General features: G+C 44.1%; 51 protein-coding genes, 1 tRNA gene and 3 pseudogenes (1 of these 55 only partly in view). 43 read left to right on the top strand and 12 right to left on the bottom strand.

Going from position 1 to position 57,671, the window contains the following annotated elements; all coding sequences use genetic code 11:
* From mnmE to G9U52_RS20730, 8 genes are all read left to right on the top strand, one after another.
* A protein-coding gene (gene mnmE, locus G9U52_RS20765; protein ID WP_166152537.1) for a tRNA uridine-5-carboxymethylaminomethyl(34) synthesis GTPase MnmE crosses the window boundary here: on the top strand, positions 1 to 540 show its 3' end. Its footprint begins 837 nt before the window's first position; 540 of the gene's 1,377 nt are visible here — the last part of the coding sequence; the start codon falls outside the window, past its left edge; it ends in the stop codon at positions 538 to 540.
* A 104-nt stretch (positions 541 to 644) separates the two neighbouring features.
* Complete coding sequence (mnmG, locus tag G9U52_RS20760; RefSeq protein ID WP_166152536.1) at positions 645 to 2,531, top strand: tRNA uridine-5-carboxymethylaminomethyl(34) synthesis enzyme MnmG; 1,887 nt, start codon at positions 645 to 647, stop codon at positions 2,529 to 2,531.
* A gap of 8 nt (positions 2,532 to 2,539) precedes the next feature.
* Positions 2,540 to 3,268, top strand: coding sequence for a 16S rRNA (guanine(527)-N(7))-methyltransferase RsmG (rsmG, locus tag G9U52_RS20755; RefSeq protein ID WP_166152535.1), 729 nt, complete (start codon positions 2,540 to 2,542; stop codon positions 3,266 to 3,268).
* Between the two features lie 132 nt (positions 3,269 to 3,400).
* A complete protein-coding gene (gene noc / locus G9U52_RS20750; protein ID WP_166152534.1) occupies positions 3,401 to 4,219 on the top strand; it encodes a nucleoid occlusion protein in 819 nt (272 codons plus the stop codon).
* A gap of 57 nt (positions 4,220 to 4,276) precedes the next feature.
* Positions 4,277 to 5,035, top strand: coding sequence for a ParA family protein (locus G9U52_RS20745; protein WP_166152533.1), 759 nt, complete (start codon positions 4,277 to 4,279; stop codon positions 5,033 to 5,035).
* Positions 5,032 to 5,886: a ParB/RepB/Spo0J family partition protein gene (locus tag G9U52_RS20740; RefSeq protein ID WP_166152532.1), complete on the top strand. Its 855-nt coding sequence runs from the start codon at positions 5,032 to 5,034 to the stop codon at positions 5,884 to 5,886. Before G9U52_RS20745 ends, G9U52_RS20740 begins: the two co-directional genes overlap by 4 nt.
* A gap of 163 nt (positions 5,887 to 6,049) precedes the next feature.
* On the top strand, positions 6,050 to 7,207 hold the full coding sequence (locus G9U52_RS20735; RefSeq protein WP_166152531.1) for an aminotransferase class V-fold PLP-dependent enzyme: 1,158 nt from the start codon (positions 6,050 to 6,052) through the stop codon (positions 7,205 to 7,207).
* 23 nt (positions 7,208 to 7,230) lie between these two features.
* Positions 7,231 to 7,725 (top strand): DUF4446 family protein, encoded by a 495-nt coding sequence (locus tag G9U52_RS20730; protein WP_166152530.1) that lies wholly within the window; start codon positions 7,231 to 7,233, stop codon positions 7,723 to 7,725.
* On the opposite strand, the gene yyaC is transcribed toward G9U52_RS20730, so the two are convergent.
* Positions 7,697 to 8,311 carry a spore protease YyaC gene (gene yyaC, locus G9U52_RS20725; protein ID WP_166152529.1) on the bottom strand — a complete coding sequence of 205 codons (615 nt, stop codon included), beginning with the start codon at positions 8,309 to 8,311 and terminating at the stop codon, positions 7,697 to 7,699. The two genes, G9U52_RS20730 and yyaC, sit on opposite strands and share 29 nt — an antisense overlap.
* A gap of 104 nt (positions 8,312 to 8,415) precedes the next feature.
* On the opposite strand from yyaC, the gene G9U52_RS20720 reads away from it, so the two are divergent.
* The 5 genes from G9U52_RS20720 (at position 8,416) to G9U52_RS20700 (ending at position 10,937) form a co-directional block, all read left to right on the top strand.
* Positions 8,416 to 8,652 (top strand): putative Se/S carrier protein, encoded by a 237-nt coding sequence (locus G9U52_RS20720; RefSeq protein WP_166152589.1) that lies wholly within the window; start codon positions 8,416 to 8,418, stop codon positions 8,650 to 8,652.
* 14 nt (positions 8,653 to 8,666) lie between these two features.
* Positions 8,667 to 9,560, top strand: a complete 894-nt coding sequence (locus G9U52_RS20715; RefSeq protein ID WP_166152528.1) for a mechanosensitive ion channel family protein — start codon at positions 8,667 to 8,669, stop codon at positions 9,558 to 9,560.
* A 2-nt stretch (positions 9,561 to 9,562) separates the two neighbouring features.
* Positions 9,563 to 9,784 (top strand): DUF951 domain-containing protein, encoded by a 222-nt coding sequence (locus G9U52_RS20710; RefSeq protein WP_166152527.1) that lies wholly within the window; start codon positions 9,563 to 9,565, stop codon positions 9,782 to 9,784.
* Positions 9,785 to 9,874: 90 nt separating this feature from the next.
* Positions 9,875 to 9,962: transfer RNA gene (locus G9U52_RS20705), tRNA-Ser, on the top strand.
* A gap of 651 nt (positions 9,963 to 10,613) precedes the next feature.
* Complete coding sequence (locus G9U52_RS20700) at positions 10,614 to 10,937, top strand: hypothetical protein (protein ID WP_166152526.1); 324 nt, start codon at positions 10,614 to 10,616, stop codon at positions 10,935 to 10,937.
* A 599-nt stretch (positions 10,938 to 11,536) separates the two neighbouring features.
* Here G9U52_RS20700 and G9U52_RS20695 read toward each other — a convergent pair.
* Complete coding sequence (locus G9U52_RS20695; protein ID WP_166152525.1) at positions 11,537 to 11,800, bottom strand: hypothetical protein; 264 nt, start codon at positions 11,798 to 11,800, stop codon at positions 11,537 to 11,539.
* Between the two features lie 338 nt (positions 11,801 to 12,138).
* Here G9U52_RS20695 and rpsF point away from each other — a divergent pair, with 338 nt between their 5' ends.
* From rpsF to G9U52_RS20640, 11 genes are all read left to right on the top strand, one after another.
* Positions 12,139 to 12,423: a 30S ribosomal protein S6 gene (gene rpsF, locus G9U52_RS20690; protein ID WP_166152524.1), complete on the top strand. Its 285-nt coding sequence runs from the start codon at positions 12,139 to 12,141 to the stop codon at positions 12,421 to 12,423.
* 47 nt (positions 12,424 to 12,470) lie between these two features.
* Positions 12,471 to 12,944, top strand: a complete 474-nt coding sequence (ssb, locus tag G9U52_RS20685) for a single-stranded DNA-binding protein (protein WP_166152523.1) — start codon at positions 12,471 to 12,473, stop codon at positions 12,942 to 12,944.
* 21 nt (positions 12,945 to 12,965) lie between these two features.
* On the top strand, positions 12,966 to 13,253 hold the full coding sequence (gene rpsR / locus G9U52_RS20680) for a 30S ribosomal protein S18 (RefSeq protein ID WP_076237573.1): 288 nt from the start codon (positions 12,966 to 12,968) through the stop codon (positions 13,251 to 13,253).
* Positions 13,254 to 13,507: 254 nt separating this feature from the next.
* Positions 13,508 to 16,603, top strand: a complete 3,096-nt coding sequence (locus G9U52_RS20675) for an Ig-like domain-containing protein (protein ID WP_166152522.1) — start codon at positions 13,508 to 13,510, stop codon at positions 16,601 to 16,603.
* A 178-nt stretch (positions 16,604 to 16,781) separates the two neighbouring features.
* Complete coding sequence (locus tag G9U52_RS20670; protein ID WP_166152521.1) at positions 16,782 to 17,198, top strand: CBS domain-containing protein; 417 nt, start codon at positions 16,782 to 16,784, stop codon at positions 17,196 to 17,198.
* A gap of 115 nt (positions 17,199 to 17,313) precedes the next feature.
* Positions 17,314 to 18,204: a DUF2232 domain-containing protein gene (locus G9U52_RS20665; protein ID WP_243767460.1), complete on the top strand. Its 891-nt coding sequence runs from the start codon at positions 17,314 to 17,316 to the stop codon at positions 18,202 to 18,204.
* Positions 18,205 to 18,227: 23 nt separating this feature from the next.
* Positions 18,228 to 20,192, top strand: coding sequence for a DHH family phosphoesterase (locus tag G9U52_RS20660; RefSeq protein WP_166152519.1), 1,965 nt, complete (start codon positions 18,228 to 18,230; stop codon positions 20,190 to 20,192).
* Positions 20,189 to 20,638: a 50S ribosomal protein L9 gene (rplI, locus tag G9U52_RS20655; RefSeq protein ID WP_166152518.1), complete on the top strand. Its 450-nt coding sequence runs from the start codon at positions 20,189 to 20,191 to the stop codon at positions 20,636 to 20,638. The genes G9U52_RS20660 and rplI overlap by 4 nt, the downstream gene beginning before the upstream one ends.
* Positions 20,639 to 20,675: 37 nt before the next feature.
* Positions 20,676 to 22,016: a replicative DNA helicase gene (gene dnaB / locus G9U52_RS20650; RefSeq protein ID WP_166152517.1), complete on the top strand. Its 1,341-nt coding sequence runs from the start codon at positions 20,676 to 20,678 to the stop codon at positions 22,014 to 22,016.
* Positions 22,017 to 22,241: 225 nt separating this feature from the next.
* A complete protein-coding gene (locus tag G9U52_RS20645) occupies positions 22,242 to 23,525 on the top strand; it encodes an adenylosuccinate synthase (RefSeq protein ID WP_166152516.1) in 1,284 nt (427 codons plus the stop codon).
* A gap of 160 nt (positions 23,526 to 23,685) precedes the next feature.
* Positions 23,686 to 24,489 carry a hypothetical protein gene (locus G9U52_RS20640; protein WP_166152515.1) on the top strand — a complete coding sequence of 268 codons (804 nt, stop codon included), beginning with the start codon at positions 23,686 to 23,688 and terminating at the stop codon, positions 24,487 to 24,489.
* A 22-nt stretch (positions 24,490 to 24,511) separates the two neighbouring features.
* Here the strand turns inward: G9U52_RS20640 and G9U52_RS20635 are convergent, their stop codons facing one another.
* Positions 24,512 to 24,781 carry a hypothetical protein gene (locus G9U52_RS20635; RefSeq protein ID WP_166152514.1) on the bottom strand — a complete coding sequence of 90 codons (270 nt, stop codon included), beginning with the start codon at positions 24,779 to 24,781 and terminating at the stop codon, positions 24,512 to 24,514.
* 176 nt (positions 24,782 to 24,957) lie between these two features.
* Here G9U52_RS20635 and G9U52_RS20630 point away from each other — a divergent pair, with 176 nt between their 5' ends.
* The 7 genes from G9U52_RS20630 (at position 24,958) to G9U52_RS20600 (ending at position 33,287) form a co-directional block, all read left to right on the top strand.
* Positions 24,958 to 26,526, top strand: a complete 1,569-nt coding sequence (locus G9U52_RS20630; RefSeq protein ID WP_166152513.1) for a M23 family metallopeptidase — start codon at positions 24,958 to 24,960, stop codon at positions 26,524 to 26,526.
* Positions 26,527 to 26,694: 168 nt separating this feature from the next.
* Positions 26,695 to 27,516: a DUF3891 family protein gene (locus tag G9U52_RS20625; RefSeq protein WP_166152512.1), complete on the top strand. Its 822-nt coding sequence runs from the start codon at positions 26,695 to 26,697 to the stop codon at positions 27,514 to 27,516.
* 143 nt (positions 27,517 to 27,659) lie between these two features.
* Positions 27,660 to 28,379 (top strand): response regulator YycF, encoded by a 720-nt coding sequence (gene yycF, locus G9U52_RS20620; RefSeq protein WP_166152588.1) that lies wholly within the window; start codon positions 27,660 to 27,662, stop codon positions 28,377 to 28,379.
* Between the two features lie 3 nt (positions 28,380 to 28,382).
* A complete protein-coding gene (walK, locus tag G9U52_RS20615) occupies positions 28,383 to 30,221 on the top strand; it encodes a cell wall metabolism sensor histidine kinase WalK (protein ID WP_166152511.1) in 1,839 nt (612 codons plus the stop codon).
* The gene (locus G9U52_RS20610) at positions 30,218 to 31,531 is read left to right on the top strand and encodes a YycH family regulatory protein (protein ID WP_166152510.1); all 1,314 of its coding nucleotides are present in this window, start codon (positions 30,218 to 30,220) and stop codon (positions 31,529 to 31,531) included. Before walK ends, G9U52_RS20610 begins: the two co-directional genes overlap by 4 nt.
* A gap of 30 nt (positions 31,532 to 31,561) precedes the next feature.
* Positions 31,562 to 32,332: a two-component system regulatory protein YycI gene (gene yycI / locus G9U52_RS20605; RefSeq protein ID WP_166152509.1), complete on the top strand. Its 771-nt coding sequence runs from the start codon at positions 31,562 to 31,564 to the stop codon at positions 32,330 to 32,332.
* Positions 32,333 to 32,483: 151 nt separating this feature from the next.
* Positions 32,484 to 33,287 carry an MBL fold metallo-hydrolase gene (locus G9U52_RS20600; protein WP_166152508.1) on the top strand — a complete coding sequence of 268 codons (804 nt, stop codon included), beginning with the start codon at positions 32,484 to 32,486 and terminating at the stop codon, positions 33,285 to 33,287.
* A gap of 54 nt (positions 33,288 to 33,341) precedes the next feature.
* Here the strand turns inward: G9U52_RS20600 and G9U52_RS39290 are convergent, their stop codons facing one another.
* Positions 33,342 to 33,752: a hypothetical protein gene (locus tag G9U52_RS39290; protein WP_207953099.1), complete on the bottom strand. Its 411-nt coding sequence runs from the start codon at positions 33,750 to 33,752 to the stop codon at positions 33,342 to 33,344.
* Positions 33,753 to 33,899: 147 nt separating this feature from the next.
* Here G9U52_RS39290 and G9U52_RS20590 point away from each other — a divergent pair, with 147 nt between their 5' ends.
* From G9U52_RS20590 to G9U52_RS20575, 4 genes are all read left to right on the top strand, one after another.
* Entirely contained in the window at positions 33,900 to 35,177 is a 1,278-nt protein-coding gene (locus G9U52_RS20590; protein ID WP_166152507.1) for a S1C family serine protease, read from the top strand.
* A 275-nt stretch (positions 35,178 to 35,452) separates the two neighbouring features.
* A complete protein-coding gene (locus G9U52_RS20585; RefSeq protein WP_166152506.1) occupies positions 35,453 to 35,620 on the top strand; it encodes a CxxH/CxxC protein in 168 nt (55 codons plus the stop codon).
* A gap of 376 nt (positions 35,621 to 35,996) precedes the next feature.
* Positions 35,997 to 36,479 (top strand): 23S rRNA (pseudouridine(1915)-N(3))-methyltransferase RlmH, encoded by a 483-nt coding sequence (rlmH, locus tag G9U52_RS20580; protein WP_166152505.1) that lies wholly within the window; start codon positions 35,997 to 35,999, stop codon positions 36,477 to 36,479.
* A gap of 374 nt (positions 36,480 to 36,853) precedes the next feature.
* On the top strand, positions 36,854 to 37,030 hold the full coding sequence (locus G9U52_RS20575) for an S-layer homology domain-containing protein (protein ID WP_166152504.1): 177 nt from the start codon (positions 36,854 to 36,856) through the stop codon (positions 37,028 to 37,030).
* Between the two features lie 127 nt (positions 37,031 to 37,157).
* Here the strand turns inward: G9U52_RS20575 and G9U52_RS42115 are convergent.
* Both G9U52_RS42115 and G9U52_RS20570 read right to left on the bottom strand, forming a co-directional pair.
* Positions 37,158 to 37,441, bottom strand: a pseudogene (locus G9U52_RS42115) (PD-(D/E)XK nuclease family transposase); the annotation flags it as partial.
* 283 nt (positions 37,442 to 37,724) lie between these two features.
* Positions 37,725 to 38,192 carry a hypothetical protein gene (locus tag G9U52_RS20570; protein ID WP_166152503.1) on the bottom strand — a complete coding sequence of 156 codons (468 nt, stop codon included), beginning with the start codon at positions 38,190 to 38,192 and terminating at the stop codon, positions 37,725 to 37,727.
* A gap of 1,022 nt (positions 38,193 to 39,214) precedes the next feature.
* On the opposite strand from G9U52_RS20570, the gene G9U52_RS20565 reads away from it, so the two are divergent.
* Positions 39,215 to 40,084: a YitT family protein gene (locus G9U52_RS20565; RefSeq protein WP_166152502.1), complete on the top strand. Its 870-nt coding sequence runs from the start codon at positions 39,215 to 39,217 to the stop codon at positions 40,082 to 40,084.
* A gap of 441 nt (positions 40,085 to 40,525) precedes the next feature.
* Here G9U52_RS20565 and G9U52_RS41730 read toward each other — a convergent pair.
* The 3 genes and pseudogenes from G9U52_RS41730 to G9U52_RS20555 all read right to left on the bottom strand — a co-directional run.
* Positions 40,526 to 40,683 (bottom strand): annotated as a pseudogene (locus G9U52_RS41730) (IS3-like element IS655 family transposase); the annotation flags it as partial.
* A 253-nt stretch (positions 40,684 to 40,936) separates the two neighbouring features.
* Positions 40,937 to 41,518: a polysaccharide deacetylase family protein gene (locus G9U52_RS20560; protein WP_166152501.1), complete on the bottom strand. Its 582-nt coding sequence runs from the start codon at positions 41,516 to 41,518 to the stop codon at positions 40,937 to 40,939.
* 291 nt (positions 41,519 to 41,809) lie between these two features.
* A complete protein-coding gene (locus G9U52_RS20555; protein WP_279538688.1) occupies positions 41,810 to 42,526 on the bottom strand; it encodes a glycosyltransferase family 2 protein in 717 nt (238 codons plus the stop codon).
* Positions 42,527 to 43,046: 520 nt separating this feature from the next.
* Between G9U52_RS20555 and G9U52_RS20545 the strand changes: the two genes are divergently transcribed.
* The 6 genes from G9U52_RS20545 to G9U52_RS20520 all read left to right on the top strand — a co-directional run bounded on the left by G9U52_RS20545 (position 43,047) and on the right by G9U52_RS20520 (position 52,628).
* A complete protein-coding gene (locus tag G9U52_RS20545; RefSeq protein WP_207953098.1) occupies positions 43,047 to 43,331 on the top strand; it encodes a hypothetical protein in 285 nt (94 codons plus the stop codon).
* A gap of 195 nt (positions 43,332 to 43,526) precedes the next feature.
* Positions 43,527 to 45,065, top strand: coding sequence for a methyl-accepting chemotaxis protein (locus tag G9U52_RS20540; protein WP_166152497.1), 1,539 nt, complete (start codon positions 43,527 to 43,529; stop codon positions 45,063 to 45,065).
* 134 nt (positions 45,066 to 45,199) lie between these two features.
* Complete coding sequence (locus G9U52_RS20535; protein ID WP_166152496.1) at positions 45,200 to 47,212, top strand: methyl-accepting chemotaxis protein; 2,013 nt, start codon at positions 45,200 to 45,202, stop codon at positions 47,210 to 47,212.
* 286 nt (positions 47,213 to 47,498) lie between these two features.
* Positions 47,499 to 49,622, top strand: coding sequence for a methyl-accepting chemotaxis protein (locus G9U52_RS20530; RefSeq protein WP_166152495.1), 2,124 nt, complete (start codon positions 47,499 to 47,501; stop codon positions 49,620 to 49,622).
* 548 nt (positions 49,623 to 50,170) lie between these two features.
* A complete protein-coding gene (locus G9U52_RS20525) occupies positions 50,171 to 51,472 on the top strand; it encodes a GntP family permease (protein WP_166152494.1) in 1,302 nt (433 codons plus the stop codon).
* A gap of 19 nt (positions 51,473 to 51,491) precedes the next feature.
* Complete coding sequence (locus G9U52_RS20520; RefSeq protein WP_207953097.1) at positions 51,492 to 52,628, top strand: glycerate kinase family protein; 1,137 nt, start codon at positions 51,492 to 51,494, stop codon at positions 52,626 to 52,628.
* 116 nt (positions 52,629 to 52,744) lie between these two features.
* Here G9U52_RS20520 and G9U52_RS20515 read toward each other — a convergent pair whose 3' ends face one another.
* The 3 genes and pseudogenes from G9U52_RS20515 to G9U52_RS41720 form a co-directional block, all read right to left on the bottom strand.
* Positions 52,745 to 53,791 (bottom strand): CdaR family transcriptional regulator, encoded by a 1,047-nt coding sequence (locus G9U52_RS20515; protein ID WP_166152493.1) that lies wholly within the window; start codon positions 53,789 to 53,791, stop codon positions 52,745 to 52,747.
* A gap of 128 nt (positions 53,792 to 53,919) precedes the next feature.
* Positions 53,920 to 54,201 carry a hypothetical protein gene (locus G9U52_RS41725; RefSeq protein ID WP_375790268.1) on the bottom strand — a complete coding sequence of 94 codons (282 nt, stop codon included), beginning with the start codon at positions 54,199 to 54,201 and terminating at the stop codon, positions 53,920 to 53,922.
* Between the two features lie 96 nt (positions 54,202 to 54,297).
* A pseudogene (locus G9U52_RS41720) lies at positions 54,298 to 54,630 on the bottom strand (Rpn family recombination-promoting nuclease/putative transposase); the annotation flags it as partial.
* An 814-nt stretch (positions 54,631 to 55,444) separates the two neighbouring features.
* Here G9U52_RS41720 and G9U52_RS20505 point away from each other — a divergent pair.
* Positions 55,445 to 57,671 (top strand): immunoglobulin-like domain-containing protein (locus G9U52_RS20505; RefSeq protein WP_166152492.1); only part of this gene is annotated, 2,227 nt, incomplete at its 3' end.

The raw sequence follows: 57,671 nt of genomic DNA, 5'->3' as shown, positions 1-57,671 counted from the left end.
GAAACCTCGGATATTGTGGAAAAGCTAGGTGTGGAAAAATCAAAAAATGCTTTAGCAGATGCTGATTTAATCCTGCTTGTATTCAACGGAGCAGAAAAGCTTGAGCCCGATGAGCTTACACTTATTGAGCAATTAAAGGATAAGCAGACGATTGTGATTGTTAATAAGCTCGACTTGTTGCAACGGATTGAACTGGATGTATTGGCGGGGCATTTTCCTGCGGATCGGATTGTCTCGATGTCGCTCTTAGAGCAGCAGGGCATTGCTGATTTGGAAAAAGCTATCGCTAGCCTATTTTTTAGTGGGCAGGTAGAATTGAATGACCAGACCTATGTTAGCAATGCACGCCATATCGCTTTACTGAAAAAGGCGAGAAGCTCTATAGATGAAGCTTACGAAGCTGCGGGTGCTGCTGTTCCTATCGACCTGCTTCAAATTGACATTCGCAACGCGTGGGAATACCTGGGCGAAATTATTGGTGATTCTGTCGGAGAATCGTTGATTGACCAAATTTTTTCGCAATTTTGTTTGGGCAAGTAAAGGATTAAAGGATAAATGCTTACGAAGAAAGTTTTGCATAAGCAAAACTCAGAAGATGCTTACGAAGAAAGTTATGCTACGCATAACTCTAAGGAGGAATAACAATGAATTACGATGCAGGAAGTTATGATGTGATTGTGGTTGGAGCTGGGCATGCTGGCTGTGAGGCGGCGCTGGCTGCGGCTCGAATGGGCTGTGAAACCTTGATGATTACGATCAATTTGGATATGGTCGCTTTTATGCCATGTAATCCGTCGATTGGCGGCCCTGCCAAAGGGCATGTTGTTCGTGAAATTGATGCGCTTGGCGGAGAAATGGGACGCAATATTGACCGTACTTATATCCAAATGCGGATGCTGAATACGGCCAAAGGACCTGCGGTTCATGCGTTACGTGCGCAAGCGGATAAATTTCTTTATCAGCATACGATGAAGCAAACGATGGAAAACGAACCCAAGCTCTCCCTTCGCCAAGGGCTGGTAGAGGAGCTGATCGTTGAAGATGGTATCTGTAAAGGTATCATTACGAAAACAGGTGCACGCTATTTTGCTAAAGCCGTTGTTGTCACGACTGGGACTTATTTGCGCGGCAAAATTATTATGGGCGAATTGATGTACGAAAGTGGACCTAACAATCAACAGCCGGCTGTTAAGCTATCGCACTCTCTCAGAGAGCATGGGCTTGAGCTCGTACGGTTTAAAACAGGTACGCCACCGCGCGTGCATAAGGATTCGATCGACTTCTCCCAAACGGTAATCCAGCCTGGGGATGAGAAGCCTAAGTTTTTCTCATTCGAAACTACAGAGGAAGTACCGAACCAGCTTCCTTGCTGGCTAACGTACACAACAGAAGAGACGCATAAAATCATTACGGATAACTTACACCGTGCCCCGATGTTCTCAGGCGCTATTGAAGGTACAGGTCCTCGTTATTGCCCGTCGATTGAAGATAAAATTGTGCGTTTTAACGATAAACCAAAGCACCAGATTTTCTTGGAGCCTGAAGGGCGGAATACTTCGGAATATTACGTTCAAGGCCTTTCTACTAGTATGCCCGAAGATGTGCAGTTGGATATCCTGCGTTCGATACCTGGACTTGAAAAGGTAGAGATGATGCGCACTGGTTATGCGATAGAATATGATGCGGTAGTTCCAACGCAGCTTAAGCCTTCATTAGAAACAAAGGTAATTGATAGCTTATTTACAGCCGGCCAAATTAATGGTACATCCGGCTATGAAGAGGCAGCAGGGCAAGGTGTGATGGCGGGCATCAATGCTGCGCGTAAAGTGCTTGGTGAAGAAGCTATTGTATTAGATCGCTCAGAAGGGTATATTGGCGTATTGATTGATGACTTGGTTACTAAAGGGACAACCGAGCCTTATCGATTGCTGACTTCGCGTGCGGAATATCGTTTATTGTTGAGGCATGATAATGCGGATCAAAGATTGACGCCAATTGGCTATAAAATCGGATTAATTAAAGAAGCGCGGTATGAGCGTTTCCTAGAAAAAGTCCGGTTGATCAATGAAGAAATCCAGCGGCTGGAGACAACCAAGGTGAAGCCATCAGAAATTCAGGAGCTTCTGATATCGATAGAAAGCGCTGAAGTTAACAACGCTATTGAGTTAATCGCTTTGTTGAGGCGTCCAGAAATCTCATATCGCCATATTCATATGATGTCCCCGTCTCCCATTGCCTTATCGGACGAAGTGACAGAGCAGGTTGAAATTCAAATTAAATATGCGGGATATATTGATAAGCAATTAATCCAAGTCGAACGATTACGTAAGATGGAAAAGAAAAAAATTCCGGATGATATTCGTTATAATGAGATTTATGGTATCGCTACTGAAGCCAAGCAAAGGTTAGAAAAAATCCGTCCGTTATCGATCGGGCAAGCTTCACGTATTTCAGGGGTTACACCTGCTGATATTTCCATACTATTAGTCCACTTAGAGCATTATAACCGTGTTCTGGCAGCTAGAGGTTGATGATGATCATGGATGAGATACAAGCTAATTTCAAAACGCAAATGTCACTGAAAAATATCGAATTAACTGACCACCAATTGGTTCAGTTTGAAACGTATTACAAAGAATTATTAGCATGGAATGAAAAAATGAATCTTACCGGAATTACAGATAGAGAAGAAGTATATGTGAAGCATTTTTTTGACTCCCTCTCTATCTCTTTCTTTGTATCTCTACGCGATATTAAAAATATAGCCGATATTGGTTCAGGGGCAGGCTTCCCCAGCATTCCACTGAAAATTATCTTCCCGCATTTAAAGGTTACTATTGTGGATTCTTTAAACAAACGTATCCAGTTTTTGAACCACTTGGTTCAGGAGCTCCATTTAACTGATGTGAAATGTGTTCATGGCAGAGCGGAAGATATCGCTCGTTTGCCGGAGCATCGTGACAATTATGATCTTGTTACTGCTAGAGCTGTTGCTAAACTCGTCGTTTTAAACGAATTATGCTTGCCTTTTACTGCGGTAGGAGGAACCTTTGTAGCGATGAAGGGTAGTGATATTCAGGAGGAGCTAGACACTTGTGCCTATAGCCTGAATGAATTGCGCAGCAAGTATATTTATACTAGGAATTTTCATCTACCTGATGTGGATAAATCAACGAGAAACTTGATATTCTTACGTAAATTTTCACCTACTCCCAAAGCTTACCCGCGCAAAGCAGGTACTCCCTTGAAAACTCCATTAATGCTTTAATGTTTCACGTGGAACATTTTACGTATCTTTATGGAAGAAGCAGGAAAAGTAATATGTTTAGAGAATTAATATAGTACGGCAAACTGGCAAACTGGGTGCTATTTTGCGGAAAAAAGATCGGGTGGTTAGGGTATGAAGGAACAACTTTCTAAATTGTTTGGATTCACCGAAAAAACTTCCTCCGACGAGATAAAAAACATTGCTATTCAAGATATTGTCCCAAGTCCATATCAGCCCAGAACGATTTTTGATGATGAGCGAATTGAAGAGCTATGCCAGACGATTAAGACGTTAGGTGTTATCCAACCGATTATTGTGCGAGTACGTAATAATGTTTTTGAGTTAATTGCAGGCGAGCGTAGATGGCGGGCTGTCACTAAGCTGGGTATGGAAACCATTCCAGCTATTGTCCGTGATTTCAATGATTCGCAAGCAGCATCGATCGCTTTAATCGAGAACTTGCAACGAGAAGGTTTGACGGCTATTGAAGAAGCTAGTGCTTACCAGCAACTTATAGATTTACATAAGCTAACCCAGGAAAGCTTGGCTCAACGAATTGGTAAAAGCCAATCGACGATAGCTAATAAAATCAGGCTGTTAAACCTTAGTGACCCCGTTAAGACGGCCTTAATGGAACGGAAAATTACGGAGAGACATGCTCGTGCTTTATTATCTCTACATGAAGAAGAATTACAGGTTAAAGTGCTTCAGGATATTATTAGCAAAGAATTAAATGTAAAACAAACAGAAAGCCGCATTCAGTTTTTGAAGGAAACGGTTTCTAATAAGAAAGTGAAGCAACGAGTATCCTTTTCTAAGGACGTTCGGCTGGCACTTAATACGATCAGGCAATCTGTCGAGATGGTAACTTCCTCAGGCTTACAGATTAATACTTCCGAACAAGATTATGAGGACCACTACGAGATTGTTATTAAAATACCAAAGAGATAGCTGGTATTCCTATATAAAAGGTAAAACGTTCTTATTAGATATTGAGGTGAACAGATTTTGTCCAAGATTATAGCGATATCGAATCAAAAGGGTGGAGTGGGTAAAACAACTACATCCGTTAACCTAGGTGCTTCATTAGCCTCTTTGGGAAAGAAAGTGCTGCTTGTTGATATCGATCCACAAGGAAATACGACTAGCGGTATTGGAATTAATAAGGCTGATGTCGTATATTGTATATACGATGTTATTATCAATGATATACATCCTAAGGATGCAATCGTGGATACGAATATTCCGAATCTCAAAATTTTGCCGGCTACGATTCAATTGGCAGGAGCAGAAATTGAGTTGGTTCCAACGATATCAAGAGAAGTGCGTTTGAAAAAGTCTTTGCATTTAGTTAAGCATTTGTATGATTATATTCTCATTGATTGTCCGCCGTCATTGGGCATCCTCACAGTAAATTCATTAACTGCGGCAGATTCCGTCATTATTCCTATTCAATGTGAGTATTATGCGCTAGAAGGCTTAAGCCAGCTTCTTAACACCGTTCGTTTGGTGCAAAAGCATTTGAATACTACCTTGCAAATTGAAGGTGTTTTGCTAACGATGTTTGATGCAAGAACCAATCTAGGGATGCAGGTTATTGAAGAAGTTAAGAAATATTTCCAGCAAAAGGTGTACAAGACAATTATCCCACGTAATGTTAGATTGAGTGAAGCACCAAGTCATGGACAATCGATTATAACCTATGATCCACGCTCTAAAGGTGCTGAAGTTTATATGGAATTGGCGAAGGAAGTGATTGGACTTTGAGCAAACGTCTAGGAAAAGGTTTAGATGCATTATTGCCTGCACTAAGCATTAATGATGATGATAAAGTTATGGAAATTCCATTATCTCAACTTAGACCAAGCCCTTATCAGCCGCGCAGAAATTTCAACGATGATTCCATTAAGGAATTGGCCGCATCCATTAAAGAGCATGGTGTTATTCAACCGATTATTGTAAGAAGCGTGTTAAAGGGCTATGAAATCATCGCCGGGGAACGCAGATTCAGGGCTTCACAGGTATGTGGTTTAGCTACTATCTCAGCAGTAATCAAGAAATTTACCGATCAGCAGGTTATGGAAATTGCCCTTATAGAAAATTTGCAGCGCGAGGATTTAAATGCTCTTGAAATCGCAATAGCTTATCAGGCCTTAATTGACCAGTTTTCTTTAACCCAAGAAGAGCTGTCCGTGAAGGTAGGGAAGAGCAGGTCTCATATCGCTAACTTTTTACGGTTGCTGCAATTGCCCGAAGAGGTGAAACAATATGTTTCACGTGGAACACTTTCCATGGGGCATGCTAAAGCAATTATCGGCTTAAAGGATGCCAAAATTATACGCACTTTGGCTGAAAAAGCGATTAAGGAACAATGGAGTGTGCGAGAACTTGAAGAAGAAGTAAAAAGGCTCGAAGACAAGCCTGAAAGTACAAAGGCAAAAGCAAAATCGAAAAAGAGCGATCCTTATATTAATGAGCTAGAAGAGAATTTAAGGGAAATGTATCGAACAACGGTTAAAATCAAGAATAATAACAATAAAGGTAAAATCGAGTTGTTGTATTATTCCAAGGATGATCTAGATCGATTGTTGCAAATTTTGCAAGGGAAAATTTCATAGTTTACATGGGAATGCTTTAAGGCAACCTATAAGGATATGTCTTATTGCTGGGGTTGCTTTTAGTAGGAAATCAATCATGATAAAATAGGTAGCATACCTTATTATTGCCTTCTCACTTGGGGCGAATAGGTATGCTACTTTTCGTAAAGGAAGGGTGATTAGATTGGACGTTGCTTACTTAGACCATGCGGCATCATCTTGGCCTAAACCGCCTGCCGTGCTTGAGGCAATGCAGGAATGCATGTTGCACTATGGAGCCAACCCTGGGAGAGGCAGCCATCAAATGGCTGTTAAAGCAAGCAGGGTTTTATTCGAAACCCGTAAGCAATTGGGAAAGCTGTTCAAAGTCAAAAACCCCAATGATATTTCCTTCTCTTTAAATACGACGATGGCTTTAAACCAAGCTATTATGGGCTTCCTGAAAGAAGGAGACCATGTTATTTGTACAGCAATCGAACATAATTCAGTACGAAGGCCTTTAGAATATTTAAAACAAACAAGAGGCATTCAAATCAGTTATGTAAAAACAAACGCCAAGGGTGAGCTTAACCTCGATGATGTGAAAGCCGCTGTAAATACTAAGACAGCCTTATTAGTTTGCAGCCATAGCTCTAACCTGCTAGGTAATATTTTGCCGATTGCGGAATTAGGTGAGCTTTGCAGGGGTGTGGGGATTAAGCTATTGGTTGATGCAGCCCAAACGGCGGGGACAGTAGATATTGATGTCACGAAGATGGGGATCCATATGCTTGCCTTCCCTGGCCACAAGAGCTTGCTGGGACCACAAGGAACAGGCGGATTATATATAGATCCAGATATTGAATTGGTTCCCTTATTGTATGGAGGAACAGGCAGCCAATCAGAAATGATCGAGCAGCCTAAGGTTCGACCTGATCGCTATGAATCTGGTACACAAAACACGGTAGGCATTGCAGGGTTGGGTGAAGGTGTAAAATTTGTGCTGAATAAAACTGTGGGCAAGATCCATGCCAAGGAATGGGCACAAACCCAATATTTGATGGCATCGCTCGCAGAAATTGAAGGCGTGCATATACTGGGACCGGATTTAGGGCAAAATAAAACAGCAATCGTATCATTTACGATCCATCAGACCGATTCCTCGGAGATAGCTTTTATACTTGACCAGACCTTTCAAATTGCGGTTCGTGCAGGTTATCATTGTACACCCTTAGCGCATGAAATGGCTGGTACGATGGAACGAGGGGCAGTGCGGGCAAGCATTGGATATTTTACAACAGATGAAGAGCTTGAGCGGCTGGTCACTGCTGTACAAGAAATTGCAAAACATATGAAGTCATAAGCAATAAGCAGGGGGAATTGGGTTTGGAGATTCTGGTTTTATTACTGGATGTAAGGGTATTGTTAATCTTGTTTTCAATTATTACTATTGTATTTCTAATTCTGGTTATCGTATTATGGAATAAATTAAGTAAGCTTCGAACTAACTATACAAGTATGCTCAATGGAGATTCCAGCTTGGATGTGGAGAAGGCCTTAATCGACCTGCAGGAAAAACACGCGGCGTTGACAAGCGAAGCGAAAAACATGCAGCAAAATATGAATGCTATTGTACTGCAAATGAAGAAAATGAAATCAAACTTAGGCGTCTACCGCTACAATGCGTTTGCAGAGAGCGGCAACGATTTGAGCTTTTCCATTGCATTGGTAGATGATGAGCAGGACGGCATGGTACTGTCAGGCATTCATAATCGAGATGAAACCTATGTGTTCGCGAAGCCGTTGGAGAAGGGACAATCCACCTATACACTGTCACCTGAGGAGAAGGAAGCTATCCATCGATCTGGGCAAAAGAAGTAGGGAACCGGTTAGAGCTGCTTAGTGCTACTTGGAAGGCTTGGGCGATGACCTCAGCCATCTTGACGACCAGGCTAAGGCGTGTGTTTTGGAGGACAAAATATTCCATAAAACCACCAACGTTGACGATTCCTGTTATATGCATGTTGCCTACGGGCGGGAGGTCTTTATTCACCCCTGCTCCAGGCTTCACAGGACCATTGCCAATTTGGATACAACCAACACTGGATAGCTGGCCTAAGCAAGCGTCAATGGCGATGATAAATGGATTGTCATATAGCAGTCCAATGGAATCTAAAGTATCCTTTAAATTGACAGCATGGACGGGCTGGTCTAAGGTACCATATAGATGGATGCCGTTTATGGTATGCTTTTGCAAATAGGATCCAACAAGCGGGCCTAAGGAATCCCCTGTAGACCGATCTGTGCCTACACAAACGATAATAATGGGCTGCTGGGACGGGATTTGTTTCAAAATCAATAAAAGCCTATCCGATAAAATATCGATAATATTATATTCGGAATGTTGCACCTTTAAATTTTCTAATACTTGTGGACTCATGACTTCTCTATGAAAAGGTAATCTCATAAAATAACCTCCGTATCTAGAAAGAATTCGAATTTTTACTAGTATACGGTCGGCGATGGCAATTTATACATAACTCCATAAATTATGGGGGAGGTACAGAGATGATGTTATTGATAGCCTTCGATTCCACACAGCAAGCTCTACGTGCCGAGATGTTGCTTGAATATGCAGATATTGAGAATGATATGTGTCCAACACCTAAGCAGATCACAGCGGGATGTGCTTTATCATTGGAGTTTCCTTCGGAGGATCTCGAACGAGTAAAACAAATCGTGCTGGAGGAACGTGTGGAAATCCGAGGTATTTTTGCGAAGGAAGAAGACTATTATGTTAAGGTATAAGGTGGGAAAAAGCTATGAAGCATTGGCAATCAGTACTCGTTGCAGAAACTTCAGCTGCTGAGGTTATCAATTCATGGGAGAAGTTAAGCAATGAGTTGATCCGTTATATAGTGAACCCCGCTGTATGGATGGGATTTATTTTTATTATTATCAAGGTTGTTTTTATTCTAATAGCAGCAAAACTTATAGTTAAGGTAGCTAATAAAACGTTGGAACATATGATGATAGAACGGGCGCGAAATCCGCTTAACCTCGACCGCAGGCGTACCAAGACGATTGGGAAACTGCTAGGGAATATAACCTCGTATGTAGTGAACTTTATAATGATTCTTATGATTTTGAATCAATTCGGGATTAGGCTGGAGCCTCTGCTGGCAGGAGCTGGTGTGGTCGGTTTAGCGATAGGCTTTGGTGCGCAAAGCTTAGTGAAAGATGTGATAACAGGCTTCTTCATTATATTCGAAGACCAATTTGCAGTAGGTGACGTCATCCAGAGTGGCGTCTATAAAGGTACTGTTGAAGAAATTGGACTTAGGGTAACTATTATCCGTACACTAACAGGAGAAGTCCATATTATTCCGAACGGAACGATATTGCAGGTAACCAATTTCTCGGTCCATAATTCCATTGCTATCATGGATATTGCAGTGCCCAATGACATGAATATTGATGATGCATTAAAGATATTGCATGAGACGGTTATGAAAAATTACGAAAATAACGTAAACATGGTCAAGGAGCCTGAAGTATTAGGCGTCCAGGCACTAGGAGCCACGGAAATGACCATACGGGCCAGTGTGGAATGCAAGCCTAATACGCAAGTGCAAATAACGCGAGCTATCAATGCAGAAGTCAAAAAGGCGCTTGATAAGTTCCGTTTAGAAATGGCTAGTTCAAGGGGGGAATAAATGTGGAAAAGAAGCAGTATCTACTAGGGGATATTGTGCAAATGAAAAAGCCCCATCCCTGTGGAAGCAATGAGATGGAGGTAATCCGGCTAGGCATGGATATACGCATCAAATGCGTGGGATGTAAGCATAGTGTGCTTGTTCCACGTGCCAAATTCGAAAGCAAACTGAAAAAGGTACTGCGTTCCAATCCGCTGGCGGCTCCTGTAGACACTGAAAATTAAGTGCTTTCATCTGTATGGAAAAATGGTGAAAATCAGGGCTTGCAATTGCTCTATTGACTGTGATAGAATAATGTTTGTCCGATTTTACATGGAAAGGTACCCAAGTGGTCCAAGGGGGCTGACTCGAAATCAGTTAGGCGTCGCAAGGCGTGCGTGGGTTCGACTCCCACTCTTTCCGTAAGTACCGCTAGAGCGCGCCACTACGGCGTTCTCAGTACGGTATGTGACCGATAGCTGACCGAAATACATACGTTTAGGCGCTAGATGATTTCATTACGCCTAACTGAACCATTAACCTTCTACGTTTATCTACGTAGGAGGTTTTTTATTGTGAATAAACGTATTTGTCATCCAACAGTAAAGTGATGGAATGAAAAAGATATACACATGTGGATAACGTTGAATTGCCGGGCTTACGCACATGTGGACGGAGACCGATGCCGTCTAAGTGCTTGAATACCGGAGGGGAGCATGCATATATTTTATTGGCTAGCGGATGGGATTGGACGAGGTTGACCCTAATAAACCATATATCAACGGAAGAGTTATCGAGAGTATGTTCCATTCGAGCCTGTGCGCAACGTATCGTAACCTGCTGCTGCGGCTAGATTCGAGGATGAAAAGGATACAAGTTGCCTTGTAACACTCCCTGACTTATATCGGTATATAGCTGATCTTTGTCTAATTGTCTAAGCGCTGATCATCCGTTTAATTAGCTAGGAGCGCTATCTGCATGAATGGGACGAAAGGATGAGGAAGACACTTGACTAATACGCATATAGATCGGTTATAATAAGAACAAATGTTCTTATGTAGGAGGTATACATTTATGAAGAAACCGAATAAAGCAATGTACGTCGCTAAAAAATTTGCGCTAATTAAAAGCCCTGATCTTACGGAAGACGATAAAACTTACATAATGGAATTGTTGCGGTCAGCACGCGCGGCTATATTACCGGTAATGATAACGGTTCATAACGAAACAGCGCGCGGTTATATTGCGGGATTCGATGAGACAAATACGTTAGGGATGCGTGTGAGATTCGTTGATTGCCGAGAAAATGCGAGCGCTGATGCTGCGGATGAATGGCGGTGGGTTACTGTCGAAGATATTAAGGCAATAGAGATGGAAGACTTGATTCAACAGTTCTAATTACGGGTGTAATAACGCGTGCCCAGGATCGCGTGTAATCAAGTCCCCAAGTGTTATAGGATGTTAATTTTCACATCGATGCATTTTGCGCCCCCGGATGGGTCACCCATCACTAAGGTATAATTGCCTTGAAATAGTTTATACATAGTTGTGGATAACCGAAAGAATAGGGCGAAACGGAATATCCACATGTGGATATCTCCGAAAAAAGCCGGAGCCAGGTATTATGCACATATCCCCATTTCCAATCCACAACGCCTCGTTCACCCAATATGAAGCTCAATTACAGACCCTTCCGGGCAGATCCGTGTAGGTTTGGGAGCTTGGATGATGTAAGTCATAGAAAAAGGCCGCGATCACGAGGATCGCGGCCTTTTTCTATGAACCAGTTGTTATCGATTACTTAGCATCTTTCTTTGCGTGCGAACCATCGCAGTTACCTTCGGTGTTTTGTGTGTTACCACATGCGCATTTGCCCATTTTGCTAACCTCCCTGCTGTGTAAGTATCTATAAAAAGATTATAGTCTATATACTTACTAAAGTAAAGCTTATTATAAAAAGTAACTAACTGAGAAGGATAATCATTCTCATGATCATTTTATTGTGCGTCATTCCTTGACTTGTTTTGGGTGCGTACGTATAACCGGTCGATTATATAGCCGATTAACGTCCAGGATAGGATCGTAAGCGAGTAGAGCAGAAGCGGGTTTACGTTCGTGTAGGTATAAGTCGAATAGAACCAAGCTGGTACACTAAGGCTGTAAAATATCATGTAGACCGGATCAGAGTCGTGCCCGATCATATGCATCAAACAAAGAGCTGCGCCAATAGCTGTAAACAAGAGGGTACAGGTATATTTCATAATTACGCTCCTTTTTATAGGTAAGGCTTCAGAAAAACCTTCGAGAATCCTCTAGCTATGCAGAAGCTATGAAGATCCCAACATTCATGAGCCAGCCTTTATTAGTATTTTTTAGCAGTCTAAATATAGAGTTCCCTAAGCTCTATGATGCTATAAAGGCCAATAATTGCCATACCTAAGCTGCTCTAGCTTTACGCTAGGAATATAGCTTGTTATTGTATTGTGGTTTTGCTATAATATTGTGGTGCGAGTTTTGAATAAAGTTTAATTGCTCGCTCCTTGCTCTGTTCGGCATAAGCCGTACTGTGGAGCCGTTTAGTCCAAAAGGAGGTGAAACCATGCGCAAATATGAGATTATGTATATCATTCGTCCAGACATCGAGCAGGAAGTTGTTCAGTCTACGGTTGAAAAGTTTCAAAACATCATCAACAACGGTGGAGAAATTACGAAGCATGATGTAATGGGTAAGCGCCGTCTTGCGTATGAGATCAACAAGCATCGTGATGGCCATTATGTGTTAGTTAAGTTTAACGCTAACAATGCCGTATTGACCGAGCTTGATCGTGTAATGAAGATTTCTGATGAAATCATTCGTTTCCTGATCACACAAGATGTAGCGTAAGTCATGAATTAAACATGCTGTAATTGACATGCTGGGAGGGTTTTAGATTGCTTAATCGTGTGATTTTGATTGGAAGGCTGACTAAAGATCCTGAATTGCGGTACACTCCAGCAGGAGTTGCTGTAACTACGTTTACTTTGGCTGTAGATCGTCCTTTTGCTAATCAACAGAAGGAGCGGGAAGCAGACTTTATCCCTATTGTGACATGGCGTCAGCTTGCTGAAACATGTGCCAACTATTTGCGTAAAGGTCGACTTGCCGCAGTAGAAGGCAGAATGCAAGTGCGTAACTATGACAATAATGAAGGCCGCCGCGTTTATGTGACGGAAGTCATTGCTGATAATGTACGTTTCTTGGAATCCCCCAATAGTGGCGGAGGAAATCGTGAAGAAGGAACAAGTGGTAGCCAGGGTCAAGGCTATACCCAACAGCGTCCTGCCGTAACACGCGACAACAATCAAGATCCGTTTCAGGATGACGGAAAACCGATTGATATTTCGGATGATGATTTGCCATTTTAACGTAGAAAGGATTGTGCATCGATGGGCTTTCAAAGAAGAGACAACAACAGCGAAGAACGCGGCGAGCGCAAATTTGGCGGCCGTAAGGGCGGCAAAGGCGGCAAGCGTCGGAAAGTATGTTACTTCACTGTGAACAAAATCACTCACATTGATTATAAGGATATCGAAACGCTGAAGAAATTTGTCAGCGAGCGTGGCAAGATTCTTCCACGCCGTGTTACAGGAACATCCGCTAAGTACCAACGTGCGTTGACAATTGCCATCAAACGCTCCCGTCAAATCGCGTTGCTGCCATATACAACGGAATAGTAAACAGTAGGAGAAATAGCAGGCGTTAGCCAGCTGTTTCTTTTTTTTTGTCCATAAATCGTAATCATCTGTAGTAATTTAAGTAACACAAGACCCGTCCCCTCACTAATTACTTTAACTGAAGTATTCATTTTTTGTGTGTGTAATCCGATATTGATATAAGGTGTGATGCGTAGGAGTACAAGTTATAAGGCTGCCAGTAGGATGTATGGATTAGTGCTTGGAGGATTCTTGAAATTACGGAGGTAAAGCAAATGATGAGATTTCACATTACTAGGATTGTAACCCTTCTATTGGTATTTATAGGAGTAGTCGTAATTAATAATAATTCACAGGTGGTATTCGCAGAAGAAACTATCGCTAGCTTGGTATTAAGTAAAAATGAAGTATCATTAGAAGTTGGCAGTACCGTTAATCTAACGGCTACAGCCGTCTATACAGACAATAGTACTTCGGTCGTAACCGTGAAGACCGAGTGGGTTTCAGGGTCTACAGAGAATGCGACCGTTTATGCAGGCGGTATAACAGGCAAGAAAGAAGGAACGGCCGTTATTACGGCAACTTATAATGGGAAAACCGTTCTGGTTAATGTCATAGTCAGTAAGAAAGTCAAAGCATTGACGAAAGATAAGCAGAAAATTGATTTACGACTCAATCATTCAGAGAGTGTTGTTCTTACCGCCTATTATGATGATGGAACAACCGAGGATGTAACTACCAAGGCGGATTGGAGCAGTGATAGTAATTCGGTTGCAACTGTCACGAACGGGTCAGTTAAGGGTCTTAGCTCGGGAACAGCTACGATTACAGCTAAGTACGGTAATCAGACTTTGACGCTGCCAGTAAATGTTGAGATCGCAAAGCGTGTCGATGCAGCCAAATCGGAGGTTTCTCTATTGCTGCATGGGACTGAGACTGTTGCTTTGACAGCCACATATCCGGATGGAACAACCGAGGATGTTACGCTATTAGCTGATTGGAGTACAGATAAGGAAACGGTTGCCGATGTTTTAAAAGGAAAGATTACAGGGTATGGACCTGGTCAAGCAACGATCAAGGCAAGCTATGGAACCAAATCAACAACCATTAAAGTCGAAGTTGATAATGCCATTAAGCTGGACTTAAATAAGCAAGAGCTATTGATGAAAAATAGTACGGCGGAGCAATTGACGCTTACTGCAACATATTCAAATGGAAATACAGAAGAGATTACGGAACGTGCGGAATGGTCATCGAGCGACGAGAATATCGCCTATGTATATAAAGGGAAAATTTCTGCCAATGCTGTAGGCGAAGCACTGATTATAGCTAAATATGGAGAGCGGGAAGTTTCCATCATTGTTGATGTGGATATGCCTCGGCGGATTGAACTTAGCAAGGAGACCGTATCCTTGCAAAAAGGTGGAACAGAGCAAGTAACGGTAATCGCTACTTATTCGGATGGAACAACAGAAGTAGTAACAGATAAGGCCACATGGAGTACGGATAATGGAACTACAGCTGATGTGATAAAAGGTAAAATTACCGGATACGCAACGGGACAAGCAACGATTACAGCGACTTATGGAGCCAAACTAGCAACTTTAAAAGTAGATGTGGACAGTACGCTGAAGTTGTCCTTAAATAAGCAGGAGCTTTTTTTAAAGAAAAATATTACTGAACAAATGACGTTAACCGCCACTTATCCAACTGGAAGCACCGAGGATGTTGCCAGTCGCGCTGAGTGGACCTCCAGTAATGAAAGTGTTGTGTATGTATATAAAGGTAAACTTACTGCCAATGCTGTAGGTGAAGCTGTGATTACAGCGAAATATGGAGAGAAGCAGGTCACCATGACTGTAGATGTAGAAGTACCAAGGCTTCTGAAGCTTAATAAAAATAGTGTAATTATGCAAACCGGTATGACGGAGCAGCTCACACTACATGCCACTTATGCTGATGGAACTGTTGAAGATGTAACAAGTATTGCCAAATGGAGTGGAACCGATGATTCGATTGTTTACACTTCTCAAGGTAAAATTACTTCTTATACGGCAGGAGAAGCTAATGTAACAGCTACATACGGGGGGAAGAGTGCTACAGCCAAGGTACAGGTAGATATTCCAAGTTATCTCAAAGTTAGCAAGAAAATAGTAAACCTTGAGGCGGGCGGTGTAGAAACTGTCGTATTGATGGGGACGTTTGTAGATGGCGAAGATGTTGATGTTACAAGCAGCGCAGTATGGACGACAAGTTCGTCAGCAATTGCAGATGTTCATAATGGTACGATAACGGGAACTAGTACAGGTTCTGCCACAATCACAGCAACCTATGGTACAAGAACGGTAACGATTCAAGTGTCTGTCGGTGTACTTCTCAGCTTAACCGCTGACGTCTCTGAGGTCGTGTTACGAAAAGGAGCAACACAGCAAGTCGTTGTTTCAGCCAAGTATAAAGATGGCTCGACGAACAGTGTACAAGACGATGCAGTATGGTCAAGCTCGAACACTAAGGTTGCAATCGTAGAAAATGGTTTAATTACTGCTAAGGATACTGGAGTTACCGAAGTGACGGCTACATTTGATGGCAAGTCAGTTAGAGTTACAGTGAATGTAGATACGGCAAGCTCATTAACGCCCAGTACAACTTACCTAGTTTTTGATTTGGGTGATGCGATCAGGCAAATTACGCTAGAGGCAGTCGATGAATTAGGTGCCAGCAGAGATGTTACTAACGAAGCGGAGTGGAAATCCAGCAATTCGAAGGTTGCACTAGTATCTAAAGGAACGGTGACTCCAGTAGCACGAGGTAAAGCTACAATCACAGCAACTTATGGTGGGAAGAGCGTTACGATTGCCGTAGAGATCGGTGTTGTACAAAAGCTGGAAGTGGACCGTCGGTTTATTTCAATGAAAACAGGAGACAATGTGACGGTCATATTAACCGCCACGCTTGCTGACGGAAGTATAAGGGATGTAACCTCAGCCGCGACTTGGAAAACTGCTTCTTATAAAGTAGCCGATGTTGTGAAGGGTACAATAACTGCAACCGGCTCTGGTAAAACAATAGTTACCGGAACCTTCGGTGGCAAGTCGATTGGATTACCAGTAGATGTAAATACGTTGAAATATTTGAAAACTGATGTAGTTAAGCTGGACCTTACAGAGGGCCAAGAAGCCCAAGTGACTGCAACAGGCAGTTACTCTGATGGTACGGATGAAGATGTGACAATCCCTGCATTATGGCAGTCATCGAATAGCATGATCGCTGATGTGAAAGATGGCATGATCAAAGCAACAGGGAAAGGTAAGGCAAGAATCACGGTTACTTATTCCAATATTAAATGGTACGTACAAATAACAGTTAAATAACAAGAAATAGGAAGTACCTGAACAGCCGGCTATGTGCGGGCTGTTTTTTTTCATAGTACAAGACGCTTACATTTGATAAAATAAAGGGACGGCTCTGTCGTATATCTTCTATATGCGTCATAGTGTATTATTAAATGCATACGGGGTTCGGTTACTTCAGTTGGAAAGGGTTGGTTTTGTGAATATCGCGTTTTTTCTTGTGCCTAAAGATGAAGTTATTTACTTATCTCCAAATTCGACCATGCGCCAAGCGCTTGAAAGAATGGAATACCACCGCTATTCGGCAGTGCCGCTTATTGGTGATGATGGCAAATATGTAGGTACTATCACAGAGGGTGATTTATTGTGGAAGCTGAAGCATGAACCGCAAATTGGTTTTGACAATACGCATAAGATCCAATTGAAGGATGTTGCCCAGCATATGGACATTAAGCCTGTACGTATCGACCAGCAGATGCAGGACCTGATCCTGCTGGCGACCAATCAAAACTATGTGCCCGTTATCGATGATAGTGAGGTCTTTATAGGGATTATCCGCAGGCGGGAAATCATTGATTATTGCTTCAAGCTGTGGCAAGCAGAACAAAAGGTGTGAGATGTGTTATAATAGTCAAGTCTGACCGTGTGGAAATACCTAGAGCTTTGGACGAACATTCGCATAAGAGGTGAAAGTGTTGAGGAAGGGTTCCTTGGGATTACTGGGTTGGGGTTTGGCAACAGTTGTTTTACTGCTGTCTATATTGGTACCGCTAGTCAATAGCATTACGATCTGTTTGTTGATGGTACCGTTGCTTGTACAGTATGTGAAGCTGGATACGAAACGATTTTTATTGTTTTATGGGATAAGCTTGGTTGCGGTTTATCTTGTGACCTCACTGCTTTTTATGGGTTGGGTTGCTGTTTTGCTAATTGCTATATCGTTATTTTTCTTGCCGCCAGTTATCCAAATGGGCAATATGTACAAGAAACGTGCACCGGCTCGAAGTGTACTCACAGCGGGAACGGTTACTTTGATAGCGGAGCTGCTGCTAAGCTTAATTGTAAGCTATGCATTTGGACTTAATCTCATTGATAAAATGAAACAGTTTATGCTCGAAAGTATCCAAACATTGCCTGTCCAAATGCAAAATGCGCTGGTTGTCGACAAAGACCTGCTTGTGCAAATTGCAAGCCAACTGGTTCCGTTGTACATGATTGGCTTCTCCTTTTTCTTAGTATTAATCACACATTGGTTGTCGAGGAAATTGCTTAATCGCTCTGGCGAGAAGATACCCGGTCTTAAACCGATTCGAGAGTGGAAGCTCCACAGATCATTGGTATGGTATTATGTGATTGCCTTATTCATGGAAATGTTAGTCAAGGATACGAGCTCAATCCTCTTTACGATGCTGCTTAACTTATTGCCTCTGTTAACTTTCTTATTCGCTGTGCAGGCGATTTCATTTCTATTTTTCGTGGCTCATATTAAAGGCTGGAACCGGGCATTGCCGATCGTTGCTATTGTGATCTCATTGGTTTTTGCTCCAGCCTATTTTATATTAAGTTTGCTTGGGGTATTCGATGTTGCGTTTCCGCTCCGCGAACGTGTGACCCGAAAATAAAGATTGGATTAGGAGCGAAATGAATGCCGAAGTTCCTGCTAAAGCGTTGGCACGGCTTGCATATCGTATGGATTTTTGCTGTATTGACTACCCTTATTTTTGTGCTGATGTACTACCAGTGGGTGGTCGGTGTGATCGCTTTGGTTGTATCTGGCGCCTTAGGCTTCTTTACTATTAAAGCTGAGCAGGCCTTCCGCAAGGATTTGAACCGTTATGTGGCCACATTATCACATCGTATCAAACGGGCGGGCAGTGAGGTCATTAATGAGCTGCCCATGGGCATATTACTTTACAATGAAGAGAAAATTGTGGAATGGCATAATCCTTTTGTAGGGAAGATGCTTGGCAAGGACTCTTTGATTGGTGAGGGACTGCTGGATTTAATTCCAGTATTGAAGGGGCGCAAGGATAAGGAACCAGCAAAGCTAGAGATGGCAATAGGTAAAAATATTTACCAGGTGCAGGTTAGACCTAATGAAAAGCTGCTGTATATCACCGATATTACCGCCTTCAAAACGTTATCCATACGTCATGAGGAAGAACGGCTGTCGATCGGGATTATTATGATGGATAATTTGGATGAAGCCACCCAAGGCATGGATGACCAAACACGCAGCGTTATGATGGCTCGCGTGACCGGCGAAATTACCGAGTGGGCGCAGAAATACAATGTATTCTTGCGGCGTACGGCGTCAGACCGGTATTTGATCTTGATCGACCAGAAGGGCTTGAAGATGCTGGAGCAATCGCGCTTTGAAATTCTGGACGATGTGCGCGACCTCACCATTGAGCACAAGCTGCAGCTGACGCTGAGCATTGGGATTGCGTCTGGCAATGACTCCCTGGCTGAGCTAGGGCGCCTAGCACAGACCAGCTTGGATATGGCTCTGGGCCGAGGTGGCGACCAGGTGGCGGTCAAGATTGGGGAACGGCTGTCCTTCTATGGAGGACGTTCCAATGCGATTGAGAAAAGGACACGGGTAAGGGCACGTGTCATTTCCCATGCATTGCGTGACTTGATCAAAGAATGTGACAAGGTTATTATTATGGGGCATCGCTACCCCGATATGGATTCAATAGGAGCCGCGATTGGCGTGCTGAAGGCGGTCCATGTCAGCAATAAGGAAGGCTATATTGTGTTAGAAGGGGTTAATCCTTCCATCCAAAAGCTGATGGATACGATTGCTGAGGATGAGAAGCTGAACCGGTGGTTTATTACGCCGGAGCAAGCGATGCAGATCATGAACCAGCGCTCCTTGGCGGTTGTGGTAGATACGCATAAAGCTTCAATGCTGGCGGAGCCCAAGCTGCTGCAGCTAACACAGCGCAAATTTATTGTAGACCACCACAGGCGAGGCGAGGAGTTTATCCAAGACGCCACTTTGGTTTATATGGAACCTTACGCTTCCTCGACCTGCGAGCTGGTAACGGAGCTGCTGCAATACTTCAACGACCGCTTAACGATGGGCGTGCTTGAAGCGACTGCACTGTTAGCCGGCATTGTGGTCGATACGAAAAGCTTCACCTTAAGCACCGGAGCCCGAACGTTTGAAGCGGCTTCCTTCCTGAGGCGCAATGGGGCGGATTCCTCACTTATCCAGCGGTTGCTGAAGGAGGATTTGGAAGCCTACATTAAGCGTGCTGAGGTGATTAAGAACGCAACGGTTATTTTTAACCATATTGCTTTGGCTGTAACGGAGCCCAACCGCAAATACCCGCAGCTCTTAATTGCCCAAGCGGCAGATACGTTGCTGACGATGACCGGAGTGATGGCATCCTTCGTGATCAGCGAGCGCCCCGATGGGCTGGTTGGGATCAGTGCACGCTCCTTAGGGCAATTGAATGTACAGATTGTGATGGAACGGATGGGGGGCGGCGGGCATTTAACGAATGCAGCCACCCAGTTCGAAGGTTCGCTTAGCGATGCGATGCAAAAGCTGAAAGATATATTAACGGAGATGAACTCGGAGGAGGCGCTTTTTGAATGAAAGTGATTTTGCTAAAGGATGTTAAAGGACAAGGGAAAAAAGGCGAGCTGAAAGAGGTTTCAGAGGGCTATGCGAACAACTTTTTATTACCGCAAAAGCTAGCAGCTCCAGCAAATGAGTCGTCTGTAAAGATGCTTGACCAACAGAAGAAGGCTGAGCAACGCAAGAAAGACCAGGATAAAGCGGATGCTGAAGCGATTGGGCAGAAGCTAGGGGAAATCACAGTGGAGCTGACGGCGAAGTCGGGTAAGGACGGCCGCCTGTTCGGAGCTATTTCCAACAAGCAGGTAGCGGAGGAAGTAGAAAAGCAGTTCAAGCTTAAGCTGGACAAACGCAAGATTCAAATGGAGGATCCGATTCGTACATTGGGTGTGACAGAGGTTGCCGTTAAGCTGCACCCTGAGGTTTCAGCAAAGCTGAAAATCCACGTAAGCGAAGACAAGTGAGCTATCCATTAGCAAAACAACCCGGGAGGGAACGCAATTGAATGAGGGTGTATTTCTAGACCGAATCCCTCCGCAAAATTTGGAAGCCGAGCAGGCCGTGCTCGGCGCTATTTTGCTTGACAGCGATTCGCTCGTCACGGCGGTAGAGAGGATCAGTGCCGACGATTTCTATCGCACCTCGCATCAGCGGATCTTCGAATCGATGCTGGAGCTGGCCGACGAGGAGGAACCCATTGACTTGATTACGCTGACCTCCAAGCTGCAAAACAAACAGCAGCTGGAGGAAATTGGCGGGATCAAGTATTTGTCTGAGTTGGCTAGTGCCGTTCCCACAGCCGCAAACATTGATTACTATGCGGAAATCGTCGAGGAGAAGTCGATGCTGCGGCGTTTAATCCGCGCAGCGACAAGTATCGTTACCGATGGGTATGCCAGCACGGATGATGTAGGCGAGCTTCTGGGCGAGGCTGAGAAAAAGATTCTGGAAATTTCCCAGCGTCGCTCGACAACCGGATTTGTGGCGATACGCGATGTTTTAATGGAGGTATTCGACAAGGTTGAATACCTGTATAACAATAAAGGCGGAACGACGGGAATCCGGTCTGGCTTTCAGGATTTGGATAAGATGACCTCGGGCTTCCAGCGTTCCGATTTAATTATCGTCGCCGCCCGTCCATCGGTAGGAAAGACGGCCTTTGCCTTGAACATTGCGCAAAATGTAGGGGTGCGCGAGAAGGAAACCGTCGCCATCTTCAGCCTGGAAATGGGCGCCCCCCAGCTCGTACAGCGGATGATTTGTGCGGAAGCGAATGTGGATGCAACCCGCATGCGTACAGGCCTCTTGGAGGCTGAGGATTGGGAGAAGATGACGATGGCGATCGGTTCCTTGTCGGAGGCGAACATCTATATTGATGATTCGCCGTCAGTGACCGTCGCGGACATCCGGGCCAGGTGCCGCAGGCTCAAGCAGGAGCGCGGGCTTGGGATGATCCTGATCGATTACCTGCAGCTAATCCATGGCAGAGGCAAGGGTGATAACCGGCAGCAGGAGGTATCGGAAATCTCGCGTACGCTTAAGCAAATCGCGCGTGAGCTGGATGTGCCCGTCATTGCGCTGTCGCAATTAAGCCGTGGCGTTGAGCAGCGGCAGGATAAGCGACCGATGATGTCGGACTTGCGGGAATCCGGATCGATTGAGCAAGATGCGGATATCGTGGCCTTTTTGTATCGGGATGATTATTATGATAAAGAGTCCGAGAAGAAAAATATTATCGAAATCATTATTGCCAAGCAGCGGAATGGACCGGTGGGCACGGTAGAGCTCGCTTTTTTGAAAAATTTCAACAAGTTTGTCGGGTTGGACCGTGTCCATGCTTAAAGTCAACGCTTTGGCTATATCTTAAAGTTCGTAAATTAGGCAGATCGTGTAGGCAATTATTAATCTTTTTAACCTTTACAGAGCAGTGCCCGAACAATGGGGTTAACGCTTGCCTAATCGTTCGTTTTTATTGACTTTTGTACGTAAAACTGCTAGAATACTAAAGGTGCTTTGAGCCTTTTGGCTAATTATAGGTGAGTTTTCACCTGATGGGGGTTAGGTTGCATGTCAACGGTTGTGGTTGTCGGAACCCAATGGGGCGATGAAGGAAAAGGTAAAATTACCGATTTCCTTGCAGAGTCTGCAGAAGTGGTTGCACGTTACCAAGGTGGTAACAATGCAGGTCATACGATTTTGATTGATGATAAAAAGTACAAATTAACAATGGTTCCTTCGGGCATTTTTTATGAAAATAAAGTTTGCGTGATCGGAAATGGCATGGTTATTAATCCAGGCGCGCTTCTCGACGAGATTCAATATATTCACGATAACGGTTTTACAACGAACAATTTGAAAATTAGTGACCGTGCACATGTCATTATGCCGTACCACTTGTTGCTTGATGGTTTGGAAGAAGACCGCAAGGGCGATAATAAGATCGGTACGACCCGTAAAGGGATCGGTCCATGTTATATGGATAAAGCAGCAAGAAACGGGATTCGGATTGCTGACTTGATGGATGAAGAAGAATTCACGAACCGTGTACGCCAAGTGGTTGCTGAGAAAAATGTACTGATCGAGCAAGTATATGGCTCTACGGCTGTAGATGCGGATACAATCATTGCTGAGTATTTGGGTTATGCTGACCGTCTTCGCCCTTACGTCACCGATACTTCCGTTATCCTTAATGATTTAATTGACGAGGATCGCAAAGTATTGTTCGAAGGCGCGCAAGGCGTTATGCTTGATATTGACCAAGGTACTTATCCTTATGTGACCTCATCGAATCCATCGGCTGGCGGCGTATGTATCGGCTCTGGCGTAGGCCCGAGCAAGATCAGCCAAGTAATCGGCGTAGCGAAGTCGTATACGACACGTGTCGGCGACGGTCCGTTCCCAACGGAGCTAAACAATGAGATTGGCAATTGGATCCGTGAGAAGGGTCATGAGTACGGAACCGTAACCGGCCGTCCTCGCCGCGTCGGCTGGTTCGACAGCGTTGTAATCCGCCATGCCCGCAGAGTAAGCGGCATTACCGGATTATCCCTAAACTCACTGGACGTGTTGGCGGGTCTAGAAACCGTCAAGATTTGTACGTCCTACCAATACCGTGGCCAAACGATCGAGCATTACCCGGCCAGCTTGAAAATGCTGTCCGAGTGTGTGGCCGTATATGAAGAGCTGCCAGGCTGGAGCGAAGATATTACAGGCGTCCGCAAGCTAGAGGATCTGCCTGAGAACGCACGCAACTATATTAACCGTGTAGTGGAGCTAACCGGTATCCCGATTACAATCTTCTCGGTAGGTCGCAACCGTGAGCAAACGAATTTGGTTAAGCCGATATTTTAATTAGATTTTTCCTATAGCGCCTCCCCACCCTTTGCTGTTTAAGGGATGGGGAGGTTTTTTGCTGCATTTGGATTGAGTTGGCAAAAAACCGTCCATACTGAAAGAGGAGTGCCGTGTATGCGGTGCTGCTGAGACCAGAATGGCAGGAGCGGATAAAATAATGAAGCTTATACAGGCTATGATCAAGCTATGCGTCAGCATCATGATCACCTCACTGGTATGTGTGGTATGTACCTTTACAGTAATGAATGCCTATATCGATATGGTTCTCGATCAATACCAATTGAAGTCAACGGCAATAGCGGCACCCAATTGGTCGCAGTTTATGGCGCATTTGGGCAAGCAGGCGCAAGGCTACCGGTTATTCGGCGAAACGAAGCTGGCAGCAGAGGCAAATGGCAGCACCCTGCCGCCTAAAGCTATACCGACGACCCAGGGGGCCACGCAGCAGCAGGAAGACGCTTTAGCCGTGTTTGGGCACCAGCAGGCAGTGGACGGGAGCGCAGAGCCGTTAAAGAGCGAGCCTGAATCCAAGCTTGGTTCCAAACCTGAGCCTGAGGCTAAGCCTAATGCAAGCGCAGCAAATGGAACCATCGCAGATGCCAGCAGATCTACAAGCTTGGATAGTGACATGGGCAATTCGCCAGCTAATGGTTCGAGGAGCTCGTCATCTTCGAGCTCGACCGGCAGCCCTGCCGAACCTGATATCCTCTCGGGAGCGGGTGGGAAGGTTGTCGTTTCCGGCGAGGAGTTTACCAAGAAGAAGGAACAATTGTCCAATGACGACAAAAACCAAATTTTCAAGCTGCTGACGCGTGTCCCGCAAGCAGAAATCCAACATATTTCCTTGATGATGGAGGATGGGATTACAGCAAGCGAGCTATCGAGCATCGAGAAGCTGCTGCAAAATTATTTGAAGCCGGAAGAATACTCCCAGCTTCTAGGTATGATCAAGCCATTGTAAGCCTTAGCTCAACGCCTGTCCTTTAAATCGCCCCTCCATATCTCGCAATGGTATCCTCCACTTGGCGGAATCGTGACGACTCGACCACAACCTCCATGATGCATTCCGATCCGGAGGCGCCCTCGTCGTCACCGATTCCGCTTATTAGACTTGATTGCATCGACTCCAAGGTATAACCCCCGTTCGCAGCTTGATTTTGCAGCTTAATATCAATAACCCCTTGCTCCCGCAGCATCGCTGCAGCGGCCTCCATTTCACCCAAGCTATTGAATATTGCCCTAATATTTTCCATATATTATTCACGCCTCCGCCATGATTGGATTCCCATAAAATCCAGCTACCATTATATGTGTTGAATTTCACAGTCCAATTATGTTAAATTAGTTAAGAGTATTTACTTTTTTAGTATGTCCGAATTATAGGCAGGTTTATGTAATTCGCAAAAAAACACAATTAAAGGAGAACAACATGGCATTTTTTCAGAAAATGGGCTGGCTAAAGAAGCTGCTGGACAACTCCCAGCGCAACCTATCCAATACCCCATTCCACCATTTGGCTCTCAAGCTGCGGGTCAAACCCATAAAAGAACAACAAGTACCCTTACAATTAGCGGAACCCAGAGCCTATCAAGGACTCCTTATACATAAATGGACCTTAGTGAAGACCGTATCCGTTGCAACGATCATTAGTGCCGTAGTATGGAGTGGCAATTCTTATATCGCCAGCAATATGATCCAAGTGGTACATGTGAGCGTAGATGGCCAGAATATTGGCACAGTGTCAGACCAAGCTATTGTAGAGCAGTTCGAGGCTGCGAAAGTAAAGGAAATAGCGACGAATAGCTCTAATTTGAGAATGATCGTTAAAGAGCCCGAGGTTACCTATACAACTGAAAGGGCTTTCATGGCAACTCCGAATGACAAGCAGGTATTAGAGCGGTTAGCTTCCTATATAACGGCTTATCCGATTGGTACGGAGCTGTTGGTTGATGGTCAAAAAGTCGGCGTATTAAAAAACCCCGAAACGGCTAATGAGCTGCTGGAGCAAATAAAAAGCAATGCTTTGGTGAAAAAGAAGGATCCGAACCAAGTGCGGATTTTATCGGCTTCCCCATCTGAGCCTGCAGAAGAAACGATACTGCAAAAGGTTGAGTTCGTCCAAAAGGTGGAGCTTAAAGATATTCCAATCCAGCCACAGGATGTAGCGAATCCGGACGAGCTTAGACAAAAGCTAGAAACGGGCAATGTGCAGCCTGTCCAATATACGGTAGTGCAAGGCGATTGTGTTTCCTGCATTGCGTCCAAGCTTAATATTTCCAAACAAGTGATCTACCAGAACAATCCGACGGTTGTTGACGATAAACTCAAGATTGGGCAAAAGCTGGACCTGACGGTGCTGCAGCCTACGTTAGCTGTCAGAACGGTAGAGAAAGTGATTGAGAAGCAGGAAATCCAGTTTGATACGGAATATGAGAAAGATAACAATATGATGCTCGGAACGGATGAAGTCTTAAAGCAAGGAAAAAACGGCTTGAAGAAAATATCGGTCATGGTTACCAAGATTAATGGAATCATGATTGAGGAAACGATTCAGGGCGAAGAAATTGTGGAGCAGCCCGTAAAAGCACTGGTACGCAAAGGAACTAAGGTTATTACAGGTGAAGGCACAGGCAAGTACGCTTGGCCGGTTATTGGCTCGAAAGTAAGCAGTACATTTGGATATCGTTGGGGCGCGTTGCATAAAGGGATTGACCTGACCTCGTCCAACAAAACGATACTAGCTTCGGACACGGGTAAAGTTAGTTTTACTGGAAACGGGGGCGGGTACGGCAACTATATCATTATCGACCATTTGAATGGTTATAAGACTTTATATGGACATCTGAGTTCAATCCAAACCTCAGTGGGGCAGATCGTGGAAAAAGGCGAGAAAATTGGAATTATGGGCAGTACCGGAAATTCTACTGGTGTTCATTTGCACTTCGAGGTGATAAGAAATGATGTCTCTGAGAATCCATCCAAGTATTTAAACCGCTAGCACTTATACTCTTTATAAACCAATTCGAGTCGTGATGAAACACATTTTAATGAAAAATTTACCAGGCTAGGCACCATGTAAAGCGACACTGAGAGCAAGTCCCGAAATTCCTTGATATGAAAGGGTTTCGGGGCTTGTTCATTTTAGCAAAGAGGGGATTTGATCCAGATGATCGTGTATGAAAAAGAAGAGTCGTTCATTATGATTGCCCAGCACGACCATGGCCACGCTGCGGGGGAGCTTGCAGCGGTGTGGAGCGAGGATTTGCTGATTGGCAAGCAGCGAAGGGATGACTTGGTGTATGCGGCACACCAGCATGACCGAAGCTGGATCGACTTGGACGGCTCGCCCTTTTGGAATGATGCGAAGCAAAGACCGTATTCGTTTCGAGATTTTCCGCTTCAGCCGAGATTTCCGCATTATATGCAAGGTGTGGATGAAGTGCAGCGGCAAAGCGAATACTCGGCCTTATTGTGCAGCCTGTTGTATACGACATTGTTTGAGAGAATCAAAAACGAGAAGGCTACCCCCTATTTAAACCATGAATATGCCAGACAAACCATGCTGAAAACCCGTCTGCAAATCGAAGACGAAACGGAATTGCAGCATCATTTGAGGGTTTTGCTTATATGTGATGAACTATCTTTATTCCTATGCATGGAAGCACCGGGTACACCTACCGAGCAGTATGAGTTATTTCCTGAGGGGCTGCATTATCCGCTGGATGCTTCAGACTCCGGCTCCGGAGCCAACTCCAGCTCTGTTGCCAATGCTGACGTCAATTTCAATAAAAAGCGTATTACCTGGGTAGATCAGGAGGTGGTCGAGCTTTCCTTTTTTCCCTTTCAAAAGGAAGTCTTCTTAAATATCCCTTACAAAAAAGTCGATAAATCGGAGATTGCCCACAAAGGCATCAGTAAAGCTTACCGTGAAGCGGCTCCACAGACCTTTAGTTTTACCGTCAAAGGCGAGGGCAGGAGCCCACAGTGAAAAAAGGATCGCAGCCTGCCCCTATTTCTGCTAAAAAGACTTGTCTCAAGGGTGGTTTGCAGTCGCGCCTTATCTCTTTTTAGCCCAGGATGTGTTAAGATAAAGTGGAGAAATTGAGAAATGAACAGGCGGTGATCGTAAGGATGGCGAAAATTCTCGTTGTCGATGATGAACAACCGATTGCGGATATATTAAAGTTTAATTTGGAGAAGGAAGGCCATGAGGTCATCTGCGCTTATGATGGAGGCAGAGCGGTGGAGCTTGCTTTTCAGGAGCTGCCTGACCTTATTTTACTAGATTTAATGCTGCCGGTTAAAGATGGTATGGATGTATGCCGTGAGGTCAGGATGAAGCTGAATACCCCCATTATTATGCTGACAGCAAAGGATAATGAGATCGATAAGGTGCTCGGCCTGGAGCTGGGTGCTGACGATTATGTTACCAAGCCTTTTGGCACGAGGGAGCTCCTGGCACGGGTGAAAGCCCATCTGCGCCGCCAGGCAAAGGCATTATCGGCACCGCCCGTTGAGGCGGACGCCAGGCAAGGTTTTAAAATCCATGACCTTTTTATCGATAGCGATATGTATATGGTGTATAAAGGCGAGGTGCCCTTGGACCTGACACATAGGGAGTTTGAGCTGGTGCAATACCTGGCTAAGCAAAGTGGCAAGGTGATGACCAGGGAGCATCTGCTGCAGGCTGTATGGGGCTTCGAATATTTTGGAGACGTGCGGACGGTAGATGTAACGATTCGCCGGCTGCGCGAGAAAATTGAAGATGACCCGAGCCGCCCAGAATATATTATGACCCGCCGTGGGCTCGGATATATGATGCGGAATCCGAAGACTACCGGAGGCTTCTGACCCATGAAAGGGATTCGGTTTTTTCAATCGATCCAGGCCAAGCTGATCATTATTTATGTATTGCTTATTTTAATTGCGATGCAGCTGATCGGCGTTTATTTTACCCGGACGCTAGAGGCTTATTTCAAGACGGATTTTATTAATACCCATAATACACAGGCGCAGCTGTTAGCCCAATATGTAGAGCCGTATTTATCCGTAAATAATGAGGAATCCAAGTCGGGCGAGGCACGTAAATCGTATGCCGACTTGAATGATGTCGTCAATAACCTGTTCGCCATCAGCAATGCGGAGATCCAGGTGATCGACGCCAACGGAATCGTATTGTCCACTTCGATGGCAAGCCACCAGGCGGTGGTCGGGCAGAAAAATATACAGACTGAAGTGAATCGGGCGCTGCAAGGCATCAAGGATAACCAGCGGATGTTCACGGATTTTGACGGTGTACGCAAAATGATCATCGCCAAGCCTGTGGGCACGGGTGTAAAGGTCAATGGTGCGGTCTATATTATCGCTTCGATGGAAGAGATGTACAAACCGATGAACCTGATCAACCAGTTCCTCATCACGGGTACCTTGCTTGCGCTGGCATTAACGGGGATTCTAGGCGTGATGTTGTCCGCTACGATTACAGGTCCGATTAAGGCGATTACGAAGCAGGCAACGGCTGTAGCCGAGGGGCGCTTCAATGAAGCGGTGCCTGTGCTTGGGCGTGATGAGATTGGGCAGCTGGGACAAACTTTTAATTTCATGACAGGGCGGCTGAAGGAAGCCTTGTCCTTGAATGAGGAGGAGAAGGAGAAGCTCGCCTCGATCCTGACCAATATGAATGACGGCTTGATCGCTGCCGACAATGATGGACGGGTCATCGTGATTAACCGGCGTGCCAAGCAGATTTTGCAGGTGAATGAGGATACGACGCTTGGCAAGCAGCTCCATGAGGTATTGGGCATTCCCCGAGATGTGATGCGCCAGTTCGAATTCGGCGAGGACCCTACCTTGCTGCTCCACTTTGTCCATGAGGAGGAAGAGCAGCTTTCCGTGAAGCTGACGTTCACTGGCTTATCCAATAAGGAGAAGGGCCGCTCGGGTACGATAGCCGTACTGCAGGATGTGACCGACCAGGAGAAGCTGGAGGAATCCAGGCGCGAGTTCGTGGCCAATGTGTCCCACGAGCTGCGGACGCCCCTTACGACGATCAAGAGCTATCTGGAGGCGCTGGAGGATGGCGCACTTGAAGATCCGCAGCTGGCGGGCAAGTTCATTAGCGTGACCCGCAACGAAACGGAACGGATGATCCGGCTGGTCACGGATTTATTGCAGCTGTCCAGGCTGGATTCCAATCAAGCGATTATTAGCAGGGAAAGCACAATTGTGATGGAAATGCTGGAGGAGGTCGCTGACCGCTTTTCTTTCCAAATGGAGCAGCGCGCGATTACGGTTACGATTGATGTTGCCAAATCATTGAAGGAAATTATGATTGACCGCGACCGTATTGACCAGGTGCTCGACAATCTGGTGTCCAATGCGATCAAATATACATCGGATGAAGGGCATATTTCGCTTTGCGCCCGCCTGACGGATACCGAGCTGCTGGAAATAACGGTGCAGGATAACGGAATCGGTATTCCTAAGAAGGATCTGAGCCGAATTTTTGAACGGTTTTACCGGGTGGATAAAGCCCGTTCACGCAGTATGGGCGGTACTGGGCTTGGCCTCTCGATTGCCCGGGAAATAGTTAGAGCCCATGGAGGCACTGTCCTGCTGGAATCGGAGCTAGGTAAGGGAACGAAGGTAACCTTTACTTTGCCATACCCCCGTAATGAGGAGGCTGTTGTATGATCGAGAAGCTGAAATCTGCTTCTTTGGTGCTGCTAGTCGGGCTGAGCCTTGTACAGAGCTATTTTCTTTCCTATAGCCCTCCGAATTTCGATCCGCTTGTTCAAGACGAATATGTGAAGACCGACCGGCTTGGCTCGCAGGCGCTGTTGGAGGAATTATTGTTCCCGGACCAAGTCATTCTGCATCTGGGCAACCAGCAGCATACCGTGCTATACCGAGAATCAGATGCTTATAAAATGGTGGTTGAAAGTGTCAACCAACGAACACTGGACGGATTCCGAAAAATGAGCACAAGCGCGTTAAATATCAATTGGGAGGATGTCCGCAATAAGCAGCAGGGTGTAGAGGTACGCTTTCGGGACGGGATACCGTTCAATGTGCTGCAACGGATGATGCAGCTCAAGGGTGAGCTGCCCTTGGATAATGATACGATTACCCGTATTTGGATTTTTGTAAAGGATAGCAAGGATGAGGTCAGGACCGTATTATTCACGGACACGCCCAATCTGGTATATGAGGTACAGAAGTCGGACATATCCGGTACAGATATTGAACGCTTTGCTACGGAGGTACAGAAGCCTGATGCGAGCGGCAACCCCGTGATGGTTCCTTACAAAACGACCAATGGGGACTTTTATGTGCCGCTGAAGCCGATTAATTTTGCCTCAGTGAAGCTGCCGTTCAAGCTATTTACAGCGGACCAGCTGAAGCGAAGTTTTTTTGTCGACCCGGCGATTACCCGCAACCTTTCAGAGCGTGACGGCTCGGAAATATACACGGATGCGAAGCGTGGGCTACAGCTGAAAAACGACCAACGCTGGATGACCTACTCCGATCCTGTAGCAGCAGCTACTTCGGTTGACAATAAAGCGGATTTGCAGGATAACCTGCTGTCAGCGGTGCAGTTCGTTAATCAGCATGGTGGCTGGAATGGGACGTATTCGTTGCAAAAGGTGCCACAGCGCTTGCTGCCGGGCAACCAGCCTTTTATTTTTAGGCAATATTATGGGCATCTTCCAGTGATCGACCAGCGTGCCAATATCGGGTATATGAAAATGGTTGTGCAAAAGGGTGTTGTCGCCAGCTATGAACGCTCCACGATGATTCCTGATGCGAATGGTGCGACCAGCAAGGAAGTGACGATTATCGGCGGTGAGGCTTTGGATGAGAAGCTCAATGAATATTCGAAAAAGCATGCTGTCATTTCGATATTTCCCGCTTACCGCCCGTATGTGAATGAACAATCGATCGATTTAGTACCGGCCTGGGCGGTTGAGCTGCGGGATGGAAGCTATGAATTTTTGGAATAAAGCCAGCATGAATCGGAGGGAGGGACAGCGATGGACTGGGGCCGGGCGAAAATGATTCTGATTCTAGCCTTCTTTTTACTGAATGCGGTGCTTGGCTACCAGCTGTGGACGACCCGTTCGGACCTTCTGGAGTTCGATGCCAATACAGCTAGCGCCAATGAAGAAATCCAGCGTCTGCTAAAGAGTAAAAACATCCAAATATCGACCGAGCTACCTAATGAAGTGCCAAGGCTGAAGGAAATTGTAGTGAAGTTTACCGAGCTTGAAAAATCAGATAAACAGATTATTTTGGAGACACCATTCAGATACAGCCCGTTAATGAGCAAAGTGTCTCCGCGTGATACGGCTGCCGCCCGTGCAGCGATTCCGAATATCGACAAGTACCAATACGATCCGGTGCTGAGCGCCAATGGAGTCTATGTGTTCCACCAGCTCTATGGATCGTTGCCGATGTTTGAGGTGCAGCTGGAATTATTCGAGCAAAATGGGATGATTGTTGCTTACCGCCAAGGCTATGTGGAGGACCAAGCAGCTGGTGAGCAGAAGGAGCAAAAGGTGATTTCTCCTTATACGGTGCTGCGTAGTCTAATTGAGACTTATTTTCCAAGTGGAACGGTAGTCACAGGCATCAAGTTGGGTTATCATGGACAAGAATACAATTCGCAAACCAGGTTTATGGTGCCTTATTGGCGTGTAACGCTTGGCAATGGAGACGGCGATATTTATTATGTGCATGCATTCAACGGGGCTGTAGAGCCGCCGCAAAAAAAAAGTAATAGTCAAGCAGCGAATAAAAAGTAATAGTCAGGCAGCAAATAAAAAAGTAATAGTTGAACAGCCATTGAATATGGATTAGGAGTTAAGCAGCAATGGGAGAAATACGGCGAAATCCCTTTGCTGTGCCACAGATTTTTGCAACGCAACTGCAAGGAGCCAGATAGGAGTTAACCAGATGGGCATTCGTTTTAGTGTATTGGCAAGTGGATCTACAGGAAATGCGACGATTATAGCGACTGAAGAAAGCAAGGTGCTGATTGATGCAGGCTTAAGCGCCAAAAGGGTAGAGCAGCTCCTGCAGGAAAAAGAGCTGTCGGGAGCGGACCTGGACGCGATTGTTGTGACCCATGAGCATACCGACCATACCAAAGGCTTAGGCGCGCTGGCACGCAAGTTTGACCTGCCGATTTATGCCAACGAAAAAACCTGGAAGATGCTCGATAAGCAGGTCGGGGCGATTGCCGAACACAACCGTTGTGTGATGGAAACCGGCAGTGTACTGGATTTGGGCTCGCTGAGAGTCGAATCGTATGGGATTTCCCATGATGCGGCTGAGCCGGTCGGCTATTGCTTTTACCATGAGGAGCAAAAGCTTAGCGTGGCTACCGACCTCGGCTATATGAGCGAGAAGGTAAAGGAGCAAATCCGCGACAGTGATGTGCTGGTGCTGGAATCGAACCACGATATCGAGATGCTGCGGGTGGGCAGATACCCTTGGAATATTAAAAGGCGTATCCTCAGTGATATCGGCCATTTATCCAATGAAGCGGCAGGCATCGGCCTGTGTGATGTGATGACGGAAAAAACCAAACGTGTTTACCTGGCACATTTGAGCCGTGACCATAATATGATGGACCTGGCCAAGATGACGGTAAGCCAAATGGTAGAGGAGCGGCTGGCACCTGACGACCACCGCGCCAGGCTGATGGATACGTACTACGACCGTGTCACCGCCTGGGATCACCTGGACGAGGATTGAGTAAAGCAGCTAAGGGTTGGCAGGCATCGTATGGATAAGCTGAGCAGCGAACGGTTAATTGTCTGCATGAGAAGTAGAGGGCGCTTCAACCGAAGGCTGAGCACGCATGGTATCGATGGGCTGGGAAGAAAGCGAAGCTTCCGAATGCTGGGCGCGCATGGCATCAATGGGCTGAGAAGAAAGCGAGGCTTCAACTGAATGCTGGGCGTACATCGCATCAATGGGCTGGGAAGAATGGGAGGCATCGTCTGATTGTGGGGAATGCATGGCATCGAATACATGGGGAGTAAGCGATGCATCCAGCTGTGCGGACATGATGGCAATATCTTGTGCGGTCATGATGCCTTTCTCGACCAGCAGCTCGATAAGGGCGCTAAGCAGCAGGCTGTTATGGTAATGGGTATGCTTGAGATCGGCTAGCTGGGCAATCCAGTTGACTTGGTCTAAATGATTCATGCGATTCATGGCGGCCATCCTTTCGAGTTGGGAAATTGTAAACTATATGCTTAGTCTAGTCTGATAGAGTGGATTTCATTCCTATTATTTTAAAAGATTATAAGATTACGAGTTACAGCTCTGTACGTGGAACGGCAGAGAGGGGAGCGGAAGACGATGGGTTTGTTCGATGATGATTTTTATTCCACCAAGGTGCCCCGTTGGAACGAATGGTCAGTTAAGGGACGTAAGCTAAGACGCGGCTCTAGTAGATCATCCTCGCCTTCTTGGTTGCTTCCTGTTTGCGGTGGAGCTGCAATTATGCTCGTGCTGCTGGTGCTTTTTAATATAGGCGGTGGCAATGGCGGAGCTGGAGAAGCTCAAGTGGCAAGCCAGGCATCTGCTCCTGGACCTGAATCTGGATCTGGGAATGGTGGTGCCGCATCTGGTTTCGGTAATGCTTCAGCACCAGATGCCCAGAGGCAGAGCAGCGACTCCGTTGTCAGGGCTGCGGAGAAGGTAGGACCAACCGTAATTAGCGTTATCGGGTCAGGTAAAGAGGGCGAGAAGGCGGGCGTACGCGGCGCAGTCGGATTGGGGTCGGGTGTATTGTTCGAGAAGGTTGGGGGCAAAGTCCGCATCGTAACCAATAACCATGTGGTTGAAGGCTTCGCACAGCTCGATATTGTCACAACAACGGGTGAGCGCAAAAAAGCGAAGCTGCTCGGCCGTGACCAAATGACCGATTTGGCGGTGCTGGAAATTGACGATAGCGGAATCAAATCGGTCGCGGAGTTTGGGGACTCCGATGCCTTACGGGCCGGGGAGACCGTCATTGCAGTAGGCAATCCACTGGGGCTTGGCTATGCGCCCACAGTTACCAGAGGCATTGTAAGCTGGCCGAAACGGACGATTCCTGTTTCCTTGGGCACTCAAGGGGAGTACGACTGGGAAATGGACGTCATCCAAACGGATGCCGCCATCAACCAAGGCAACAGCGGCGGCGCACTCGTTAACCTCGATGGCAAAGTGATCGGGATCAATACGCTGAAGGTTGCCGATATGGGTGTAGAGGGACTTGGCTTCGCGATCCCGATCAATTCCGTGAAAACAATCATCGAGGCGCTGATCACAGACCAAAAGATCAAAAGACCGTATCTGGGCGTGGTCACGCAAAACCTGCAATCTTTTACGGGCACCGATGTATTAAAGCTGCCAGCTGAGGTGAAAGCTGGTATTATCGTGATCGATGTAACCGGACCCGCTAAGGATGCCGGCTTGAAGACCAATGATGTTATTATCCAGCTCGACGATAAACCAGTGGACAGCACCTTGGCGTTGCGCAAATATATTTACAGCCAGAAAAAAATCGGTGATAAAATTACGATTACGTATTACCGCGGCGGCAAAAAAGCCACGCTGGTGCTGACGATGGCGGAGTTGAAGGATCGTTAGTGGGAAAGAGCTTAGAGGGATAGAGCTAAGCTCTAAGGGCTAAGAGCCTTAATGCTTCGAGGGTATAAGCGTGGCATTGAGAATATAAGCGAGCGAAGGCATCGAAGGAGATGTTGCTGGAGCTCGGCAATAGAAGAAGAAAGATTGTAGGGATGTTGATAGGTATCATAAGGCAGTGGGCGTGATGCCGAGATGGCAAAGGCTCTTTTGGACAGTCAGAGCTGGTTAAACAGAAGCCGCTTGCGGCAAAGTATAGAGAAGAGTGGGGTTTGGGTATGTATGTAGTATGTAAGGAGCATTTGGAGCTGGCTATCGACCAGTTCGTAGATGAGTACGAGGATGCACCGGATATTGTAGACTTGGAGACTGTGAAGTTTTCTGAATGGGAACCTCCTGCTCATTGTGAGCGGTGTGTGGAGCAGGCGCGTTTCTTGGTGGTATAGAGAGGTTAAGGAAGGAAGCCGTTCATGTCGCTTGTTATTGCGGCTTGGGGCTTTTTTTTGTGTAGAGGGCTAGAGTAGTGGGCAAAGACGAGGATAGGAGCAGGTGAGAAGTAGGGCGAGGTTAGGTAGGAGCGGCGTAAGCGTTGGACGGTTCCCAGCGCGCCCCAACCAAGCTAGGCGCAACTAGCTGATGAAGGCTCAGCTGGTGAGTAGGGATATAATAACGGAGATAGGTGCAGGGCAAGAGCAGGGCAAAGAGCATGGATAAGGGCAAGACCAGTGAAGAACAGAAAAACTCTAAGAGTAGCAGGTGGAATGATCGCCGCTTGAATGTGAAGTGACGGATACAAAGCATGGGTTAGGAGAGATTAGGCGAATGCAGACGATACAAATAATAGCGGTTGGGAAATTGAAGGAAGCTTATCTGGTACAGGGGATTGCGGAGTATACTAAGCGCCTTGGGGCTTACGCCAAGGTGCAGATTGTTGAGGTGCCCGATGAACGGGCACCGGATTCCATGAGCGCCGCTGAGGAGGCGCTCGTCAGGCAACGCGAGGGCGAACGCATCCTCGCGCAAATCAAGAGCGACGCCTACGTCGTGGCGCTCGCTCTTGATGGCATGCCGCTAACGAGCGAGGAACTCGCGCGGCATGTAGAGGGCTTGGCCACATATGGGCGTAGCCATGTGGCCTTTGTGATCGGGGGCTCACTGGGCTTAGCCCCCGCGGTGTTGGCGCGCGCCGAGCTGAAGCTGGCGTTCGGGCGCATGACCTTGCCACACCAGCTGATGCGGCTGGTGCTGGTGGAGCAGATTTATCGTGTGTTTAAGATAATTCGGAAGGAACCGTACCATAAATAGGGCGAAATTTTGAAATATGATCATTTAATTATTTAATCAGAACCGAGGATCCAAACTACCTAGACTATCGGAAGTTTGGACCTAAAATGTACCCCCTAAGAAAGATACTTTTAAAGTGACTTTCTTAGGGGGTACATTTTATTTTTCCATGCCGTTTCGGATTCCATTTATATTCGCTTTCTTGTCTTCGAGCATAACTTAATGACATTGAATCGTAGGTTGGTCCTTTCTCATTAAGAATTCATTAAGAAAAGTCTGTTTGTTGTATGTTAGTCTTAAAAAAGATACGTGAAACGGCTTTAATGATTGGAAGTTAGAGACTTACATTTTTCAAGAGAAGAGGAGTGAAAAGTAATGATTAAACGACATTATCCATGTTTTCGGGGAGTGAAGCAGTAAGCGCATGGGCTAAACCTGCTGTTGCTTCGGCAGTGAGGAATGGAATCGTCAACGGAACCGATGCTGGATTAATGCCTGCGAGCAATATTACAAGAGCGGAAACAGCTGCCATCGTTCAGCGAATGTTGAAGAAGGTTAAGCTAATTGATTGATTGAATATCCAACGTAGTTTTTAAAGGACTGTCCGCAGGCAAGACATGCTGCTTTTGGACAGTCCTTTTAATATCCATAGAAATGTGCAGACAAGGCTTCAGTCGTCAGAAGGATTGGAGCTGAGCCTGATTGGTCTACGTTGCAGAGGAACAGGAGCCAGTTCACCAAGCCTCCCTCTACGGAAGCTTCAAGTTCCTTAGCTTGGTCAGTTCCATCACATGAATTCCGATATCGTCGGTCAAAGGGATGCCGGTAGGTCTTCTCTAAGATAAAAAATGTTATGGTAGCGTTCGTTGGGCAAAAACGAATAATTCAAGAAATTGATAGTCACGCATTTCTTCAACTCGCTGCGCCTTTTTGAATCTGGTAATAGTACATCTCGCTCCAATAGACAGCGTCCGCTTCTCGATAGTGGGGATAAGATATACAAGGGATAACCATCGAATCGGGTTGTCCTTTTCTTCACCCCAAAATTCGCCGGTAGAGTGATACGCTGACCCGTATCACAAATTGGGCAAAATTAGGCACTGTTAAAAATTAAAATGCTACAGATTCATTTTTTCGAAATTATCACTTGCGGGTCATCTTTTTTAATATGGTTAATGATATTGATAGTTACGTTGTTATCAAGTCATTAAAGTATTATATTTCAGTCCGTGGACCATAGCGAAAGCTGTATTACCGTCATCAGAATCAAGACAGCAGAAACTTCCATACCCCCGCTAGAGCTTTTAGCTGGGCCCAGCAGATAATGGCTGAGACGGCAATAACGAGTGCAAAGAACAGAAGCAAAGTAAATTTCAAAATTTGCATCCGTCTTCCGTCTGGGTGTTTACGGACTCTGCTGAAAGTGTTGTCTGTTGGCTTAATGATAGCCCGTATACCTACCACGCAGGCGGTAGCAAGGATAATAAAAAGCATTAAGGTAGCAATTCGTTCAGCAGTGAAAGGGATTAGGTCTGTACCTCCCGGACCAGGTCCCGTGTCCAGAAACCAATGGTAGATAGCAACGACGGAAAGAGAAAGAAGGAACAACACATATACCGTCCTCCATATCCAGTCAAACAGCTTGAAGAAGGGTCCGGGTGGATTCCTTTTCTGTTCCCGGCGAACCCTGCGCTCGGCGTCCCTTCGGTCGACCATCGCTCGTTTGGATTTCATGGATTTCTTGTCTCCTATAGTTCGGTGTACTTACTTGTACTATCAAGAATAGCACAGTGCAGACGACTATAACACAAGAAGGTAAATTACTCACATAATGTTTCTGGATATGAATATTCTGGTTTTCTAGTTCGGTAGAGATAAGATACCTATCGGATTTCTCTCAATTTATTGACAGTGTGGAGCGCTAGCCTATAGGTGGCGCTCTTATTCTGTTTAAAAAATTTAGCCCTTATAATTCGCCTTTAGAGTGTTAAGGTGAACCGTATCATAAGTAGCGCGGAATTCTTACAATCACGGCATTGAAAAAGAACCGTACCATTAAATATAGGTGATTGCTCTGTCGGTTAACAAGCAGTCAGTGCATTATTCACAATCACCTGTCCTATCTTTCTATTATTTCGTGCCTGTTAGAGAGAGTCCCCAATTACTGTGGAAAGTGGAGCGAGATCCGTTATGTTATTTTAATTGCGGAAAAGGAATGATCAAAATCGAGAACAGAAAGGAGCAGACAGAATGCCAGGCGGGCCGCGGTCATTATCTCTCTGGGATGGAATACTCAAGGAATGATTATGTAAAAGATATTCTGAACCCGGGATTCATTAAAGGATATGGTGGTCATATTAACTCGTATCCTGAACCTTGATTCTGTATCGAACGAAGGATAGCTACGAAAGGCAAGTTTACCGACTTGACCAACTCCTCCGCAGCAGCGGACATTCACGAGCTGCTCGAGCAAGAATTATCGACGGCAAGTCAACGGTAAGTTTGAGCCGAAGAGTAGCCCCACGCGCACTGAAGCACTAACGAGCATACTGAATGTGTTGAGACTTGACCCGGAACCCTATATGTTGTCATCTTTTGGGATACCGTACTCAGGGTGAGCTTAAGGCCACTCATAAGCCCATTTGAACAGCACGAAAGCTGTGGGACGTGATATTTGTTATAATATTAGGTAAAATAAAAATGAACTTGGTTTGCACATAGTGCGGATCTTTGATAAAACGAAATGAGGTTACAACATGAAGATGGGGCACAAAAAACCTGCTGTATTAAAAAAGATTCAACGAGGACTAGCTGTGATAATCGGAGGATTCATAACAGCCTATGGACTTGAAGCCGTATTAATTCCGAACGGCGTATCCGACGGCGGCGTAACGGGGCTAAGCATCGTTGGCTCGGAGCTTGTCGGACTGCCGCTAGGACTTTTAATCGCGGTTCTTAATATTCCGTTTATATATTTAGGGTACAAGCAAATCGGAAAAAGTTTTGCCATCTATTCCGTGCTCGGGATTGCTTCGTTGGCCTTCGGCACTGCCGTTATGCATAGTATTCCGACCATCATTGAAGGGGATACCCTACTGGTAACCGTTGTCGGCGGTATTATAATCGGCTTTGGAATGGGTCTGGCCCTACGGAATGGCGGTGCATTGGACGGCTTCGATATGTTGGCCGTGTTGCTTTCGCGAAAATTACCTTTCGGTACCAGCGATCTTATCTTATTCCTGAATACGTTCGTGTTTATCGTCGTCTCGACCGTATTCGGCCTTCAAGGCGCTATTTTGTCCGGTATCGCTTATTTTATTGCCTCCAAAGTGATTCATATCGTCGAAGAAGGTTTAAGCGGCGCGAAATCTTTCAAAATCATTACCAGACATCCCGAAATTATGGTAGAAACCATTCGTAACCGCTTAGGGCGCGGCGCTACCTATAATCTCGTGGAGGGCGGATATTCCAACGAACAGTACAAAGAAATTACTTGCGTCATTAACCGATTGGAAGAAAGCAAATTGAAAGAAATCATCCAAAAAATTGACCCGAGCGCCTTTATAATGGTTTACGACGTTGCCGAAGTACAAGGCGGAAACTTCAAGAAGCACGATATACACTAGAAGCATCCGATGAGCATTGATCGGCTACTCCAGAGATTCAGGCTACTATTTCGGGCATTTACGCTATATCGCCGAGTTTCTCATGAGCGATTATGTGAACGAGTTGATTGTCCAAGGGGAGCGCCACAGAACCGGGCTCAGAGGCAGCTAAAGAATCTCCAATTCTCGGAAGTGAGATCATAACTTATGAAGTGGCATCTGTAAAAGAAATAGTGAAATAATAAGAACGCCAAAACAGCGATACAAGACTAAGCTCTTGCATCGCTGTTTTGTTCCCTTTAATTGTAGCTAATGGGTGAACAAATACAATCTCTTGGGTCACTTTCAATAAAGAGTGTTGGAAGCACAACTAATGACCTCTAATTAACATTAGCGGTCATTAGTTATTTTCAGAGCATATATTTGATGTCCGCTAATGAATTTGGAGGCTTTGCCATGCTCTTCATTCGCTTGTTCCTTTGCTTCGTAATAAAACGTACTTCTTGGGATTTGCAGGACATCGCACATTGCTGACACCGAGTATTTATCACGGTTACTTCGGATGATAGCTACTTTCGTCCCATGATCAGCGCGGCTTGCTTTAAAATGTCGTTCTCCATTTAGCCGTTATAGTGTATGAGGAGAACCGTACCATAAATGACGGCTAAATTTTTGAGCCTAATTGCTTGCGGGCATGGAAATAGTTCGAAGGAATGAAGGCCGCCTAGATGAAAGTTCGATGCGTAGATGGCCTAGTAGGGCGGACTAACTAATCTGAGTGCTACTGCAACAGGCGTGATATAAGAATAAAAGGAAGGGGTCTTCATTACAATGAGGTTAATCGACTCCTTTCATCACTTAATAGGCTCTGTCTTATTTATGCAATAGCTTGGATACCTTAACGAATTGGTAATCTTTTTTTTGACACTCGATTAAAATCTTCTCGACTGCTGTTATGGTGTCCATACGATTTCCGCCGGCATCATGCATTAAAACAATGTCGCCATGTTTTAAATTACCCAATACGCTTTTTATAATTTTACGCACACCTGGGTTTCGATAATCAAAAGTTTCAATTGAACGCAGGATCATCTCGTATCCAAGCTTTTTGGCAGCTTTCAACACATTGTCATTATAGTACAAATACGGTGGGCGAAATAAAGTAGGACTCTGTCCTGTAACCGTTCGGATCATGAGGTCCATTATATATAATTCCTCATATATTTGCTGATAGTCTAGTTTCCTTAAGTTCGGATGGCTGTAAGTATGATTCCCTATCTCATGTCCCTCCGTTATAATTTGTTTTGCAATGTCAGGATATTGCTCTAGTTGTTTTCCTACAAGGAAAAAGGTTGCTTGTGCTTTATGTTGTTTTAATACGTTCAAGAGAAGCGGGGTGTGGGTTGGGTCCGGACCATCATCAAAAGTGAGTGCAATCGAAGCTCTATTAGTCATTCAACGCATTCCTTTCATAATTATTTTCGTCAGTGACATAGACTTTAACCTTATTTTTCGGACATTCTCTTAGGAAGGACATACTCGTTAATATTCACATGGAGAAAATCGATTTTATCACATAGTCTTTTACTGAACACCAATGTCACCCCTTTCACGCCCCATTCCTTCTCTAAGACGTATTTACTGCCCGATGTCTCAAATGGGTATGTTCTTGGTTTGGGTCAGGTCCGTCATCAAAGGTAAGAGCACCTTTTTTGTCGGATGTGAGATGTTTATGGATGAGATCATTCACCTTGTTTCGTTCCCACGTCGCCTTTTTTCGATGTATTCCTTGTAATTAGTCGTTTTACATAAGATCTTCGATTTCTTCATCAAATGATTGTTATTTACATCCCAGGTATGATACCTTTTGGAACTGCGCAAACATACATAATTTTTTTTGTCTGTGACGTAAATTTTATAGTTTTTCTCTATACATTTTTTTGAAAAAAAAGTATCTTCACCTCGGTTGATTTCGGGAAACTTCACTTTCTTGCCCACCTTTTTTTTGAATACCAGCGTAGAACCTTTGATTCCTCCTTCTTTCGTCAAAAATGTATTTACTTCCTTATTGTCTAAATGTAAGGCGAGTGTTTTCTCTTTCTTAAAATACATATAAACGGTTCTCTTACAGACCAGATCAGCCTTCTTTTTTTTCATAGCTTTCATTTGCTGCGAAAGATATTCAGGCGTGTAGTAATCATCATCATCCATTTTTGCGATCGTGTTATATTTGCAACGTTTAATTCCGTAATTCAGGCATTCCCCTAAGCTCACCTTACTCGGACGCTGATATATAGATACATCTTGGTAACCCTTGGCATTCTTCTGCCATTTGGTCAGGTCCATCCCATCCCGGTTCAAAATGATAATCAATTCTTTTTTTGTATAATCTTGACTCCCATAGTTTCGGAATACATTATCCATAAGATCTTCTCTTATCGTGCAGCATATGACAGAGATCATGTTTTCATCTCCTTATGCAGTCAGTATCAAAGATTTCGCCGACTGATTCGTATGTAATAGTATACTAACCGTTAGCGCTTCTGCGTGGACTAACTAGTCCACAGCTAACCTATTTCGAGCATTAAAGCCTCCGCTTTTGACATAGCAAAATCTCTAGTATTTTAAATGTTCGGAATCAAAATTACTCAGCGTCTTTAGGAGTTTACAAAGGAAGATGCAAATGTAGGTGTGGATCACATACATTTTTTTGGGAATAAGCTAACGCATAGTATGGAAGTTGCAAAGATAGCAAATGACTGATTCATATGGCGAGTTATTGATTGGTTAAAGGTAAGGAATTTGTTAACACATAACTACGGAACTGCGGAGACGGACTCTGAATTTGATAATATTTTCAAAGTAAATATGAGTTTTGATCATGAGGTAAATATGATCTTTATCAGTATCAGCGAGGTGGTGCCTTCCGTCCAATCAGCAACAGCAGAAACGGAAGACGGGATTCGGATCATTCATCACACCGGTGAAATGTTTGACGAGGTCCGTCAGGCCATCAGTCATTACCGAGCAAATCCAGACGGTTTCCGAACAATCACAGTCGATTACACTGGAGACCAGCACCATGGCGGAAGCTCTGCAGGACATTTCGTCCGTATCGGTTGAAGCTTCTTCTCCAACGCAAAATGTGGCGGCTGCGGCTCAGCAAACCTTGGCTTCCATGGAGGAGATTGCTTCCTATGCCGGGTCTTTAGCCACCATGGCCGAGGATCTTCAGGCATTAACCGGTAAATTTAAGCTTTACAAATAACCTAATACTATATATCCGGCCAAATTACCGTTGAGGGGTTACGGTGAATCGTAAAAAACTCACATTTTGTACACTTATTAAGTTACATTTTCTTTGTAATTTGTCGATAACTATTTTAGACATACTATTTTTTGTGTGGTTTAAAAAGGAAATTAAGAAGATTAGAATAGTCATCATAGTGAAGGAGAACAGCCAATGATCTTCAAATCGGGTAAGAAAGGCAATACATCATTTGTTGAAAGCGGCAAGGCTGAATTAGTATGGTTGAATGAATTTGAAAATTACGTTGAATTACTAGAACAAAATAAGGAAAATGATTATATTTTAGCGAAAGGGCAAGGTGCAGCATTTGAAGGATTCAAGATATTAACGGATCGAGTATCAACTGTGCTTCACCGACGGGAAGAAAGTCCCATTTTGCGCTTGAATATGGTTACAGAAGCGATAGAAGTAGGATTATGGGAGATGGATGTTGTTGCCGGTGATCCAGTAAATACTGCCAATGTATTTCGCTGGTCTAATGAAATAAGACAGATGCTTGGATTTAAGGATGAAAATGATTTTCCTAATTTGCTAGAAAGTTGGTCCAATACACTTCATCCTGAAGAAAAACAAAACGTGCTTCAATGTTTTGCAGATCATATGTTAGATGTTACAGGTCAGACTAAATATGACATAGAATATCGTTTGCTAACTAAAGCAGGAGAGTACAGATGGTTTAAGGCTACAGGAACAACATTTCGTGAAGCCGATGGTACCCCAGTAATGGTAGCCGGGGCTCTATTTGATATTCATGATAAAAGAATAAAAGATGACCAACTTAATGCTTTAATTGAACGATATGATCTTGTGAATCGTGCTATGGTTGAAGCACCATGGGATTTGAAAGTTATTGCTGGGGATCCAGTAAATCCAGATAATGAATTTTGGTGGTCTGATCAGTTTAGAAAAACACTTGGTTTTGAAGGTGAACATGAATTCCCAAACAAGATGAGTAGCTGGATTAATCAATTGCATCCAGAAGATCGCGAGCCAACGCTAGATACTTTTGTTAATCATTTACTTAATGAACCAGATAAAACAGAGTACGTATTAAAGTATCGTTTGGCGTCCAAGTCTGGTGAATACCGCTGGTATTATGCAGGAGGAGCAACTGTACGCGATGAAGCGGGTCTGCCACTGCGTGTAGCTGGGACAATTAGAGATATTACTCATGAAGTGAATAAAGATGAAATTATCCGTTTGGTGAATACTCAGATGCAAGGATTATTCGAAGCAATTAATGATATTGTTCGAGGAATCGTAAGCGTCACAGAACAAGCTCAAGATATAGCTTCTGTACAAGAACAATCTTATCAGACTGCTATGGATGTTAAATCTAAGACAGATGAAACAAGGACAATTACAACGTTAATTAAAGAAGTTGCTGATCAATCCAGCCTCCTTGGCCTAAATGCCTCAATAGAAGCGGCTCGTGCTGGAGAAGTTGGTAGAGGGTTTGCGGTTGTAGCCAATGAGGTCAGAAAACTAGCTGAGCATAGTAAAGCAGCTTCTGTGAATATTGAAAGAACAATGCAAGATATGAAGCAAAATATTGATCAAATTATTCAAACCATCTCAAGTATGTCTTCGTTAACACAAGCGCAAGCCGCGTTGACCGAAGAAATTAATGCTTCTGTAGAGGAATTAAGCACTATGTCAGAGGAATTAATGGGTATTTTAGAGAAACTATAAAGGTGCCGTTCGAATTTCCGCCCTTTAAAACGAGTGGACTCGGGCATCCTATTGCCATCTTTCACGAATCCCGCAACATCTTAGAATAATAGATAAATATTCACAGTTATCTAACACAATAAAGGAGTGCACAGATGGGAATTATGAAAAGTGGTTTGGTAAAAGGCACAGGTTCAATTAATTTAAAAAGTATCAAATCAAAACTGATTTTATCTTTTACGGCAGTATTATTAATACCGAGTCTGGTGGTTGGGCTCACCGCTTATAATGCGGCCAAGTCAAAAGTGGAAGAACAAATGTCTAAGGCGGCTCAATCCAATGTACAACTGTTCGATCGGTACATAAGCGAAACAATCTCTCAAACAGTACTTGATGCGGAACACATAGCCAATAGCATAACACCGGATATGTACGAAGGTGGAGATAAGGCCAAGGCTTACGAAGTAATAAAAGCGTATAAGGCTTTGCATCCAGAAATAGATGCAGTATTATTGGGGACAAAAGATGGCAGGTTCTTCCGGGAGCCTAATCAAGTTGCAGCCGGATTTGACCCTCGTACAAGACCATGGTTCATACAAGGTTTTGAAAACGCAGGAAAAGCTATCTTAATGGCCCCATCCAAATCAGCTAATACGGGTGGTCAAGTGGTTATTGCCGTGAAAACTACTAAAGATCAATCAGGGGTTTTTGGTATACAAATCGACCTTAATCAATTATCCAAAAGTCTTGAGGATATTAAGATAGGCAATAATGGCTATATACAAATTACTGACCAAGCGAAGATTATGATTGCTGCCTCCAAAAATATCGTAAATCCAGGGGAAGAATATAAAGGTGGTGCAGCTGAAGCATTGTATTCGTCTGATTCTGGAGTATTCAGGTATACATCCACGGAGAGCTCGGAAGATGAAATTGCTTACTATGTTACAAACAAATTCACGGGTTGGAAAATAGCTGGAATTCTTGTCGATCAAGAAATTCAAGACGAAGTCAACGGAATTCTGTATACCACCTTAATAGTTTTGGTTATAGCTATAGCGGTCGGTGTATTAATCATGTTATTCATAATCAGAAGTATCAATAAACCGTTGAGTGAACTAATGCATCTGTCAAAAGCTATTAGTGGCGGCGATCTAACGCAACCTATCATTCTTAATACTAAAGACGAGTTCGGTGATCTAGGCAGCAGTTTCGAGAAAATGAGATTGTCACTTCGCAAGCTAATTCATGAAGTCGGGGATACTTCAAGCCAATTGGCGGCTGCTTCCGAACAACTTAGCGCAAGCGCCGAAGAAACATCAGAATCAACCGCACATGTCGCTGAATCCTTGCAGGGAATGGCCGCAGGGGCCGAACAACAGCTGGGCAGTGTAGCAAGTAGCGGTACTATAATTGGCGGCATATCATCCAGTGTGCAGGAAATCAGTGCAAATCTTAATCTGTTGAGTGCTAATGCCAATACCTCCTTAACAAGATCCAAAGAAGGTGGAGACTCCGTTGCAGCCGTAATACAGCAAATGGAATCTATTGCGGCAAATGTTGATAATCTATCAAAGGATGTAAAGGAGCTTGGCTCTAAGTCGACCGAGATAGGTAACATCATTAAGGTTATTACTGAGATAGCAACACAAACAAATTTGCTTTCTTTAAATGCTGCAATCGAAGCTGCGAGAGCTGGCGAGCACGGTCAAGGATTTGCTGTCGTTGCTTCAGAGGTAAGAAAACTTGCAGAAGATACGGCGAATTCGGCCAAAAAAATCTCGCAATTGGTTTCTGACACACAATTAGTAGCTAACAGAACAGTTACCGCTGTTGTCGGCACGTCCAAAGAAGTTGGTAACGGTCTCGGCTTAGTTAGGCATACTGGACAATTATTTGTTAATATTCAAAATTCGATATCAGAAGTTGACAAGCAGACGATGCAGGTACATACCAATGCACAAGAGATTTCTATAGCGGTAGAAAATATGGTTCAATCGTTTGAAACCATCACGGAGATAGCAATAGCTTCTTCAGATAATGCTCAAACCATTTCAGCAGCTTCTCAACAACAGCTTGCATCAATGGAAGAGGTTACAGCTAACGCTGAGTCCTTATCGAAAATGGCAGAGGTTCTGCAGTCGTTGATCGATCGTTTTAAGGTTTAGCCTCCAAAATTAGTAAAAGGGCACTTACAGAACATCAAACAACCAGTCTTCTGCTAATAGAAGGCTAGTTGTTTGATGTTCTGTTATGACTAATCTAACAACCGTAAAATCCGGATGGAGAATGGACAAGAAAAGGAAAATGCTAAATATTTGGCTAGCCGCGGCATTGCATCCATATTCAATTAAATGTAGAGCGCTAACCATTCAGGTGGCGTTCTTATTCTGTCTTTAAGGCTTTGGAAATAAAACATTAGAGAAAATACACAATACAAAGGGTGAGGAACGTATGCTAGACAAAATGCTGAGTCCATTTACTTCAATCATTTCGAGGTTAAAATATGGACAAAAATTTATGCTGATCAGTGTGCTATTTATGATTCCAGTTGTGATCCTTCTATACATTTGGACCTCGACACAGCAAGTTGAAATAAAACTTATCAAAAGCGAACAAGTTGGTGTGGAGCAGGTCAGTGAAATGATGCCTTTCATGCTACAAGTACAACAGCATCGCGGGCTTGTAAATGGTTACTTGAATGGAAATAGAGAAGCAAAGGCTCAAATTGAAGCGAAGCAACAAGAACTTACTCAATCGATTGAACAAGTTGAAACTAATTTTCAGAAGAAAAGCCTCCCTCAATCCTACGAAAAATGGGTTTCCGCCAAGAGAGAATGGGATGTCATACATAGTGCTTATGAAAGCTTAAAGGCATCAGATAGTTTTGATCGCCATTCAAATCTGGTGAAACAGGTAGAAGAGCTTATAGTTAGCGGTGCCGATGAGTCCGGTTTATCGCTTGATAGTGAAATTAACTCCTATTACATGATGAAATTGATCGTACAGGAATTGCCTGCTTTGATCGAAAGCTCCGCTATTATCCGTGGGCGTGGTAATGGAGTTCTTGCATCGAGAACACTGACGGATGAGATCAAAACTCAGTTGCTTCTAGAATCATCTAAGAGTAAGGCTGCTCTAGCCAATCTAAACAAGTCGCTTGCCAAAATTGCGGAATTCAATAGCTCCATTAATGGGGAACTGCTTAAGAAAGTAGAGCAAGCTGCACAAAACATTCAGAACTACCTCGGTTTGCTTGATCAAGAAATCTTAAACAAGCAAGGGATGAGCATGAATCCCGATACTTTTTTTGCTGAGGGAACGGCTGCGATCGCAACAGCAGCTGAGGTATTCCAGCTTGCCACAACAGAATTAGATCACACGCTTCAGGAGCGTATCAATGATTCTACTGCTACGCGTAATATAACATTATTGATTACGGCTGCAGTTTTGATATTAGTAGCCATATTTTATGTAGCATTCTATAAAAGTGTTATGGAAACAGTAAGTGCCTTAAAGCAACGAGCGGAGGCCATGGCAAAGGGCGACTTCTCTCAGGATATCGTATTGAATACTAAGGATGAGCTACAGCTTGTAGGGATTGCCTTTAATGAAATGCAAAGATCGATGAATCGCGTGCTAAGCAACAATCAAAAAATTGCTGCAGCCACATTTCAATCCTCCTGGCAGCTAACTGAAATCTCACATGAATCTACAATGGCTATGCAGCAAGTGGCCGGTTCTGTACAGGGAGTATCGGAAGGGACAACTGCACAAAAGAGAACTACAGCTGAAACGGCAACCACAATGAATGAGATGTCGATAGGTGTTTTGCGAATTGCTGAAGCGGCGTCTGAAGTTGCTATTGTTGCCATGCGCGCGAATGAACATGCGGAGCTTGGGAATCAGCAGCTGGTAGAAACAGTGAATCAAATGGCAAATATTAAGAAGACGCAGGTTGAGTCTTCTCAGATTGTAGCTAAGCTCGATGAGCATTCGGCGCGTATTAGTCAAATTATTAAGGCAATTATGGATGTTGCGAAACAAACAAAGCTGCTTGCCCTGAATGCGAATATCGAAGCAGCGCGTGAAGGAGAGCATGGTCGTGGATTTGGTGTAGTTGCACGAGAGGTAGGAAAACTTGCCGAAGAAACATCAAGATCTGGGGAGTCCATTTCGGACCTGTTAAATGTTATTCGATCTCTAGTTGGAGATACGGTATCCGCTATGGATTCGATGCAAACCGAGACGAATGTGGGTATGGAATCGATTGAACGCTCTAAAGTGGCGATTAAGGGCATTCTTAGTGATATCAAGCTAGTAAGTGAACAGATTCAGGAAGTATCCGCAACCTCTGAAGAAATGTCAGCTGAAATGGAGGAAATAACAGCCTCTATTGCAGAAATATCCGATATTTCTCATAAGACATCGAATGAAGCTGAGACCATGGCTGCAGCTGCAGAAGAACAACTAGCTTCCATGGAGCAAATCCAAAGTTCTGCCGAGGAGCTAAAGGATATGTCCCAGCAATTGCAGGATGACCTGAGCAAGTTTGTATTGCAAGATCTGACGGTCTGACAAGGTGTCATAGGAATTGTGTGGATAAAAATCATAATCATATTGAAGATATAGAGCGCGTACCTAATTAGGTAGCGCTCTTAGTTTTATTTTTTGGAAATAGTAAATGAGATTTTTTAAAGTGAAGGGGGGCAGAACCAGTTCAAATAGATGACTGGTGCTGTCTTGATTTTAATCCTAATTATTAACAATAGAGAAATCACCAACTACTTTATTACGTTAGAGTGGTTTTTCATTCTTTTAATAGAGTAATGGTGTAATTGAAACTTATAGACGGGTAGTTTCTGTAGTTAATCACATTCCGCTAAACCGCTAACATAGAAAATGGAGCTTTGGTTAACATATTGCTCTAGCGATGGAGCCAACAAGAATCAATCTTGCAGGTTTATCTACATCTTTTTTTTGTGCATATGCACAGATATGTTCGTTGGTTTATCAATTGTTGCAAAGGCAGTTCACAATTATAATGAAACCGTGTTCAAAACATTGATTAACGAAAAAAATCAATAAAATAAGAGCATATTCTAACATCTAGGGGATGACATAATATGACAGCAGGAATGGATATTAGCTGGATTGGAGCATTAGCTGGTTTAGCTCTTGCAATCGTTTTAATTTTGCTTAGACAAGCTCCCACGTATGCCTTAATTTTAGGAGCAATTGTTGGAGGATTTATAGGTGGAGCTAATTTCTCAGAGGTTCTTAGCATTCTAATTTCGGGTACACAAAGTGTTCAAGGAACAGTCATTCGTATTATTGCAGCTGGTGTTTTTGCGGGTGTTATGATGGAATCCGGAGCTGCGGAGACGATCGCCAAAGTTATTGTAGATAAACTTGGTGGTACAAAAGCAATGCTATCACTAGCTTTAGCTACAATGGTCATTACTGCGGTAGGTGTTTTTATTCCAGTAGCCGTTTTAATCGTTGCACCAATCGCACTTACTGTAGGTCATAAAATGGGTTATTCTAAAATAGCAATTCTTGTGGCGCTATCTGGTGGTGGTAAAGCGGGTAACATTATTTCGCCCAATCCCAATACAATTGCCGCAGCAGGTGGATTTGATTTAGATGTGAATCAGGTGATGCTAGGTGGTATTGTACCTGCGATTTCCGGGTTACTTGTAGCCGTATTGTTAGCATCAGCTTTAAAATACAAGGGAACAAAGATAACAGATGAAGACACAAAAGAATTAGAAAAAAATAGTGTTGAGAATTTGCCTACATTATCTAAAGCATTAATAGCTCCAGTCATTGCGATTGTTCTACTTATGGTTAGTCCGATTGGTGCGATCTTAAATATAGATTTTCTTGAAGCGATCAAAATCGATTCCTTATTTATTTTGCCATTTGCCGGTTTATTAGGTTCTGTAGTTTTAGGAAAGTCAAAACAGATTACGAGTTATTGTACAGCCGGATTAAATCGTATGACACCAACGATTCTGATTATTATTGGTGCGGGTGCAATTGGTGGTCTGATCACAGCTTCTACCTTACCTACTGAAGTGGTTAATCTTGTAGAGGCATTAGGTATTTCTGGTACATTCCTTGCACCAATTGCAGGTATGTTAATGGCTGCAGCAACAGCATCTACATCAACAGGTGTTATTCTTGCAACAGGTTCATTCTCAAGTGCGATCTTGAATACGGGTGTGACGCCATTATCAGCTGCTGTTATGACACATGCGAGTGCTACAGTACTTGATCATCTGCCACATGGTACGTATTTCCACGTTACACGTAATGCGATGGGCATGAGTATGAAAGATCGTATGAAAGTTGCACTTTATGAGTGTTTAGTCGGTTTAACGATGACGATTGTAGCGATCATTTTATTTGGATTTATCTTATAGAATCGGAGGGAATTGAATTATGGGGAAATTATTCATGGTGGCACCTGACTCCTTTAAAGAAAGTATGACAGCTAAAGAAGTATGTGAAGCAATGGAGATCGGTATTAGAAGAGCTATACCTGATGCATCATTTATTCATGTACCGATGGCAGATGGTGGAGAAGGTACGGTTCAGTCTTTAGTGGATGCAACGGGTGGAGTGTTGATTCAAAAGGAAGTAACAGGACCGCTTGGTGTTACTGTACAAGCTCATTATGGTATTTTGGGAGACGGAAAAACTGCTGTCATTGAAATGGCATCAGCTAGTGGTATACATCATGTTACGAAAGAAACCAAAAATCCATTAATTACGACTACCTTAGGCACAGGAGAATTGATTAAGGCATGTATTGAGAACGGCATTACAGATATTATCCTAGGTATTGGCGGTAGTGCAACGAACGATGCTGGTACAGGCATGGCTAAAGCTCTTGGTTATAAATTTTTAGATAAGCAAGGAAACGAGCTTCAGCTTGGTGGTGGATTTTTGGGCGAGCTAGATAAAATCGAAACGTCGAACATCATTCCGCAACTAAAAGAGATTAATATTATTATTGCATCGGACGTAACAAATCCTTTATGTGGTGAACATGGAGCTTCTGTAGTATTTGGACCGCAAAAGGGCGCAACACCTGAAATGGTCGAGTTATTGGATGCCAATTTAAGACACTTTAGTCAAATTGTTGAGCAGCAACTTGGTATTGAAGTCGCAAATGTACCTGGTGCAGGTGGTGCAGGTGGACTGGGTGCAGGATTAATAGCTTTTACTAACTCTCGAATGAAGAGAGGGGTAGAAATCGTTATTGAATACACCGAATTGGAAGCAAAAATGAAAAATGTAGACTATTGCTTCACAGGTGAAGGTGGCATAGATTTTCAGACTAAATTCGGTAAAACACCATATGGTGTCGCACAAGTCGCGAAGAGTGTGAATGAGCAGATCAAGGTAATTGCTTTAGCTGGTCATATAGGTAGGGATGTAGAGAGTTTATATGAACATGGCTTTGACGCTATCTTTGGAATAGTTCCTGGAGCTGCAGATCTAGAAACCTTATTGGTTAATGGTAAGGAGAATGTGGCACGTACAGCAGAGAGCGTTGCTCGATTGTTAGCATAAGAGCAAAAGGATGCTCCCGCACAAGGCACAAGGGAGCATCCTTTTTATGGTGCGCCCAGCATGGGCGCTATCTTGGGTTCAAGTCCCAATCCCTAGGTGGTGTGAGAGATCGGGAGTTAATCACTCCCTCCTCTTGATTTCATATGATGAATGAGCATGAAGATTAGCTCGATGCGATCTAATAGGTTTTTTGGATCTTTACCTGTAATTGAATGTATTTTATTTAAACGGTAACTCAGTGTATTGCGATGAATCATGAGTTGACTAGCCGTTTCATTCAAATTTAGATTACAGTTTAGATAGATCTGCAGTGTATTAATCATTTCCTCGTCTAGTTTCAATAATTGTGAAGCATGATCAATTTGAGTGCTACTCTTTAGTGACGTCAACATATCTGCGGTAAGCTCACAATTGGAGTAGTAGATGAGCCGTTCATCCATATTTAGCCCTTTTAAAATACGCATGGCTGATTTGGCTTGTAAGAAGCCCTCGGCGATGGTGTCATTCCATTTACTAACGGATAGAAAAGCTTTTGTATTTTTCATTCTAATCGCTTGTATGATGCTGTTCAGTTGATTATCATCCTGAATGACGACACATAGCGAATATGCTGATATTTTAAAAGTCGATACACAGTTAGTTACATACTCAGAAATTTTAGTAGGTGAATCTACATAGAGCACTTGAGATGGTTTGGTGAGCTCAATCTCGTATTGCAGTGCACGATGAATAAATTCGTTCGTATAGTGGATATCGGTGTTAATCATAAGATGAAAAAAATCCTGTTTTAAGCCGTGCTTCGAAGTTTCCTTTTCTGAAGCAATGCTTTGGTTAATTAATAAAATAACAGCAGATTTTAAAAGGTTACCGAAGGGTCTAGTTTCAGCTACCTCGCCACTAATTCCAACTACCCCAACAATTTCACCATTCAAATCAATCGGCACATTAATGCCCTTTTTGACAAACTCTTCATCTTCATATATTTCTATGGTATGACCCTGTTGAATAGCCTTTACGGCTCCATGGTGGACTGAGCCTATTCTTTTTGGATTTCCACTGCCGATAATGATTCCAGTATGATTCATAATATTAAGATTGTAAGGGATATCCTTCATCATTCGATCAACAATGGTTTGAGCTTGGGCTTTTGTTAATTTATACATAACAGTTCTCCTAAATGATACCGTACAGCAAATTTCCCTTCAGTATTTTGAAAGGTATAAGGTATTATTAATCCTTTCCAAATTTCACTAACAACAAACTACAGTAAGAAATAAGATTGAACATTCCCTTATTCTACATCAATATTAATAAATAGGAGAAAAACATCGAAAAATAAATTGAACTCCGTATGACCATCAATGCCGCGGAGCTGCGCAGTTTCGTCGATAGCCTCGTTACGGTGAACCTTACCATAAATGAGGCGAATTTTTTGGGTATGAAGCCTTGCGGGGCGTGGTAAGTTGCCCCCGAGGCTTGGTTTCTTTAGAGACTCAATTTCTGAAACAGACAGTCCTGAGGCTATAGCGATAATAGAAGTCTCAACAACAAGTGCTAATAGCTCTACGGTCATCGCAATGGCTTTCTTTCCCCTTCTGCCAATGCTCCTTCAATCATGGACCCTTCATCGTGTAGATACTTTTGTCTGTCCTCGTACAACCGGCGTGCCTCTGTATGATTGGCCTTCCTGCAATTGTCCGCTGTAAAGCTTGCTCCAATAGAACAGCGTCCGCTTCTCGGTGTCGTATTTATTGAATAACTGCATTTCTACATTAATCAGTTCACCTGCTGCGGTCTTGCCGCGAATATCCAGGATCGATTGCTTATCCAGAGGAGCATCTTTCTCTGTATAGGGATTGAGCAGAATGATCTGCGTCAACTGTGGCTTTCCGGCTTCCACGAATGTTCTATTGAGGAAAGCCAGTAAGACATCGTGATTTTCATCGCTACCGAAAATACGCTTAAACAAGAAGTCGTTTCGAGGGTCAAGTAATTCGGACAATTGGAAGCTGATCCACAGTTCTTTGCCTTGACTGTCTATGGAATAATATCCTTTCCAGAACTTAGGGAGGAACGTTTCCTTCCCAATACCCAAGTCGCTACGGCGTCCTAATAGCTCGCCGTATTTGCGTTTTCCTTTTGTAACGTAATACTTAATCGTATCGTCACTTCCAATAGTCAGGGAGTTGTCCCTCCACACCTGAATGCTGTCCAGGTCAATTCTTAGGAACTCGGCTAGGGCTTCCAATTTTTCGATAGGATAGAAGGTTATCATTCATACGTTTTAAATTGTATATCGCAAGCTCAAATAGAAGTCCCCTGATAAAGTTTATGAAAGGTTCGTCAGAGCGTTTTTATTAATTCCAGTTGAAGTATTTAAAGAATGTGGTAGTTATGAAACTGTAATGATTCCATTCATACAAATGTTTACTGTTTTTATTACTACAGACGTGACTTAAGTCATGTAAGTTAGAGGAAGAGTGTCGGAAAATGGCGAAAATACTGCTTTGCTAGTGAATTAGATCATCTATTTAAGGTCTTTTAATTGAATTATACTTAGAAGGTATAATTTTTTTTGTTTATCGATGGTTAGGTGGGATTTTATATTTACATGATGTCATAAGGCGTAGGTCCTTTCATTTAGGAGGCGCAATAATTTTATAACACAGCGGGACCTTATTGTTGTGCTTCTCCAATAAAGCCCACTGCTTGGGTTCCGTGCGAACATTTGTCGATAAATGTAGAAATGAGGGCTCTTTTTTTTACAATTTGGTCTTTTGAGATAAGTAAGTTGAAGATTTAAAGGAGGAAATGGAATGCGTTTTAATTTAAAAAAAGGAATGTCTATCATCTTAGTGATATTGATGGTATTAGGTGGATTGAATGGGCTGCTTATTGGGGGAGATAAAGTGTATGCAGCGGTAGCTTTCGCTGGAGGAACAGGTACCATAGCTGATCCTTATCAAATTGCAACTGCTGCTCAGCTCAATGAGCTCAGGAATCATTTACAAGATGGTGACAATAACTACAAGCTGATAGCAGATATTGATTTGAGTACTTATTCAACCGGGTCAGGCTGGGCACCTATAGGTAATACTGGCGGCAACGGGTCAGGAATATTTATAGGAAACTTGGACGGTAATGGTTTTAAAATCATGAATCTAAAGATTAATAGAACCACAACGGATAATGTAGGTCTATTCGCAATAATTGCTTATAGTGAGATGAAAAATATAATTCTTGAAAATATTTCTGTCAAAGGTAGAGCAATAACAGGCGGCTTGGTGGGAAATAACCAGGGAACAATCAGCAACAGCTCCGTCACAGGGAGTGTTACCGGAAAAGCAAACTCTGGCGGTATAGTGGGACTAAACCTGAGTACAATCGTGAACAGCTACGCGGCAGTAAGTGTGAGCGGGACATCCGAAGTGGGCGGCTTGGCCGGATATAGTCAAGAAGCCATCAGTAACAGCTATGCCACAGGAAGTGTGAGTGGAACATACAATGTAGGTGGCTTGGTAGGATCAAATGCTTATATAATCAGCAAAAGCTATGCCACAGGAAGAGTGAGTGGGACATCCGATATAGGCGGCTTGGTAGGAGGTAACAGTGTTGGAACAGTGAACAACAGCTTCTACGACAAGAATACAACAAGGCAGGTAGATACAGGAAAAGGTACTGGTAAAACATCCTCAGAAATGAAGCAAATAACCACATATACCGATGCAGGTTGGGACTTGTCGGGCAGATGGGCAATAAATGCATTGCGAAATAACGGATATCCCACTTTACAAGGTGTACAAATCTATGTGACCTATGACGGCAATGGAAACACCGAAGGGGTCACACCATTCGACAGCAGCACCTACTTGAAGAGAGCAACTGTAAGCGTTTATGGGAATACAGGCGGTTTAATCAATTCGGGCTACTCATTTGCAGGATGGAACACATTAGCAGACGGAAGCGGTATAACCTATTTGGCGGCAGAGACATTTACGATAACATTGAGTAAGACACTTTACGCGAAATGGATGAGTACGGCTGCAACGTTAACCTCGGTAATTGGAACCATTAGTACAGGCAGAACAATGAATGAAACCATAACGGACATTCCATATGCAACGACGCTAGCTGCATTGAAGACAGCGATCACGCCTGCAGCGAATGCAATATTTGAAGTTTACGATGCTGACGGAGTAACCCCAGCTACAACTTTGACAACAGGCAAGAAGGTCATTGTTACAGCACAGGATAGAATAACGAAGGTCACCTATACTTTAACAGTAAAATCGGCACCGGACATCACGTTGCCGGTCATTACATTGACAGGAAATCCGAGGGTTAACCTGACCCCTGGAGCCAGTTACACGGATGCGGGCGCAACGGCATTGGATAATATCGACGGAGATTTAACGAGCCGTATCGTGGTGACGGTTAGCAATACGATGAACTTGGGAACCACGCTAGATACAGCGGTAGGTGGGACGTATACGTACCACTACAATGTAAGTGATACGGCAGGCAATGCGGCTGCAGAAGTAACGCGAAGTGTAGTAGTAGCCATACCGGATATCACGTTGCCGGTAATAACATTGAACGGAAATGCAACGGTAAACTTGACCCATGGAGCCAGTTACATGGATGCGGGTGCAACGGCATTGGATAATATCGATGGAGATTTAACGAGCCGTATCGTGGTGACGGTTAGCAATACGATGAACTTGGGAACCACACTAGATACAGCGGTAGCAGGGACGTATACGTTCCACTACAATGTAAGTGATACGGCAGGCAATGCGGCTGCAGAAGTAACGCGAAGTGTAGTAGTAGCCATACCGGATATCACGCTGCCGGTAATAACATTGAACGGAAATCCGAGGGTTAGCCTGACCCATGGAGCCGGTTACACGGATGCGGGCGCAACGGCATTGGATAATATCGATGGAAATTTAACGAGCCGTATCGTGGTGACGGTTAGCAATACGATGAACTTGGGAACCACACTAGATACAGCGGTAGGTGGGACGTATACGTACCACTACA

This window comes from Paenibacillus agricola, from assembly GCF_011440305.1.
Lineage (GTDB): Bacteria > Bacillota > Bacilli > Paenibacillales > NBRC-103111 > Paenibacillus_S > Paenibacillus_S agricola.
Note: the sequence above shows the minus strand (reverse complement) of the source record. Positions and strands in the feature narration are given on the sequence as shown.

What these genes read in the sequence shown, in the direction of transcription:
- rplI (WP_166152518.1), top strand. Translation starts at nt 20,189, where the DNA reads ATGAAAGTGATTTTGCTAAAGGATGTTAAAGGACAAGGGAAAAAAGGC.
- G9U52_RS20590 (WP_166152507.1), top strand. Translation starts at nt 33,900, where the DNA reads ATGGGTTTGTTCGATGATGATTTTTATTCCACCAAGGTGCCCCGTTGG.
- G9U52_RS20660 (WP_166152519.1), top strand. Translation starts at nt 18,228, where the DNA reads ATGCCGAAGTTCCTGCTAAAGCGTTGGCACGGCTTGCATATCGTATGG.
- G9U52_RS20640 (WP_166152515.1), top strand. Translation starts at nt 23,686, where the DNA reads ATGAAGCTTATACAGGCTATGATCAAGCTATGCGTCAGCATCATGATC.
- rsmG (WP_166152535.1), top strand. Translation starts at nt 2,540, where the DNA reads ATGGATGAGATACAAGCTAATTTCAAAACGCAAATGTCACTGAAAAAT.
- G9U52_RS41725 (WP_375790268.1), bottom strand. Translation starts at nt 54,201, where the DNA reads ATGACCGTAGAGCTATTAGCACTTGTTGTTGAGACTTCTATTATCGCT.
- G9U52_RS20600 (WP_166152508.1), top strand. Translation starts at nt 32,484, where the DNA reads ATGGGCATTCGTTTTAGTGTATTGGCAAGTGGATCTACAGGAAATGCG.
- rpsR (WP_076237573.1), top strand. Translation starts at nt 12,966, where the DNA reads ATGGGCTTTCAAAGAAGAGACAACAACAGCGAAGAACGCGGCGAGCGC.
- G9U52_RS20635 (WP_166152514.1), bottom strand. Translation starts at nt 24,781, where the DNA reads ATGGAAAATATTAGGGCAATATTCAATAGCTTGGGTGAAATGGAGGCC.
- G9U52_RS20515 (WP_166152493.1), bottom strand. Translation starts at nt 53,791, where the DNA reads ATGTATAAATTAACAAAAGCCCAAGCTCAAACCATTGTTGATCGAATG.
- G9U52_RS20560 (WP_166152501.1), bottom strand. Translation starts at nt 41,518, where the DNA reads ATGACTAATAGAGCTTCGATTGCACTCACTTTTGATGATGGTCCGGAC.
- rlmH (WP_166152505.1), top strand. Translation starts at nt 35,997, where the DNA reads ATGCAGACGATACAAATAATAGCGGTTGGGAAATTGAAGGAAGCTTAT.
- G9U52_RS20630 (WP_166152513.1), top strand. Translation starts at nt 24,958, where the DNA reads ATGGCATTTTTTCAGAAAATGGGCTGGCTAAAGAAGCTGCTGGACAAC.
- mnmG (WP_166152536.1), top strand. Translation starts at nt 645, where the DNA reads ATGAATTACGATGCAGGAAGTTATGATGTGATTGTGGTTGGAGCTGGG.
- G9U52_RS20530 (WP_166152495.1), top strand. Translation starts at nt 47,499, where the DNA reads ATGCTAGACAAAATGCTGAGTCCATTTACTTCAATCATTTCGAGGTTA.
- G9U52_RS20715 (WP_166152528.1), top strand. Translation starts at nt 8,667, where the DNA reads ATGAAGCATTGGCAATCAGTACTCGTTGCAGAAACTTCAGCTGCTGAG.
- yyaC (WP_166152529.1), bottom strand. Translation starts at nt 8,311, where the DNA reads ATGAGATTACCTTTTCATAGAGAAGTCATGAGTCCACAAGTATTAGAA.
- G9U52_RS20720 (WP_166152589.1), top strand. Translation starts at nt 8,416, where the DNA reads ATGTTATTGATAGCCTTCGATTCCACACAGCAAGCTCTACGTGCCGAG.
- G9U52_RS20575 (WP_166152504.1), top strand. Translation starts at nt 36,854, where the DNA reads ATGTTTTCGGGGAGTGAAGCAGTAAGCGCATGGGCTAAACCTGCTGTT.
- walK (WP_166152511.1), top strand. Translation starts at nt 28,383, where the DNA reads ATGAAAGGGATTCGGTTTTTTCAATCGATCCAGGCCAAGCTGATCATT.
- G9U52_RS20645 (WP_166152516.1), top strand. Translation starts at nt 22,242, where the DNA reads ATGTCAACGGTTGTGGTTGTCGGAACCCAATGGGGCGATGAAGGAAAA.
- G9U52_RS20625 (WP_166152512.1), top strand. Translation starts at nt 26,695, where the DNA reads ATGATCGTGTATGAAAAAGAAGAGTCGTTCATTATGATTGCCCAGCAC.
- yycI (WP_166152509.1), top strand. Translation starts at nt 31,562, where the DNA reads ATGGACTGGGGCCGGGCGAAAATGATTCTGATTCTAGCCTTCTTTTTA.
- rpsF (WP_166152524.1), top strand. Translation starts at nt 12,139, where the DNA reads ATGCGCAAATATGAGATTATGTATATCATTCGTCCAGACATCGAGCAG.
- G9U52_RS20585 (WP_166152506.1), top strand. Translation starts at nt 35,453, where the DNA reads ATGTATGTAGTATGTAAGGAGCATTTGGAGCTGGCTATCGACCAGTTC.
- G9U52_RS20675 (WP_166152522.1), top strand. Translation starts at nt 13,508, where the DNA reads ATGATGAGATTTCACATTACTAGGATTGTAACCCTTCTATTGGTATTT.
- G9U52_RS20610 (WP_166152510.1), top strand. Translation starts at nt 30,218, where the DNA reads ATGATCGAGAAGCTGAAATCTGCTTCTTTGGTGCTGCTAGTCGGGCTG.
- G9U52_RS39290 (WP_207953099.1), bottom strand. Translation starts at nt 33,752, where the DNA reads ATGAATCGCATGAATCATTTAGACCAAGTCAACTGGATTGCCCAGCTA.
- G9U52_RS20535 (WP_166152496.1), top strand. Translation starts at nt 45,200, where the DNA reads ATGGGAATTATGAAAAGTGGTTTGGTAAAAGGCACAGGTTCAATTAAT.
- G9U52_RS20695 (WP_166152525.1), bottom strand. Translation starts at nt 11,800, where the DNA reads ATGAAATATACCTGTACCCTCTTGTTTACAGCTATTGGCGCAGCTCTT.
- G9U52_RS20570 (WP_166152503.1), bottom strand. Translation starts at nt 38,192, where the DNA reads ATGAAATCCAAACGAGCGATGGTCGACCGAAGGGACGCCGAGCGCAGG.
- yycF (WP_166152588.1), top strand. Translation starts at nt 27,660, where the DNA reads ATGGCGAAAATTCTCGTTGTCGATGATGAACAACCGATTGCGGATATA.
- G9U52_RS20540 (WP_166152497.1), top strand. Translation starts at nt 43,527, where the DNA reads ATGATCTTCAAATCGGGTAAGAAAGGCAATACATCATTTGTTGAAAGC.
- G9U52_RS20565 (WP_166152502.1), top strand. Translation starts at nt 39,215, where the DNA reads ATGAAGATGGGGCACAAAAAACCTGCTGTATTAAAAAAGATTCAACGA.
- G9U52_RS20520 (WP_207953097.1), top strand. Translation starts at nt 51,492, where the DNA reads ATGGGGAAATTATTCATGGTGGCACCTGACTCCTTTAAAGAAAGTATG.
- G9U52_RS20700 (WP_166152526.1), top strand. Translation starts at nt 10,614, where the DNA reads ATGAAGAAACCGAATAAAGCAATGTACGTCGCTAAAAAATTTGCGCTA.
- G9U52_RS20555 (WP_279538688.1), bottom strand. Translation starts at nt 42,526, where the DNA reads ATGATCTCTGTCATATGCTGCACGATAAGAGAAGATCTTATGGATAAT.
- G9U52_RS20525 (WP_166152494.1), top strand. Translation starts at nt 50,171, where the DNA reads ATGACAGCAGGAATGGATATTAGCTGGATTGGAGCATTAGCTGGTTTA.
- noc (WP_166152534.1), top strand. Translation starts at nt 3,401, where the DNA reads ATGAAGGAACAACTTTCTAAATTGTTTGGATTCACCGAAAAAACTTCC.